The organism is Ligilactobacillus animalis KCTC 3501 = DSM 20602 (genome assembly GCF_001434535.1).
In the GTDB taxonomy this organism is placed as follows: domain Bacteria; phylum Bacillota; class Bacilli; order Lactobacillales; family Lactobacillaceae; genus Ligilactobacillus; species Ligilactobacillus animalis.
This window is the reverse complement of sequence record NZ_AYYW01000003.1, coordinates 173,015-223,190: the sequence shown is the minus strand read 5'-3', so window position 1 is coordinate 223,190 and position 50,176 is coordinate 173,015. Positions and strand designations below refer to the sequence as shown.

Annotated in this window: 46 protein-coding genes and 4 pseudogenes (1 of these 50 only partly in view); 34 read left to right on the top strand and 16 right to left on the bottom strand. The window is 41.1% G+C overall.

The window, feature by feature from the left end; genetic code table 11:
• Together FC30_RS09710 and FC30_RS01625 are read left to right on the top strand one after the other, a co-directional pair.
• Positions 1-149: pseudogene (locus FC30_RS09710) on the top strand (RNA-guided endonuclease TnpB family protein); the annotation flags it as partial.
• Positions 150-408: 259 nt separating this feature from the next.
• On the top strand, positions 409-804 hold the full coding sequence (locus tag FC30_RS01625) for an RpnC/YadD family protein (RefSeq protein WP_191978427.1): 396 nt from the start codon (positions 409-411) through the stop codon (positions 802-804).
• Between the two features lie 58 nt (positions 805-862).
• Here FC30_RS01625 and FC30_RS01620 read toward each other — a convergent pair whose 3' ends face one another.
• From FC30_RS01620 to FC30_RS01605, 4 genes are all read right to left on the bottom strand, one after another.
• The gene (locus FC30_RS01620; protein WP_005917882.1) at positions 863-1,129 is read right to left on the bottom strand and encodes a hypothetical protein; all 267 of its coding nucleotides are present in this window, start codon (positions 1,127-1,129) and stop codon (positions 863-865) included.
• A 77-nt stretch (positions 1,130-1,206) separates the two neighbouring features.
• Positions 1,207-1,494 carry a hypothetical protein gene (locus tag FC30_RS01615; RefSeq protein ID WP_005917880.1) on the bottom strand — a complete coding sequence of 96 codons (288 nt, stop codon included), beginning with the start codon at positions 1,492-1,494 and terminating at the stop codon, positions 1,207-1,209.
• Between the two features lie 332 nt (positions 1,495-1,826).
• Positions 1,827-2,468 carry an HD domain-containing protein gene (locus FC30_RS01610; protein WP_010688398.1) on the bottom strand — a complete coding sequence of 214 codons (642 nt, stop codon included), beginning with the start codon at positions 2,466-2,468 and terminating at the stop codon, positions 1,827-1,829.
• Positions 2,469-2,482: 14 nt separating this feature from the next.
• On the bottom strand, positions 2,483-3,262 hold the full coding sequence (locus tag FC30_RS01605) for an alpha/beta hydrolase (RefSeq protein ID WP_010688397.1): 780 nt from the start codon (positions 3,260-3,262) through the stop codon (positions 2,483-2,485).
• A 137-nt stretch (positions 3,263-3,399) separates the two neighbouring features.
• Here FC30_RS01605 and rsmG point away from each other — a divergent pair, with 137 nt between their 5' ends.
• The 14 genes and pseudogenes from rsmG (at position 3,400) to FC30_RS01540 (ending at position 16,223) form a co-directional block, all read left to right on the top strand.
• Positions 3,400-4,143 (top strand): 16S rRNA (guanine(527)-N(7))-methyltransferase RsmG, encoded by a 744-nt coding sequence (gene rsmG, locus FC30_RS01600; protein ID WP_010688396.1) that lies wholly within the window; start codon positions 3,400-3,402, stop codon positions 4,141-4,143.
• Between the two features lie 2 nt (positions 4,144-4,145).
• Positions 4,146-4,982, top strand: a complete 837-nt coding sequence (gene noc, locus FC30_RS01595) for a nucleoid occlusion protein (RefSeq protein ID WP_010688395.1) — start codon at positions 4,146-4,148, stop codon at positions 4,980-4,982.
• Between the two features lie 11 nt (positions 4,983-4,993).
• Entirely contained in the window at positions 4,994-5,761 is a 768-nt protein-coding gene (locus tag FC30_RS01590; RefSeq protein WP_010688394.1) for a ParA family protein, read from the top strand.
• Entirely contained in the window at positions 5,751-6,632 is an 882-nt protein-coding gene (locus FC30_RS01585; protein WP_010688393.1) for a ParB/RepB/Spo0J family partition protein, read from the top strand. Before FC30_RS01590 ends, FC30_RS01585 begins: the two co-directional genes overlap by 11 nt.
• Before the next feature lie 13 nt (positions 6,633-6,645).
• Entirely contained in the window at positions 6,646-6,831 is a 186-nt protein-coding gene (locus tag FC30_RS01580; RefSeq protein ID WP_010688392.1) for a DUF951 domain-containing protein, read from the top strand.
• Between the two features lie 24 nt (positions 6,832-6,855).
• The gene (gene ychF, locus FC30_RS01575) at positions 6,856-7,956 is read left to right on the top strand and encodes a redox-regulated ATPase YchF (RefSeq protein WP_010688391.1); all 1,101 of its coding nucleotides are present in this window, start codon (positions 6,856-6,858) and stop codon (positions 7,954-7,956) included.
• A 19-nt stretch (positions 7,957-7,975) separates the two neighbouring features.
• A complete protein-coding gene (locus FC30_RS01570; RefSeq protein ID WP_010688390.1) occupies positions 7,976-8,698 on the top strand; it encodes a DUF1129 family protein in 723 nt (240 codons plus the stop codon).
• A gap of 281 nt (positions 8,699-8,979) precedes the next feature.
• Positions 8,980-9,606, top strand: coding sequence for a hypothetical protein (locus tag FC30_RS01565; protein ID WP_136363788.1), 627 nt, complete (start codon positions 8,980-8,982; stop codon positions 9,604-9,606).
• Positions 9,607-9,675: 69 nt separating this feature from the next.
• On the top strand, positions 9,676-10,428 hold the full coding sequence (locus FC30_RS01560; protein WP_010688388.1) for a DeoR/GlpR family DNA-binding transcription regulator: 753 nt from the start codon (positions 9,676-9,678) through the stop codon (positions 10,426-10,428).
• A gap of 6 nt (positions 10,429-10,434) precedes the next feature.
• Positions 10,435-10,560, top strand: a pseudogene (gene araD, locus FC30_RS09705) (L-ribulose-5-phosphate 4-epimerase); the annotation flags it as partial.
• 130 nt (positions 10,561-10,690) lie between these two features.
• Entirely contained in the window at positions 10,691-11,887 is a 1,197-nt protein-coding gene (locus FC30_RS01555; RefSeq protein ID WP_010688387.1) for an acetate/propionate family kinase, read from the top strand.
• A 113-nt stretch (positions 11,888-12,000) separates the two neighbouring features.
• The gene (locus tag FC30_RS01550; RefSeq protein WP_005921008.1) at positions 12,001-12,522 is read left to right on the top strand and encodes an HdeD family acid-resistance protein; all 522 of its coding nucleotides are present in this window, start codon (positions 12,001-12,003) and stop codon (positions 12,520-12,522) included.
• A 61-nt stretch (positions 12,523-12,583) separates the two neighbouring features.
• Positions 12,584-15,100, top strand: coding sequence for an excinuclease ABC subunit UvrA (locus tag FC30_RS01545; protein WP_010688386.1), 2,517 nt, complete (start codon positions 12,584-12,586; stop codon positions 15,098-15,100).
• A 265-nt stretch (positions 15,101-15,365) separates the two neighbouring features.
• Positions 15,366-16,223 (top strand): Rpn family recombination-promoting nuclease/putative transposase, encoded by an 858-nt coding sequence (locus tag FC30_RS01540; protein WP_010688385.1) that lies wholly within the window; start codon positions 15,366-15,368, stop codon positions 16,221-16,223.
• Between the two features lie 66 nt (positions 16,224-16,289).
• On the opposite strand, the gene FC30_RS09880 is transcribed toward FC30_RS01540, so the two are convergent.
• Positions 16,290-16,370 (bottom strand): IS3 family transposase, encoded by an 81-nt coding sequence (locus FC30_RS09880; protein WP_373878866.1) that lies wholly within the window; start codon positions 16,368-16,370, stop codon positions 16,290-16,292.
• A 205-nt stretch (positions 16,371-16,575) separates the two neighbouring features.
• Between FC30_RS09880 and FC30_RS01535 the strand changes: the two genes are divergently transcribed.
• From FC30_RS01535 to FC30_RS01525, 3 genes are read left to right on the top strand one after another with little or no spacing between them, the layout of a single operon-like run.
• Entirely contained in the window at positions 16,576-17,298 is a 723-nt protein-coding gene (locus FC30_RS01535) for a metal ABC transporter ATP-binding protein (RefSeq protein WP_010688384.1), read from the top strand.
• Complete coding sequence (locus FC30_RS01530; RefSeq protein ID WP_010688383.1) at positions 17,279-18,079, top strand: ABC transporter permease; 801 nt, start codon at positions 17,279-17,281, stop codon at positions 18,077-18,079. Before FC30_RS01535 ends, FC30_RS01530 begins: the two co-directional genes overlap by 20 nt.
• 4 nt (positions 18,080-18,083) lie before the next feature.
• Positions 18,084-18,704 (top strand): alpha/beta hydrolase family protein, encoded by a 621-nt coding sequence (locus FC30_RS01525; protein ID WP_010688382.1) that lies wholly within the window; start codon positions 18,084-18,086, stop codon positions 18,702-18,704.
• Positions 18,705-18,767: 63 nt separating this feature from the next.
• Here FC30_RS01525 and FC30_RS01520 read toward each other — a convergent pair whose 3' ends face one another.
• Both FC30_RS01520 and FC30_RS01515 read right to left on the bottom strand, forming a co-directional pair.
• Positions 18,768-19,439, bottom strand: a complete 672-nt coding sequence (locus FC30_RS01520; protein WP_010688381.1) for a histidine phosphatase family protein — start codon at positions 19,437-19,439, stop codon at positions 18,768-18,770.
• A gap of 100 nt (positions 19,440-19,539) precedes the next feature.
• Positions 19,540-21,405, bottom strand: coding sequence for a monovalent cation:proton antiporter family protein (locus FC30_RS01515; RefSeq protein ID WP_010688380.1), 1,866 nt, complete (start codon positions 21,403-21,405; stop codon positions 19,540-19,542).
• 128 nt (positions 21,406-21,533) lie between these two features.
• Between FC30_RS01515 and helD the strand changes: the two genes are divergently transcribed.
• Positions 21,534-23,834: an RNA polymerase recycling motor HelD gene (gene helD / locus FC30_RS01510; RefSeq protein WP_010688379.1), complete on the top strand. Its 2,301-nt coding sequence runs from the start codon at positions 21,534-21,536 to the stop codon at positions 23,832-23,834.
• Positions 23,835-24,145: 311 nt separating this feature from the next.
• Here helD and FC30_RS01505 read toward each other — a convergent pair whose 3' ends face one another.
• Positions 24,146-24,709 carry a GDSL-type esterase/lipase family protein gene (locus FC30_RS01505; RefSeq protein ID WP_010688378.1) on the bottom strand — a complete coding sequence of 188 codons (564 nt, stop codon included), beginning with the start codon at positions 24,707-24,709 and terminating at the stop codon, positions 24,146-24,148.
• A 92-nt stretch (positions 24,710-24,801) separates the two neighbouring features.
• On the opposite strand from FC30_RS01505, the gene coaA reads away from it, so the two are divergent.
• The 3 genes from coaA to FC30_RS01490 all read left to right on the top strand — a co-directional run bounded on the left by coaA (position 24,802) and on the right by FC30_RS01490 (position 28,076).
• A complete protein-coding gene (gene coaA, locus FC30_RS01500; protein WP_010688377.1) occupies positions 24,802-25,722 on the top strand; it encodes a type I pantothenate kinase in 921 nt (306 codons plus the stop codon).
• 136 nt (positions 25,723-25,858) lie between these two features.
• Positions 25,859-27,412: a glutamine-hydrolyzing GMP synthase gene (gene guaA, locus FC30_RS01495; protein WP_010688376.1), complete on the top strand. Its 1,554-nt coding sequence runs from the start codon at positions 25,859-25,861 to the stop codon at positions 27,410-27,412.
• 250 nt (positions 27,413-27,662) lie between these two features.
• The gene (locus tag FC30_RS01490; protein ID WP_010688375.1) at positions 27,663-28,076 is read left to right on the top strand and encodes a YjdF family protein; all 414 of its coding nucleotides are present in this window, start codon (positions 27,663-27,665) and stop codon (positions 28,074-28,076) included.
• Positions 28,077-28,584: 508 nt separating this feature from the next.
• On the opposite strand, the gene FC30_RS01485 is transcribed toward FC30_RS01490, so the two are convergent.
• Complete coding sequence (locus tag FC30_RS01485; RefSeq protein ID WP_010688373.1) at positions 28,585-28,872, bottom strand: type II toxin-antitoxin system RelB/DinJ family antitoxin; 288 nt, start codon at positions 28,870-28,872, stop codon at positions 28,585-28,587.
• A gap of 81 nt (positions 28,873-28,953) precedes the next feature.
• Positions 28,954-29,430, bottom strand: coding sequence for a flavodoxin (locus FC30_RS01480; protein WP_010688372.1), 477 nt, complete (start codon positions 29,428-29,430; stop codon positions 28,954-28,956).
• A 531-nt stretch (positions 29,431-29,961) separates the two neighbouring features.
• Here FC30_RS01480 and FC30_RS01475 point away from each other — a divergent pair.
• Positions 29,962-36,573: a Rib/alpha-like domain-containing protein gene (locus FC30_RS01475; RefSeq protein ID WP_010688370.1), complete on the top strand. Its 6,612-nt coding sequence runs from the start codon at positions 29,962-29,964 to the stop codon at positions 36,571-36,573.
• 58 nt (positions 36,574-36,631) lie between these two features.
• Here the strand turns inward: FC30_RS01475 and FC30_RS01470 are convergent, their stop codons facing one another.
• From FC30_RS01470 to FC30_RS01450, 5 genes and pseudogenes are all read right to left on the bottom strand, one after another.
• Positions 36,632-37,609 carry a LacI family DNA-binding transcriptional regulator gene (locus FC30_RS01470; protein ID WP_010688369.1) on the bottom strand — a complete coding sequence of 326 codons (978 nt, stop codon included), beginning with the start codon at positions 37,607-37,609 and terminating at the stop codon, positions 36,632-36,634.
• A 105-nt stretch (positions 37,610-37,714) separates the two neighbouring features.
• On the bottom strand, positions 37,715-39,109 hold the full coding sequence (locus FC30_RS01465) for a glycoside hydrolase family 32 protein (protein ID WP_010688368.1): 1,395 nt from the start codon (positions 39,107-39,109) through the stop codon (positions 37,715-37,717).
• Between the two features lie 16 nt (positions 39,110-39,125).
• The gene (locus FC30_RS01460; RefSeq protein ID WP_010688367.1) at positions 39,126-40,403 is read right to left on the bottom strand and encodes an MFS transporter; all 1,278 of its coding nucleotides are present in this window, start codon (positions 40,401-40,403) and stop codon (positions 39,126-39,128) included.
• 179 nt (positions 40,404-40,582) lie between these two features.
• Positions 40,583-41,146 carry a GNAT family N-acetyltransferase gene (locus FC30_RS01455; RefSeq protein ID WP_010688366.1) on the bottom strand — a complete coding sequence of 188 codons (564 nt, stop codon included), beginning with the start codon at positions 41,144-41,146 and terminating at the stop codon, positions 40,583-40,585.
• Positions 41,143-41,751 (bottom strand): annotated as a pseudogene (locus FC30_RS01450) (sugar O-acetyltransferase). The gene FC30_RS01455 and the pseudogene FC30_RS01450 overlap by 4 nt, the downstream one beginning before the upstream one ends.
• Before the next feature lie 418 nt (positions 41,752-42,169).
• On the opposite strand from FC30_RS01450, the gene FC30_RS01445 reads away from it, so the two are divergent.
• From FC30_RS01445 to FC30_RS01430, 4 genes are all read left to right on the top strand, one after another.
• Complete coding sequence (locus tag FC30_RS01445; protein ID WP_010688364.1) at positions 42,170-43,471, top strand: MFS transporter; 1,302 nt, start codon at positions 42,170-42,172, stop codon at positions 43,469-43,471.
• Positions 43,472-43,661: 190 nt separating this feature from the next.
• On the top strand, positions 43,662-44,807 hold the full coding sequence (locus FC30_RS01440) for a DUF3114 domain-containing protein (protein WP_010688363.1): 1,146 nt from the start codon (positions 43,662-43,664) through the stop codon (positions 44,805-44,807).
• A 24-nt stretch (positions 44,808-44,831) separates the two neighbouring features.
• Positions 44,832-45,188 carry a PadR family transcriptional regulator gene (locus tag FC30_RS01435; protein WP_010688362.1) on the top strand — a complete coding sequence of 119 codons (357 nt, stop codon included), beginning with the start codon at positions 44,832-44,834 and terminating at the stop codon, positions 45,186-45,188.
• Positions 45,163-45,930: a DUF1129 family protein gene (locus FC30_RS01430; protein ID WP_010688361.1), complete on the top strand. Its 768-nt coding sequence runs from the start codon at positions 45,163-45,165 to the stop codon at positions 45,928-45,930. The genes FC30_RS01435 and FC30_RS01430 overlap by 26 nt, the downstream gene beginning before the upstream one ends.
• Before the next feature lie 200 nt (positions 45,931-46,130).
• On the opposite strand, the gene FC30_RS01425 is transcribed toward FC30_RS01430, so the two are convergent.
• Positions 46,131-46,880 (bottom strand): macro domain-containing protein, encoded by a 750-nt coding sequence (locus FC30_RS01425; RefSeq protein ID WP_010688360.1) that lies wholly within the window; start codon positions 46,878-46,880, stop codon positions 46,131-46,133.
• Positions 46,881-47,052: 172 nt separating this feature from the next.
• On the opposite strand from FC30_RS01425, the gene FC30_RS01420 reads away from it, so the two are divergent.
• The 6 genes and pseudogenes from FC30_RS01420 to rihA form a co-directional block, all read left to right on the top strand.
• The gene (locus FC30_RS01420) at positions 47,053-47,352 is read left to right on the top strand and encodes a response regulator (protein WP_081451879.1); all 300 of its coding nucleotides are present in this window, start codon (positions 47,053-47,055) and stop codon (positions 47,350-47,352) included.
• Positions 47,353-47,409: 57 nt separating this feature from the next.
• Complete coding sequence (locus tag FC30_RS01415; protein ID WP_010688358.1) at positions 47,410-48,018, top strand: metallophosphoesterase family protein; 609 nt, start codon at positions 47,410-47,412, stop codon at positions 48,016-48,018.
• Positions 48,015-48,821: an alpha/beta hydrolase gene (locus FC30_RS01410; RefSeq protein WP_029507286.1), complete on the top strand. Its 807-nt coding sequence runs from the start codon at positions 48,015-48,017 to the stop codon at positions 48,819-48,821. Before FC30_RS01415 ends, FC30_RS01410 begins: the two co-directional genes overlap by 4 nt.
• A 3-nt stretch (positions 48,822-48,824) precedes the next feature.
• Positions 48,825-49,451 (top strand): HAD family hydrolase, encoded by a 627-nt coding sequence (locus FC30_RS01405; protein WP_010688356.1) that lies wholly within the window; start codon positions 48,825-48,827, stop codon positions 49,449-49,451.
• A gap of 64 nt (positions 49,452-49,515) precedes the next feature.
• Positions 49,516-49,701 (top strand): annotated as a pseudogene (locus tag FC30_RS01400) (nucleoside transporter C-terminal domain-containing protein); the annotation flags it as partial.
• 22 nt (positions 49,702-49,723) lie between these two features.
• Positions 49,724-50,176: the beginning of a pyrimidine-specific ribonucleoside hydrolase RihA gene (gene rihA / locus FC30_RS01395; RefSeq protein ID WP_010688354.1), read on the top strand. The gene runs 486 nt beyond the window's last position; 453 of the gene's 939 nt are visible here — the first part of the coding sequence; the start codon lies at positions 49,724-49,726; its stop codon lies beyond the right edge, outside the window.

The following is a 50,176-nucleotide window of genomic DNA, read 5'->3' as shown; positions in this document are numbered from 1 at the left end:
GTGGTCATATTAAGACTGGTGAAGAAAAAGTTGGGCTTAATGGCAACTTAAAATATGGAACTAAGCACAACGAATATATCTGTTATGAATGCGGAAATATTATGGATAGAGATGAAAACGCAGTGTTGAATTTATTAGCACTGATATAAAAAATACAGGGGGTGGGCTACACCCTTAAACTGTAAGAGTTAGTCACTGTCATTACCCTCTCGTTAGGATATGGGAATACTAATGTTGACGGCAGTAAATAAAATTAGGAAAGGAAAAACTATATAATTCTTTCTAACAATGTAGAAGAATGTACTTAAACTTCCATATTGTTCTACATTTTATATAGCAGAACATAACATTATTTTAAACGCTAAAGCTAAAGATTTTTCGGCTGTTTCACAAGGATTGGCGGCTTTTTTGAAATATGTAGATACAGATGTTCCGACGAGTGCTCTTACATGTAAGATAGCTGATGATATTGTTATTTTGAAAACTAACACGCAAAAGGAAGGTGATTATATGTTCTATGAATTAGAATTTCGTTCACGCCTTGCTAGGGAAACAAAGAAAGTAAGTAAAGAGACACGAGAAAAAGGTCTAGCCGAAGGGCGAAAGGAAGGACGAAAAGAAGGTAGAAAAGAAGGCCTCACCGAGGGATGGGCCAAAGGTGAAAAAAGAGTTGTTTGTGATATGATCAGTCGCCTGACTGCTAAAGGATATTCCAAACAAGATGTCATTACTACGGTTACAGAATTGACTCATTTTACAGCAGAAGAAGCTATTGTGCTTTATGACAAGTTATTTGTAAAGTGATCGAAAAAGGCTCACGGTGAAAAGTTTTCAGCGTGGGTCTTTTTGACTTGTTAGTAAGTTATTCATTTGGTGCTTCGTAAATATTACTTTGACTTTCAGCACTTGAATCAGAAGCAGGATGTGTTTGCTTTTGAGACTGGGTGACCGGAGCAAGTGCATCATTGAGACGCCCGATCGGATCATAAGCCCACAAGAAGAGGCTGACGACCACTAAGTTGAATAACGTAAAAGCTAACCACCAGTTGAATAAGGCATGCATAATACCATTAGTCGTAGCTTTTGCCTTGAGATAGGCGTGTCTGTATGGATCGTTTTCTGGTTCCATTTTAGCCATCCTTTCTTAGCGTGTTATAAAGTTATTTTTACTTAAAAATAGATTTTTTGCAACTAAGATCATCAATTTTATTCAGCCTGATAGACATCACTTGTATCAGTACTATCTTCTGTAGTTTCGGGTGTGGTGGAATGTTGCTGTTGGGGTCGTGTTTGCTGGACAGTTGTGTTGATCGTTTCGGTTATCCGTCCAACAGGGTCAATGATGATCCAGAAAAACCACAGCATCAAACAAGTGATAATGATATGAAAGAGACCAAAGATCAAATACCAAATAAAAGCTGAACATAAAATACCATTAGTCGTTGCTTTGGATTTCAAATAACGGTCTCTATAAGGGTCGATATCTCTTTTCATAATGATCATCCTTTCTATATATGATGCAGTATCCTATTTTTCTCCACACTTCTATAAAAAAACCTCCGCAAGGGGAGTGCGGAGGAAAAAAGGAGTATGTTTACCTAGTAGCAAGGGGGGCTGACTAGGTAATGTTTCAGCTATAGGACTACACCTGTGTGATGTTTTGCTTTAGCTTATGGTTACAGTATAGGCGCTTAAGCTAAAGAAAAAGTAATCGTTTTCTTAAGGATTAGATACAAAATACTTAAAAATATATAAACAATAAATTTTTATACTAAATTTATTGAAATAAATATCTGATAAGTATTTTATTTGATGATAGCCCAACTTTACCAATCAGTTTTAAAAGCTGTAACGTATGCTACCATTAGCTCGTGTCGCTCTTGGGCGATCGCTTTAGCTTCGGCAGTGTTTAACATGTCTTTGATCTTGAACAGCTTTTCGTAAAAGTGGTTGATGATCGTTTCATTTGAAAGATCACGGTAAGCCGTTTTATCGAGTTTTTCTCGGGGTGGCATCGCGGGATCGTAGAGTTTTTCTTCATGACGTGCACCATAGTAAATGGCGCGAGCGATCCCGATCGCCCCGATCGCATCTAACCAATCGGCATCTTGGACGATCTGACCTTCGAGACTAAGCTCTTGTTTGCCAGCTAAAGAGTGAGAAAATGACATCTTACTGATGATCTCCATGATGTGGTCTTGGTCACTTTGACTCACCTCCAAAGCTTGCATTTGTGCAATAACGCTGGCTTTAGCTTGGTCAATGTCAGTAAATAATTTTTCATCGACAACATCATGTAATAAGGCAGCAGCTTGGACCACAAAGCTATTACCGCCGAGTTTTTCATTTAGGTTACGGGCCATCTTGACAACGCGCTCAATGTGCGCCATGTCGTGACCGGTGTGATCGTGAGAAAGCTTTTCATAAGTGTAGGCATGAAGCTGTGCCAATTGTTGTGTTTGATCCATTTGAACGACCTCGTTTATTTTTTAGTAAAACTGTGCTTGATAAACTCGAATAAGAAATCTAAGCTATATGGAGTGAAGAAGGCATCTGAACTCAAGGTCGCCCCCTCAAAGTTGAATAATGAAACTTCACTTCCACGCGCTTGGATGGTTGTTAAGAGCTCAGTGGCTTGTTTATCGGTCAGCGTATGGTCAGCTGTACCGTTTAAGATCAAGATCGGTGGTAATTTTTGGCTATTTTGTAAGAGCAATTCACTGAGAAACGGTCCTGGAAAAGGGTGCGGTGTCAGTGACGTTTCCAATAGTAATCCGCCCTTATAGCGTAAAGGAGAACGTCTGACATCTTCATCATTTGACCGTTGTTGACCTTGGTCTAAGATGCTCAAACTGCTCAAATATCCCCCTAGACCTTCGCCAAATAGTAAATAGCGGTAAGGATCAAGACCGTATTTGAAGGCATGATCAAGCAAAAAGCGAGTGGCTGAGTGGATATCTTTGACCATGGCGGTGACGTCAGCAGTGGTACGGTATGAAACTAAAGCTACAGCATAGCCACGTTTGGCGATCTCGAGCATTTGCGCAAACCGTTCATCGATCTTGACCATATTATGTTCATCGATATCAGGAACATAGATGAGTAGGGGAAAATGAGCTTTAACGTTTGGGGGAATAGGGGGAGTGATGAGATTTAACGTTAAGGGACATCCGTCTTTAAAGGCATAGACAAGATTGGTCTGGATCTTAGGGTAGCGTGGGACAAGTGGTTCATTGAAATTGATGATACTATTTTGTTCCATATTAAAATCCTCCAAATTTAAGCTTGATTTGCGGGGGCAAGACTTGTATTTCCGCATTAAATAAATTACTATTATAATAGCACGTGAAACATATAAATTAAACAATGTTTCACAATTAGATCAGATAAGGGGAACAAATGACACCAGAAGAATTTAGAGCGGCATTGGCGAAGCGGGGAGTGGAACTTTCTGATGAGCAAATGCAACAATTTCAAACCTACTACGAATTTTTAGTTGCTACAAATGAACACGTCAACTTGACTGCGATCACCAAACAAGAAGAGGTCTATTTAAAGCACTTCTATGATTCACTTTTACCGGCGCTTGAAGTCAAAGATATTCAAACACGTGCTTTAAGTATTTGTGATGTTGGTGCGGGGGCGGGGTTCCCATCGATCCCACTTAAGATCGCATTTCCGAATTTGAAGGTCACGATCGTTGATTCTTTGAATAAACGGATCAAATTTTTAGAGGAATTATCCCAAAAATTAAACTTAACAGATACGCATTTTTATCATGCTCGGGCGGAAGAATTTGCCGGTAAAAAGAGTGAATTCCGTGAAAGTTTTGATGTCGTAACGGCGCGGGCTGTCGCGCGTTTATCGGTCCTAAGCGAGTTTTGCTTACCATTGGCCAAGTTAAATGGGCGTTTTATCGCATTAAAGGCGCAAAAAGCCAATGAAGAATTAGCGGATGCTAAGTATGCAGTGGCTACACTTGGTGGTAAAATTGAGGAAGATATCCAGACCGCTTTGCCTAAGAGTGATGAGACACGGCATATCATCGTGATCTCGAAGAAAAAACCAACGCCAAATAAATATCCGCGCAAGCCAGGCACACCAGCTAAGCAGCCTTTACAGGCGCCCCAAGGGAGGAAATAAAAATGGCATTTTCATTTTTTAAGAAGAACAAGGAAGAAGAACCAAACGACAAAAATCGGGTCCAAGAGATCGAATTGAGCAAGATCGTGCCGAACCAAAACCAACCACGGACGATCTTTAGTGAAGAAAGCATCGCTGAATTGGCAGATACGATCTATGATCACGGCTTGTTGCAACCGATCGTTTTGCGCAAGTTAGGTGATGATCAATATGAGATCATTGCTGGTGAAAGACGTTTTCGGGCGGTAACTAAGCTCGGTTATGAAAAAGTTCCAGCGATCGTACGTGAGATGAGTGATGCTGAATCAGCTTCTTTAGCGATCATCGAAAACTTACAACGTGAAGGCTTAACTGCAGTTGAAGAAGCTAAAGCCTATGCTCATTTGATGCAATTAAACGAATTGACGCAAAAACATTTAGCTAAAGAAATGGGTAAGAGCCAAGGGTTTGTGGCGAACAAATTACGCTTGTTGAAGTTACCAACGCAAGTCCAAGATGCGATCTTAGACCGTTCGATCACTGAACGCCATGGTCGGAGTTTGTTGACGGTCGAAGATGAAGCTACCCAATTAGAATTATTAGCTCAGATCAAGGAAAATGATTGGTCAGTTAAAGAAACAGAAGCTGCGATCGCGGCCTTGAACCAACCAAAACCAGAAAAGAAGAAAAAAACTAAGACGATCACAAAGAACGTGGCACCTAACCAAAAAGTTGCTGTCAACACTGTGAAAAAAGCGGTCCAAATGGTTGAAAAATCAGGTGTTAAAGTTAACGTGACCGAAGAAGATACAAAAGAGTTCCATCGCATCATTATTGATATTCCAGTCGCTAAAGACTAGGGGGGATAATTTTGGGAAGAGTTATTGCATTAGCAAATCAAAAAAGTGGCGTTGGTAAAACGACCACCAGTGTTAATTTGGCTGCCAGCCTTGCTGACCTCGGGCAAAAAGTGTTATTGATCGACATGGATGCCCAGGGAAATGCAACGAGCGGTATCGGGATCGATAAAGGACAGATCAAACAAGATATTTATGACGTATTAGTCAATGAAGTCGAGCTAGAAGATGTGATTCTACATACCAAACGCGATAAGTTAGACGTTGTTCCAGCCACGATCCGGTTATCTGGAGCTGAGATCGAGTTGGCCTCACAGTTTGCGCGTGAGAAACGTTTGGCTGATGCTTTGGTCTTGATCAGGGATGAATATGATTTTATCTTGTTGGATTGTCCGCCTTCACTGGGCTTATTGACGATCAATGCCTTTACGACCTGTGATTCGATCTTGATCCCTGTTCAAAGTGAGTACTATGCTTTAGAAGGCTTGAACCAATTAGTCAACACGATCAAATTAGTGCAAAAACACTTCAATCCTACTCTAAAGATCGAGGGTGTTTTGATGACAATGCTTGATTCTAGAACTAATCTAGGCAATCAAGTCGTTGCTGAAGTGAAAAATTTCTTTGGTGACACAGTTTATCAAACGGTGATTCCTCGGAATATCAAGTTATCAGAAGCTCCAAGTTACGGAATGGCGATCGTTGACTACGATCAAAGATCTAAGGGAGCATTAGATTATGAAGCTTTGGCAAAGGAGGTTTTGGCGACTTATGCCAAATAAGAAAAACAAAGCCTTAGGGCGCGGGCTAGAAGCTTTATTTTCGACTTTTGAAGAGGATGCTCAAGCCGAAGAAACTGTGGTCGAACTAAAGATCGATGAGATCCGGTCAAATCCTTATCAACCACGAAAGATCTTTGACGAAGCTGGTTTGGCAGAACTAGCTGAGTCGATCAAACAACAAGGTGTCTTTCAACCGATCATCGTGCGTTCGTCAAGTGTAATGGGCTACGAATTGATTGCGGGCGAAAGAAGATACCGTGCTTCCAAGCTAGCTGGCAAAAAAACGATCCCAGCGATCGTGCGTCAACTAGATGAAGAAGAGATGATGGAGATCGCGGTGCTAGAAAATCTTCAGCGCGAAGATCTCACACCTTTGGAAGAAGCGCAAGCCTACAACACGCTGATGGAAAACTTGCATTTGACCCAAGCTCAAGTTTCCGAGCGCTTAGGGAAGTCACGGCCTTATATCGCTAACTATCTACGGTTGTTGAGCTTACCAAAAGAGGTCAAGGAAATGTTGCAAGAAGGTCAATTGTCGATGGGCCAAGCGCGGACCTTGTTATCATTAAAAGACAAGAAGAATTTAGTTCAGTTAGCTAAAAAGACGGTCAAAGAAAATCTGACCGTCCGCCAATTGGAACAATTAGTCAGTGAACTAAATGGTGAGAAACACCATAAAAAAGCTGCTAAAAGAAAAGTTGCTTTGGATCCACATTTGCAGAAGAGTGAAGACCTATTAAAGGAGCGCTTTGGGACAAATGTTGCGATCAAAAGCACTGCACGCTCAAAAAAGGGCAAGATCGAAATTTCGTATTTATCAATGGATGATTTGAACCGCATTTTGGATATTTTAGATATTCATTTAGATTAAGTGAGGGATGCTTATGTATGAATTGCATGATATCGTTGAAATGAAGAAGGCTCACCCCTGTGGCGTCAATCGCTGGGAGATCATTCGCATGGGGATGGACATCAAGATCCAATGCACCGGCTGCAAACGTTTGATCATGATGCCACGTAAAGAGTTCGATAAGAAGATGAAGAAAGTTTTAGAAAAAGCCGGGGAATAATTTTTTAAGAAAGAGTGGAAAAAAATGGCATTAACAGCAGGTATCGTCGGGTTGCCAAACGTCGGCAAGTCAACACTATTTAACGCGATCACAAAGGCAGGCGCTGAAATGGCGAACTATCCTTTTGCAACGATCGACCCCAACGTCGGGATGGTGGAAGTTCCAGATCCACGTTTAGCACGGATCGATGAGATCATTCCCGCTAAAAAGATCGTACACACGACCTTTGAATTTACTGATATTGCTGGGATCGTTAAGGGTGCTAGCAAGGGTGAAGGACTAGGTAACAAGTTCTTGGAAAACATTCGCCAAGTGGATGCGATCGTGCATGTCGTGCGGGCTTTTGATGATGAAAACATCACCCACGTGGCTAATAAAGTCGATCCTTTGGAAGATATCCAAACGATCAATTTAGAATTAGTCTTAGCTGATCTTGATTCGGTCAACAAACGCTATGCCCGCGTAGAAAAAGTAGCACGTACTAAGGATAAAGATGCAGTGGCTGAATTTGAAGTCTTAAAGAAGATCAAACCAGCTTTGGAAGCAGAACAACCAGTGCGTTCGCTTGAATTCAACGAAGATGAACAAAAGATCGTTAAGGGCTTGTTCTTGTTGACCTCTAAGCCTGTGCTTTACGTGGCAAATATTGCCGAAGAAGATATGGCAGATCCAGAAAGCTCTAAGTACTACCAACAGATCAAAGAATTTGCGGAAAATGAAGGCTCGCAAGCTTTGGCTGTTTGTGCCCGAACTGAAGAAGAGATCGCTGAAATGGATGATGACGAAAAGCAAGAATTCTTGGAAATGGAAGGTGTCGAAGAATCTGGGCTTGACCGCTTGATCCGTGCTTCTTACAAATTACTTGGCTTAGCAACCTTCTTTACTGCTGGTGGTAAGGAAACTAGAGCTTGGACTTTTAAACAAGGAATGAAAGCTCCACAAGTTGCTGGTGTGATCCACTCTGACTTTGAACGTGGCTTTATCCGCGCTGAAACGGTCTCATTTGCTGACCTAGATAAGTATGGTAGCATGCAAGCTGTTAAAGAAGCAGGTCGCTTGCGCCTCGAAGGTAAAGCATATGAAGTTCAAGATGGTGACATCATCGAATTTAGATTTAACGTTTAAGTGATAGGGGGAAAAGTTCATGGCAGAAAGTAAACGCAATGAAAAAGCAGGGCAACAGCAACAAGCACGTGCCAAAGAGGTTGAAGTGACGATGCGTGATGGGAAATTTTCCGGTCTGACCAAGCGTAATGAAGATTATCTTTTCCACTTGGATAAGGCTTTGACCGAAAAAAATTATGATCCGGAACAAAAAGAACAAGTTTTAAACGAAATGTATCAAGAATTAAAGGAGAAACAAAAGCAAGGTATTGTGGCAACTAAGCTCTATGGTACGGTCACCGAAAAAGCTGAATTGATCATCAATGGGCCGAAAAAGTCAGAAGCTCCTACTGAACTACCTAAGTTTTGGATCTTAGCTTTAGATAACGGCTTGATCATGTTCATCATGTTCTGTATCATGTATACCTTATTAGGCGTCTTTTCACCACAACAAGCTGATGTCAGTGGTGGCTGGATCACCTTGTTAGCAACTTCAACGATCGCTGGGGTCGGCTTAGCGTTCTTCTATCGTAGTATGCTATCAGCCCGCAAAGAAAAGGGTAAAAAGCGTTGGATCAAGACTTTGCTGATCACATTAGAATTGATCTTGATCTGGATCGTTGCCTTTGGGATCATCGGCTTTATCCCAGTTTCGATCAACCGGACGATGGAACCGATCGTCTATGCTATCTTAGCCGGTCTAGGTTACCTAGTAAGACGCTACTTGAAGAAGAAATACAATTTCAGAAGTGTAATGTTCTAGCAAAAAATACGGTCAGCGCCGTATAAATAGCGCGGGCACCACTATGATACATTTTTGCATCATAGTGGTGCCCGCGCTATTTTTGTTGACAAGTTTGCTAAAAGGGCTATGATGAAGACAAAATATTTAGGGGATAATTTTCGCTTTTTAGTGTATTTTTTATCACTTATTTAGCAAACTGCTAGCGACTAAGATCAAGTAAATATTTTGTAGAAAAAATGCCACAGCTAAAAAAACAATCAAAATATCAGCAAGTAAAGTTAGTTGATGTAAAGCTTATTTTGAAAAATGGCCAGACGATCCCGATAAGTAAAGAAAAATTAGAAAAGCTCATCAATGAAAATCATAACGTAGCTAACTGGTTCGATGAAAAAGGTCAGCTTAGATATTCACATCATAAAGTGACAGTTTCCAAAACACAGGCCACGTTTGAAACAAAAGTGGCAAAAGCTGATACGAATTTAGCCACTTGCTTAGCTAAGATACGTGGACTGCGCAAGAAGTATGGACATAAATATAGCGTTAAAGGTGGCAAGATCAAACTAGATGCAGCTTTGGCTTATACGCTAAAAACTGCGATCGAAGACCACGGCCAAGCAGGGATCGAAGTGCTCGAACAGACGCAAAAACAGATCGAGGCGAAGTTAGAAGCCAATTGGAATGAGACTTTGCAGATGGCGCGCCAGATCGGGACTGATCTCACGGAAGAAGAAATACTGGCGGTCTTGTATTATGCCGGAGCTGATAAGGAAAGCTTATATACCAAGCCAGTTGAGAAACTAAACGAGCAATTAAAACCACTAAAGCAGCTAAAAGAAGATCTAGCTGACTTTGATACGGCATTTGACAAGAGCATCAAAAAACGGATCGCTGATGATCAAGAATTAGCGGGAGAATTTGGGCTATGATGATGAAATCTGTTTGCTTTTGTCCGTTTATGTTATAGTTGAATTATCATAAAATTAGGGGCTAAGGCGATGTTAAAAAAAGAACGTTTGTTAAAAATTTTAGAGATCGTTGATCAACAAGAGATCGTTACGGTAAATGAACTGATCAATACGCTAGGTGTTTCAGATATGACGATCCGGCGTGACCTAGATGAACTCGATAAGAGCGGTAAGTTGATCCGCTTACATGGAGGCGCTCAAAAGATCGCTAATATTGAAGAGGTCGAACTCTCGCGTAATCAGAAAAAAGAGATCCATTTGGTCGAAAAACAAGAAGTTGCTAAACTAGCTGCGCAAAAGATCAAACCTGGTGACACGATCTATATTGGAGCTGGTACGACTCTTGAATTGATTTTAAATTATGTTGAAAAGCCAGAAACTTTGCGGGTCGTGACCAATAGTTTACCGGTCTTTGAAGCTTGGCAAAAGACCGAAGCTGAATTGATCTTAGTTGGAGGCAATTATCGGCGACATTCGGGAGAATTTATCGGTGGCTTAACGATCAAATTACTCGAAGATCTCAAGTTTACCAAGGCGTTTGTAGGTGTCAATGGGGTCAATAATGATAACATGATGGCAGCTAACACCGAAGAAGGGCAAGCTGAGGCACTTGGTTTGAATAATGCCCAAGAAAGATATGTTGTAATGGATAAATACAAGTTTAATCGTAATGATTTTTATAACTTTTATAGTCTCTATAATGTCGATGCCCTCTTGACTAATAGTTCAGTAGCACCAGATACTTTAGAGCATTACCAAACATATACAAAGATCGAAAATTGAGATGCGGTCAGCGCCCAAATGGCATTCCACACGCTACAACTGACGCCTAAACAAGCTAGTGTTCCACAATATTTACTCGACAAACATTATTATCGCAAACATGGGGACAATGCTTATTACGGCCAAAGATGATCAAAGAAAGCTGGCTACGAAATAGCCGGCTTTTTTTATGCCAAAAAAGAAAGTGCTTACATTTTAAATTTGATTGAATAAAAAGATTATACTATTATAAAGTTAGGTAAATTTTTAATGGGGTGAGCTTATGGAAAAAATTATGATCATCAACTCGGGGAGCTCGAGTTTAAAGTTTAAATTATTTAACAATGAAACACATGAAACCTTGGCAAGTGGGATCATCGAACGGATCGGGATCCACGGCTCAAAGATCAAGGTGAAATATGGTGATGGACAAAAGTATGAACTAGACCATGAGATCACCAACCATTTACAAGGGATCGAACTTTTACTAAATGTCTTAAAAGAATTAAACTTGATCGCGGATCTAAGCGAGATCAAAGGTATCGGACACCGGGTCGTGGCTGGGGGCGAATATTTCAGCCAACCAGTGGTCGTCGATAATGATGTTATCGCTAAGATCAAAGAATTAGCGGAATTAGCACCATTGCACAACCCAGCCAACTTAAACGGGATCAAAGCATTTCGTAAATACCTGCCTAATGCTTTATCTGTAGCTGTCTTTGATACAGCATTCCATCAAACATTACCACAAGAAAATTATATGTACAGTACACCATACGAATGGTATGAAAAATATGGGGTTCGACGTTATGGCGCTCATGGGATCAGTCATGAATACGTGGCTCGTAAAGCAGCTGAATTGATGGGGCGTCCTTTTGAAGACCTCAAATTGATCACTTGTCATTTGGGCGCAGGGGCCTCGATCACGGCTGTTAAGCATGGACGCTCATTTGACACTTCGATGGGCTTTACCCCACTCAGCGGTATCCAAATGGCAACTCGCGCAGGGGATGTCGATATTTCTCTGGCCAACTACATCATGAAGAAATTAAATGTCCAATCGATGTCCGATATGGTGTATCTACTGAATGAAAAATCCGGTTTCTTGGGCGTTTCTGGAGTTTCAGCTGATATGCGAGACGTCGAAGATGCCGCTGCTGCTGGCAACAAGCGCGCTGAATTAGCGATTAAATTATTCTATAACAGCATTTTACGCTATGTCGGTCAGTATATCACCGAAATGGGCGGTGTTGATGGGATCGTCTTTACTGGGGGAATCGGAGAAAATTCACCTGAGACAAGTGAAGAGATCATGAAACGCTTAGCCTATATGGGCGTAACGATCAATGAAGCTGAAAATAAAAAGCGTGGGGCTGAAACGATCATCTCGGGGCCCGATTCGACGGTGACCGTAATGCGGATCCCAACTGATGAGGAATACATGATCGCCCAACATGTGTGGGAACTTTTAGGAGAATAGGAAAAAGGTGAGTCAGTTTGGCTCACTTTTTCAAGTGTTTTTGCATGACAATTATTTAAGAGAGTGTTAAAATCGGTAACCGATATTAAAATTTTTTAAGGTGGTTTTTCGTTATGCAAACAAAACATCGTGCATTCGACTGGTTTAGTTTGATCGTCGGGATCGTTTTTGTGATCGCCGGGATCGCATCATACATGAACCCCGATGATACTTTGAAATTTATTTCGATCTGCATTGGGATCGGTGCTTTAGTCAAGGGCTTTTATGAATTATGGTTCCGACGTGGGATCGGTAATTTATTTGGTGAAAGCTCGGGTTGGTTGCTCTTTATGGGGATCGTTGACATCATCTTGGGTCTCTTGTTTATCTTCAGAGCAGCTTCGGGTATCATTGTGATCGCCTATATCTTTGCCTTTTGGTTCATCTTTGATTCGATCGCTGAAATTGCTACAGCTGGCTATTTTAAGCAATTGAACCGAGGCTATTACATTTTGAACTTGATCTTAAACATCATTGCTTTGTTCATCGGGTTTGTCTTATTGTTCAACCCCTTGATCGCAGCTACAACATTGGTCTTGATCATCGCCTTTTATTTGATCTTGATCGGGGTCATTAAGATCATTCAAGCATTCTAAATTAATTGAAGCGCAAAGCGGACTTAGCAATGACTGAGTCCGCTTTTTTAGTGAGGTATACATGGAAAAAATAGAAAAACTGCCCCAACAGATCGAAGTTCGTGGGGGCAAAGTGCATAATTTAAAAAATATCGATATTGATATTCCATTACATCAATTTGTGGCGATCTCGGGTCTTTCGGGTTCGGGAAAGAGTTCACTTGCGATGGGGATCTTATATGAAGAAGGTTCACGGCGCTATTTAGAAGCCCTTTCGACCTATATTAGAAGACGACTCAAGACCGGAAATAAAGCTAACGTCGAAAGTGTCAAACATATCCCATCAGCATTAGACTTACGCCAACGTCCCGCGATCCCATCTGAACGGGCAACAGTGGGGACGATGAGTGAATTGCTAAATGTGATCCGCTTAGTCTTTTCGCGCTTAGGGCGACCTGCTTGTCCCAATGGGCACGCGTTTGGTCCGGATCTGAAAGTTGCCCAAGCGATGAGTAAGTCCGGTGAAGAGATGGGGTTACTGACATGTCCTACTTGTGGAGTGGAGTTTTATGCCTATGGTGCAGAAGATTTTGCTTTTAATTCGACGGGGGCATGTGAAACTTGTCAGGGGACAGGAAATGTGCGCCAGTTAGATGAAAGTAAGTTGATCGCCGATGAAGAGTTATCGTTGGCAGATGGAGCAGTTGCTTCTTGGCGCTTACCGGGGCGTAACTTCATGCCTAGTGTGGCTGAACAAGCAGGGGTCCGGATCAATGTGCCTTTTAAAGAATTGACAGCTAAAGAAAAAGATTTTGTGTTAAATGGACCCCAAAAGAAGTTCAAGATGGATTTTTGCACAAGTACTGGCCGGGTCTTTCATGATTTCAATGTTTTGTATGAAAATGCCCATCAGGCTGTTTTAGAATCGGCGAAAACCAGTAAAAGTGAACGGGCGCAAAAAAAGATCAGTGAATTTTTCCATTATTCGACTTGCCCGACCTGTCATGGAACGCGACTCAAGCCAGAATTGTTGCGTCAAAAAGCAGGTGGATTAAATATTGCTGAAGTTACCGAACTTAGCTTACACGCTTTAGCAGAATGGAAAATGCAAGTCTTAAAAACATTGCCAGCTGAGATGGATACCATGGCACAGGCGATCTTTGCTGAATTTGATGATGATCTCAAGCCTTTGCTAGAACTAGGCTTGGATTATTTGACGCTAGCTCGCAATGGTAACACGCTTTCGACAGGTGAGTTGCAACGGATCCAGTTGGCTAGGACTCTTCGCACAGAAACGACGGGGGTCTTATATGTTTTAGATGAACCGTCGATCGGGTTACATCCTGATAATATAAATGGTTTGTTGAATGTCTTTAAACAATTAGTCGCTCAAGGCAATTCGCTGGTCGTTGTCGATCACAATGTTGATATCGTCAGAGCAGCTGATCATATTATTGAGATCGGGCCTGGTTCGGGGGATAATGGGGGCCAGATCATTGCCACTGGGACTCCAGCGCAATTAGCTAAAAATAAAAATTCGTTGATCGGACCGTATTTGAATGGGACCGCTGAGTTGATAGCTCGTCCGATCCAGCCAGTGGATACAGCTAAAATTACGATCGCTGTGAGCGAGCACTATAATTTACATGATGTCAAAGTTGATCTACCACTTAATCGTTTGACCGCTGTCACAGGCTTTTCCGGAGCAGGGAAGACCAGTTTGATCTTAGACTCCTTAGTGCCAGCGATCAAGGCCAAAGCTAAGGGAGAAGGCTTACCGGCACAAGTGAGCGAGCTTGATTCACCGCTAAAAGATGTTGTCAGCGTCGATGCGAGTCCGATCGGTAAGACTACCCGTTCGACGACAGCAACCTATACGAGCATCATGGACAATTTGCGGAAGTTGTTTGCTAAACAACCACTGGCTAAAGAACGCCACTATACGCCGAGTTATTTTTCCTATAACAATAAGCAAGGTGGCTGTCCTGAGTGTGGTGGAACTGGGGTCGTGACCTTAGATGTCCAATATTTACCTGATATGGAACAGACATGTCCACTGTGTGCCGGGAAACGTTTCCGCCCTGAGATCCAAGCGGTCAAATGGAATGGTTATTCGATCGTGGATATTTTAGATATGGATGTTGATCAAGCTCTGAACGTATTTAAAGCTGAGCCTAAGATCTTACGGGAGTTAGAGTTATTAAAAGAAGTTGGGCTGAGTTATCTGCATTTAGGTGAAAGTACGCCGAGCCTTTCTGGTGGTGAAGCGCAACGTTTGAAATTGGTAAAGCACTTGGATCATAAGCAAGAAACAACGCTCTTTGTCTTTGATGAGCCGACGATCGGGTTGCACCCATTAGATGTGAAAGTCTTGCTTCAAGTCATGCAAAAACTCATCGATCAAGGTGCAACGATCATTACGATCACGCACGATCTGAATTTGATCGTCAATGCTGACTACATCTTAGACCTTGGACCACGCGGCGGAAAACATGGCGGTAAGGTCGTTTTCAGCGGTACAGTATCAGAATTATTGGCTCACCCGACAAGTTTGACTACCAAAGCCCTAGCAAAGTATTGGCAACGATTCGAACGATAAAAGTTGATAAGTACAAAAGACTACTAGAGTTTAGCTTGAAAATTCTAGTAGTCTTTTTATTAAATGTGAAATGATTTAGCAACTGATAGGACACTAAAAAGTTACTAATAGGGATGTCATCTTAGCAGGATAAGTCCTTGAAGAACTAGCATAGGTCCATGAATATCTGCTATTTTAGTGGAAAAATTACCATTATAGCACCAGTTCGTTATACTTGAGACTTTCTTATCTTAGGTCCAAAATAGGCTCAAAAGGGGATGAGGAAATGAATGATCAGGAAAAAGATCTTCCAAATTGGGAACAGGCAACTTTCAAAAATAGCGTGATTTTTGCGTGGATCGTTTCAGAACATCCAGAAGTTTGTCTTGAATTACTTCAGTTGATCTTACCCGAGTTAGCGGTTACCGAGATCTTTGAAGTCATAAGTGAATATACTCAAAAAGCTAGCCTTAAAAATCATGGAGTTCGCTTTGATGTCTATACTGAAGATGATCGTGGGCGGATGTTTGATCTTGAAATGCAAGTCGTTGATCAACATGATCTAAGTAAACGGATCTCTTACTACCAAAGTAATTTGGTGCGACGGGCACTAGCTTCGGGATGTGCTTACAATGAAAAGGCTGATACCTATGTGATATTCATTTGTGACTTTGATTACGGTCGCTCTGGTTTACCTTTATACTCGACAAAGATGATTTTACATGAAAATCGCAAGGTACTAGATACAGGTGTCCATAATATCATTTTGAACATTAAATCTAACAAATTGTCATTAGTATCGAAGCGATTAGCTGCATTCTTGAATTACTTAGCTAGTTCCAAAGCAACTGATGATTTTACTCGAAAACTGGATGAGTTAGTCACTGAATTAAAAACAGATACCAGAAAGAAGGACCATTATATGGAATACAAACAAGAAATTGCGTCACTTAAGGCATATATTAGAGAAGAGACTCGAGAAGCAACTCAAAAAGAAGAGCGTGAAAAAACGATCAGTGTGATGATCAAAAAGATGGTAGCTAAAGGCTATGATCGGCAAAAAACACTGGCTACGATCTTAGAATTTACAAACTACAGTGCATCGGAAGTAAGTGAGATCTACGACAAACTTTTGGTGAAGTAGAACTCATAGCCCCAAAAAGACGCATTGCACTGGCACCGTCAAGTAGGCAATTAAATAATTAAAATCCTAGGCAGCCGGATTTCGGTATTCTTCCGGAGTTAGGCTGTTTAGTCTGGTTTGATAGCGTTGTGTATTATAGAACTTGATGTAGTAGTGCTTGATGTTCTACATTTGTCAAATTATATTTAGACAAAAATTAGATTCATCTGAAAGGGATTCACTGACAAATCGCGGATTTTACTATAGTTCTTTAACTAAAAAATTAAAATCTTTTGACATAAAAATTCCTACTTGAATATTTTTTTAATCTATGCAATCATAATATAAAAATTAATATAAGGATAATTTTTAGGTGATATGTTTAAAAGATGTATCTCTTGGATACGGGAGAGATGTTGTGGTTAAAAATGTTGATTTTATGCTGAGTAAAGGTGATTTCGTTGCATTAGTTGGGGCTAATGGTGTTGGTAAAAGTACATTGATAAATACTTTGGTAGGAATTTTAGAGCCAATTACAGGGAAAGTGTTACTTGAATTTCAAACAAAAAGAAAAAATCCATTTAACGATATTGGCTTTAGTCCACAAGATCAAATTATGGATTGGTACATGAATGTGTATGACAATATTATGCAAGGACCTGTGCTTGCTGGTTTTCCTCGTAAAGAAGCAGCCAAAAATTGTAAAAAAATGATTGAATTACTAGATATTACTGAAATAAGTTCATCACCAGTTGATCATATTTCAGGGGGGCAACAACAACGAGTCCAGATCGCACGAGAATTAGCTAAAGATCCACAGATATACATATTAGACGAACCCACTACAGGACTTGATGTTGAAACTTCTGAGAGACTATTTTCATTCTTGAAAAAGCGTAGTCGGCAAGGTGCGCTGATTCTAGTATCATCTCATGATCTCACACTTTTAGAAAATTATGCTGACAAGTTGATTTTCTTAGATAGTGGGGAACAAAAATATTTTGGTTATCTAAATGATTTTTTTAATGGGGAAACAAGCTTGCGGGAAAAATACTTGAAAGAAAGAGGGAAGCACCATGGAGCCAAAAAATTTTAGAAATATTTCTACTGGGGTAAAAGCAATAAAAATTATTGCTTTTGGAGAATGGCATGCATTTAAACAGAACAAGGGGCTTTTGCTATCAATGGCAATGGAACCACTTATTACTTATGGACTATTAGTTTTGTCATTGAATACGAGCTTGGGGCAAGTAAAAATCGATAATGTAACAGTTTTGTACAAACAATATGCTCTGACTGGGATATTGACATTTTTTATGACAACACAAATGTCACAAGCAATGTACCGCGCAACAATAGATAAAGAATACGGGTTATTAGCACTTAAATTTTTAAATGGTATTCAGCCGTGGCATTATTTAGTTGGAATGAATTGTTTTCCAATTATTGGTTTACTTTTCCAGTGCTTTATCTTATTGTTACTTGGACTAGTATCAGAAGGAATATATAAAGTTAGCTTATTTTTATTAGCTATTTTAGTCGTGATCGTATCGCTAGGATTTTGGGCTTCTCTAGGGATCTTATTAAGTACGAAGATAACAACTTATGAGAAAAGAGATGTTGTGATGACCTTGATATTTAGTCCGGTATCGTATGCAGCGCCAACATTATATGTTTTTTCAGATGATCTACCATTGATAGTTAGGATATTGACTATGATCAATCCACTGACATATCAGTTGCAAGCTATTAGAACAGTAGCATTTGGAAGTTTTGATGTCACTGTACTTATCATAGATTTTTTACTTACATTAGGTATGATGTTTATAGCTCAATGTGTTTTGTGTAAAATTCCCTTAAAATTATCAACCAGGTGATCTAATGGAAAAAGAAATAATAGAGTATATATACTTTTTTTCAAAAAAAATAGTTGTATATTTACATGGGGGACCTGATTTTAGTATTAAAAACGAGGATGATGATCCATTCGTAAAATATTTATTAAAAAATAAAATCAATGTGGTCATAGTGAATTATCCTTTGGTATCTGGCGAAGGTGGAACTACGGATTTAAAATTCGTAAGATGTAAAATTTTTGCAGTTATCGAAAAATACAGTGAGTATATTTTATATGTTTTAGGGGATAGTTATGGCGGATATTTAGCAAGCTTATTAACAGATATTTCTAGGATTAAAGAAGTTATTGTTGTTAGTGGATTTATTAGTTTAAGGTATCAATATCTGTTTTCAACAGAAAGATCATGGTTAAAAGAGTATATGGATAAAGGTGCAACTGATTTTTTTGAGATCGTTCAAAAAAAGAGAGTTAACTCGCCAATATTGTTTATTCAAGGTTCCGCAGACGAAACTACACCGATAATTCAGTTTGATATTTTAAAAAATAATATGAAAGTACATAAACTTATTGGGTTTAAGCATCGAGAAAAAGGGGATAAATTAAATGAGGTGCTAAAAATTATCTTATCTCAGATCAATAAGTAAAACCTGCTTGAATTTTTTGTTTAAGAAATTCAAGTAGGCTTTTCTACTTTTTTGTAGGGGATATCAATATTTAGCGTCATCTTGATAGCGATTGAAGTATGCTAATTTGATCTTACCGTTATCGTCCACATCAAACCGAGTCACAGAACCATTCTTGGGACTGACTGTAATGTCGACTTCAGGGGCAAAGCGTGAGGTCAAACTGCGGATCAAAGTTGAATGGGCCACAAGCAAGATCTTGTCGCCATCTGACGCGATCTGGTCGAGATATTCAAAACCTTGATCGACTCGTTGCCAGTATTCAGCGTTATTTTCTGCATCATGGAAGGGATCGACTTCTTTGGTAAAATCACGTGCTTTTTCGATCGAGTACTTGGTGATGATGTCATTAAAGGTCCGACAACCATGATCTGCTCCGATCATCAACCAGGCTTGGCTAGTGTCACTACCTTCAAAATAGCCAAAGTTTTGTTCTCGAAAACTCGGCAAAGCTTTTGGGGTCAGATCTTCAGCACTAGCAACATTTTCTTCTAGGATATAGCGACATGTCCGCGCCGCGCGATTTGTGTCACTGTGAAAGGCATGGGCAAAGTTGAGGTGGGCGAGTCTTTTACCAGCTTGATGCCCATCTTCTATTCCTTTGGGGGTCAAAGGTGAATCACACCAGCCTTGGATCTTATTGTAGCGGTTGAGATAAGTCTGTCCATGGCGGACAAAGTAGATCGAATATGCCATAAAAATTCCTCCCATAACAAATATATTTGTCTTAATTATACCATGAAAGCGGTATACAAAAAGACACGCAAACAAATTAATGTTGCGTGTCATGGTTTATTTATTCATAATCATTTAGTTTACTGATCTTTTTACGGATATCGTTAACAACATCTTTGTTAGCCGAGAACAATAAGTGGTCACCAACTTGGATCTGTGTATTACCATTGACCGGGATCGCTTTATGGTGACGGAAGATCCGGCTGACAGTGATCTCTTTGATAAATGGTAATTTGCGTAATTCAAGCCCAGCAAATTTGGAGTTACGCACAACGACTTCGTATAAACGTGAATCACCAGTGATCAAATCAAGGGTCGATGGGGATTCGATGATCGCCCGCATCATGCCAACAGTGGTAGCAAAAGTCGTAAAGAATTCGACCCCTGCGTCAGAGAGGCGTTTATCCATTTCTGCCATGCTCGTCGGATCGCTATTTTGGATCCGAGTCAAAACGCGTTCAACGCCGTATTCTTTCGCAGCTAAAGCTAAAGAATAGTTGATATCAACATCAGAGTGACCTAAGACCAGGATATCAGTATCAAAGATCTGTTCTTTAATGAGATCTTTTGGTTCAAGACTATCGACCAGGTGCACATTGTCACGATAGTCATAGGTTTTATAATTCTTTTTCCAGTTGGTATACATTTGGATGTCATACCAATCTTCATTTAGCTGTTCAGCTGTATTGATCGTGACCAAGTTGACCCCAATGATCGTAACTTTGGTCTTTTTGAGATCTTCCGGTTCAGGCTTGTGCAATTTATTAAAGACAAGCGGTCCTAAGATACAACTTACAACAGCGGCTAAAATGAAGGCCCCTGATTGTTCGCTTGTAATGACTTTTAAGTTTTGAGCGACCGTCAAAGTAGCCAGAACTAAAGTGATCGTTGTTTGAGAAAGCATCGCACCAGCTAAAGCATTGATCCGCTTGAAGCGTTGACGCAAGCCAAAGTAAGCTGGAACTTTAGCCAAAACATAAGCCGCAAAAAACAGCGGGATCAAGATCAATGTTTTAGGTGAACCTAGTAGGCCTGGAATGTCGATCTTGGCCCCAGTTAAGATGAAAAAGAAAGGAATAAAGATCCCATAGCCGATCGCATCGAGCTTTTCTTGAGTACTGTGAGCTGGTTGGAGCAATTTGATCACGATCCCCGCGATAAATGCCCCTAAGATATCTTCAGCCCCGACCGATTCGGCTAAAACGACTAACGTGGTGATGACCAGTAAAGCTAAGCGAATGTCGATTTGTGTAGTCGATTTGTTGATCTCATCTAGCGAAGTGAAGAAACTCCGGAAACGCTTGAAGATCAAAGCTCCGACGATGAAAAGTAAGAAGATCAACCATGCGCTTTCACCTTTGCCGGAAACAAATGAACTGTAAACGGTCAGACATAGTAGTGGAACGATCTCACCGAGGACTGCGATCAGTAGTAGAGCTTGGCCGAGTGGTTTGTTTAACAATTCATTTTCTTTCAAAACAGCGATCACGACCCCTAACGCAACCGTTGAAAACAGGATCGCTGCCAGGGCAAAGTTACTGAATAGACCCGAGAATTTAAATAGTAAAGCTAAGGCTAAAGCCATCAACAAACTACCACCATAGGCAACGACAGCTACTTGAACGGGAGAAGTTGAGGGAGCATTAGCTGCTTTTTTGCGTGCCAGCGGGGTAAGTGGCCCGTTATTTTTCTTGAAAAGTGAAAAATCGATCTCCATACCACTCAAGAAAAGTAAGAAAATGACCCCGTAATTTGAAAGAAAGCTTAAGACACCTTCAGTTTGAACCAGGTCAAAGCCACTTTTACCGATCACGATCCCGACGAGCACTTCTGCTACTGCGGTCGGTAAAACGCTGATCTTAAAGCGTTGTAAGACCATCGGGGTGACAAATGCCACGAGTGTAACTATCAGTACAGAAACTGACATGAGATTTCCTCCTTAGAAAATGTTTGTTTCATTATACACAATCATTTCCTTGAGTTCAAAAACACGACAAAGAAAAATAGATATGCTACAATAGAATATCGAAAATTTGTTTGAGCGGAGGGTAAATAATGGCTGAAAGTATTAAGCAACAAGAACAAAAACGCATGGATCGGGTGGTCGATCAGATCAAGCAAGCGCAAAAAAAGGCGCAAAAAAATATAGCTACCGCCAAAAGCGATGCACAAGCGATCCAAGATGATTTTAAGAATAATCTCCGTATCAAGACGGGGACTTATTCGGGGATGATGGAGACCGCTCTAACTGTGCGCCAACAACAACAGCAATTAGCCGAACGGGAAAATAACCGAACGCAAGCCGCCAAACGTTTAGATGTGCTCGAAAAGATGGAGAAAAAGCCATATTTTGCCCGGGTCGACATCAAAGAACAAGGTGAACAAAAACAAGAAAAGATCTATATCGGGTTAGCTTCATTTTCTGATGAAAAGGACCGCTTTTTAGTCTATGACTGGCGGGCTCCGATCTCAAGTGTTTACTATGACGGTGGGTTAGGCAAAGTTGAGTACACGACACCCGTGGGCAAGCGTGAAGTCGAACTCGAATTAAAACGCCAATTCATGGTCGAAGATGGCAAGATCGTAACGCTATTTGATACGGATGAAACTGTGGGAGATCAGATGTTGTTGGAAGTCCTAGATGAAGGTTCCGACACGAAGATGAGAAGTATCGTGACGACGATCCAAAAAGAACAAAATAAGATCATCCGTGATACCGATTCAGAGTTGTTATTTGTTCAAGGGGCAGCTGGTTCGGGTAAGACCTCGGCTGTTTTACAACGAGTGGCGTATCTCTTGTATCGCTATCGGGGCAATCTCAACTCCGGTCAAGTAGTGCTTTTTTCACCGAACCAGTTGTTCAATGACTATATCGACCAAGTTTTACCCGAATTAGGGGAACAAAATATGGTGCAGATGACCTATCATCAATTTACCAATCGACGTTTACCAAAAGTTCGAGTTGAAACACTACAAGAACGTTTTGAAGAAGAAAACCAAGGTATCGACCAAAAGATCAAGGCTGTTAAGGATAGTTTGAAATTTTTTAAAGTTGCGACAGCTTACAGTAATTACCTTGAAAAAAGTGGGATGCGTTTCAAAAACATCATGCACAATGGTGAAATTTTCTTCTCTAAAAAAGAAATCAGAGATATCTACTACAGCTTTAATGAAAATTATCATTTAGGAAATCGCTTGAGTGCGACTAAGGAAGCTTTGATCAAGCGCCTAAATTCTAAAGTTGCTCAAGCGGCGAAAACCGATGAAGTTCAAAAAGCGGTCCAAGATCTTTCCCAACAACAACTAAATGAGTTGTATGGCGATCAACCGCGTAATTTTGAAAATGGCGATAAAGAGCTGAATTTCTTAGCGCGCCAATATGTCATGCAAGACTACAAAAAGATCCAAGTTGCGATCATGCGAAATCGTTTCTTAAACATCAATGCCCAATATGTGCATTTCTTACGCAGTGTACCGGAATTGTTGGATCTAAGCGAATTTGAGCTGACTAAAGCAGAGTGGGAAGCGGGTATCGAAAAGACGATCAGCATGCTCAAACAGCGGCGTTTATCCTTGACCGATGTAACGCCATATCTTTACCTATATGATCGGATCACGGGTAAGAAGGGTGAACGTGATATCAAGCATGTCTTTATCGATGAGATCCAAGACTATACGGCCTTTCAATTGGCGTATCTCAAAACCCAATTTCCGCGGGCTAAATTTACGATGCTCGGTGATTTGAATCAAGCGATCTTTACGAAGGAAAACAGTCATACACTTTTGAGCGAGCTAAGCACGATGTTTCCAAAAGAAAAGACAAAAGTCGTGCAGTTGACGACCTCATATCGTTCGACCCAACAGATCACGGACTTTACCAAGGAAGTCTTAGTCAACGGTGAAAAAGTGACGACTTTTGAGCGTAACGGGAAGAAACCAACGATCATTGTTGACCAGGACAAAGATGCTTTAGTGAATGATGTTGTGGATATTTTAGCTAAAAATGATGCTGCGAAACAGACAACGGCGATCATCGGGAAGAGTTTGGAAGAATGTGAAGAACTCTTTAACTTGTTGCAAGCTAAAGGCGTCAAAACGACGCTGATCCGCACGGAAAATCAGCGTTTGGTCGCTGGAACTTTGATCGTGCCATCTTATTTAGCTAAAGGGCTCGAATTTGATGCAGTCATCATGTGGAATGCCGATCAAAAAAATTACCATGATGAGAGCGAACGTCAGCTGGTCTATACGATCTGTTCACGGGCAATGCATCAATTGGATATTTTAGCCATCAAAGAGTTATCCCCATTGTTTGCAACTGTGGATAAAAAATTATATCATTTGATCAAACGTTAAGCACAGTAAGCTGCCTCACTGAGGTGGCTTATTTTTTTGATCGCTACATTCGTCTTCACATATTTTACGAGACACATTATCAAATACGTGTGTAAAGCTGACAGCATCTAGCAGATAATAAAAAAATCACCACGATGCAAAAAATGCATCATGCTGATCCTTAGCTATTTATACGGCATGTTTCACACTCTATTGAAACGTGTTCGACAAAGCAGCACCTAGCAGATAATAAAAAATCAAGCAGAATGCAAAAAGCGCATTATGCTTGATTTCCCATTATCTGTACGGCACTACCCGCATTGTTTCACACTCTAGTTTAAGTTTGCGAGCTTTGCTTTTAAGAGAGGCTCGAGTTGATCGACGAGATACTGGTAAGCTTTCTTGGAATAATGTAGATCATCTTCTTGAAGTAGTTCTTTTGGATCTTTTGTCTTACAGTAATCAAACCAATCTAGGGCAGGGATCTCGAATTCCTTTGCGACAGTCAAAGTCTCTTTAGCATACTGCTCCATCTTGGAAAGTGGTCGCAGATTGGCGCGCGTTGGCCCCGCGATCCCCGGTGTGACCAAGAGACATTTATTAGGACTGATGCAGGTCAGCATATAAGCTAAATTGTTGTGGTAATTAGCCAAGAAGACTTCTTTGCTGGAAACATCATTGGTGCCAAAGAAGATCACTACGATATCGGGGACCTCATTTAAGACATCCTCACGTAGTCGTTTGCAGGCATTACGTGTTTGATCACCAGGTAAACCACGGTTGATGAATTCAACATCAGGGAATTTATCCTCTAAAAGTCGGGTAAAGATCGGACTTGAATGACCATCAACGCCCCCTGCTGTTAAACTATCACCGAATAATACTACTTTAGTCATGTTTCCGCTTCCTTTATTGGTAAATTTATACAAAATCCGTGCTATAATTGTCTATTATAAGATAGAAAACGCTATACAAGGAAATAATACGCATGGAAAATCAAATAAATTACTATAAGATCTCACGTAAAGAGTGGAGTGGTTTTTATAAAGACCATATCGCTCCTTTGACTGAGGCTGAACTGCAAAAGATAAAATCGCTAAATGACCGTATTTCAACTGCAGATGTGGCCGATATTTACATGCCTTTGATCTATCTGCTCAAGATGTTTGTGACTACTCATCAAAAGCTCCAAGATGATCAGGCAAATTTTTTAGGGATACGTCCGCATAAAGTGCCCTTTATCTTGGGGATCGCGGGTTCGGTAGCTGTCGGTAAGAGTACGACGGCGCGTTTGTTGAAGACATTGCTCAGCGAAGTTTATCCCGATAAAAAAGTCGAATTGATCACGACTGATGGCTTTTTATATCCAAATAAGGTGTTAAAGAAAAAAGGCTTGATGAGTCGCAAGGGTTTTCCTGAGAGTTATGATATGGAACGATTGATCAGTTTCATCAATGATGTTAAGAATAATTTACCTACCAAGGCTCCCGTTTATTCACATGAGGTCTACGATATCATTCCCGGTGAATACGAAGAGATCGCTTCGCCAGATATCTTGTTGGTCGAAGGGATCAATGTTTTGCAGTTGCCAAGTAAACAGAAGATCTATGTGAGTGATTTCTTTGATTTTTCTATTTATGTCGATGCTAAGGAAGAAGACATCAAGCAGTGGTATTTGGAACGCTTCGGGATGCTGCTAGATACAGCATTTAAAGACCCTAAGAACTATTACTATCCTTATGCTTTGGGAGATCGCGAAGAAGCTTTTGAGATGGCGGCTAAAGTCTGGGATGAGATCGATCATCCTAATTTGCACGATTATATCTTACCGACTAGAAATCGTGCTGATTTGATCATCGTTAAAGGGAAAAATCATTTGATAAATGAGTTGCTGTTACGCAAATACTAGAGCAGGTTTATTCGGGTTCTAGCTAAAATTTAATTAAATTCATGAAAAATGTACGTGAAAAACGATTGACCCAGCTTAACTCAATGAGTACAATGTAAGATAATACATGCAAAAATTTTATGATGAGGTGAATATCTTGGCTAATGTTGACATGCAAGCTTTTGACAAGATCATTGTATTGGACTTTGGGAGCCAGTATAACCAATTGATCACTCGTCGGATCCGTGAATTCGGTATTTACTCCGAATTATTATCACACAAGATCACGGCTGAAGAGATCAAGCAAATGGCGCCTAAGGGAATTATTTTCTCTGGAGGTCCAAACAGTGTCTACGATGAGGGAGCATTTAAAGTCGATCCTGAGATCTTTAATTTAGGTATCCCCGTGTTGGGTATCTGCTACGGGATGCAATTGATGACACAAGAACTCGGTGGTAAAGTTGAAGCCGCTGATAATAAGGAATACGGTAAAGCAGAGATCACAGTGGCTGATGCTGATACAGTGATGTTCAAAGATCTACCTAAGGAACAAACTGTTTGGATGAGTCACGGCGACTTAGTTACAGAAGTTCCAGCTGGTTTTGAAGTTACCGCTACAAGTGCAAACTGCCCGATTTCAGCAATGGCTAACACAGCCAAGAATTTCTATGCTTTGCAATTCCACCCAGAAGTACGTAACAGTGAATACGGTAATGATATCTTACGTCACTTTGCGTTTGATGTTTGTGGTGCTCGTGATAACTGGTCAATGGAAGACTTTATCGACATGCAAATTGCTAAGATCAGAGAACAAGTCGGTGATCGTAAAGTCTTGCTTGGTCTTTCTGGTGGGGTCGATTCTTCGGTTGTTGGTGTCTTGTTACACAAAGCGATCGGTGACCAATTGACTTCGATCTTCGTTGATCATGGCTTGTTGCGTAAAGGCGAAGCTGAACAAGTTATGGAAAGCCTAGGTGGAAAATTTGGCTTAAATATCATTAAAGTTGATGCTAAAGAACGTTTTATGGATAAATTAGCTGGCGTTTCTGATCCAGAAAAGAAACGTAAGATCATCGGTAATGAATTTATCCGTGTCTTCGATGATGAAGCAACTAAACTCAAGGGTATCGATTTCTTGGCTCAAGGTACACTTTATACTGACGTGATCGAATCTGGGACAGATACAGCGCAAACGATCAAGTCACACCATAACGTTGGTGGGTTGCCAGAAGATATGCAATTTGAATTGATCGAACCATTGAACACCTTATTCAAGGATGAAGTCCGCGAATTAGGTGAAAAATTAGGGATGCCACATGAACTCGTTTGGCGTCAACCATTCCCAGGCCCAGGTCTTGGGATCCGTGTTATCGGTGAGATCACGGAAGAAAAACTTCAGATCGTGCGTGACTCTGACCTTATCTTGCGTGAAGAGATCGCTAAGCACGGTTTAGATAAAGAAATTTGGCAATACTTTACAGTGTTACCAGGTATCCGTTCTGTTGGTGTTATGGGTGACGGCCGGACTTACGATTACACAGTCGGGATCCGTGCTGTGACTTCGATCGATGGGATGACAGCTGACTTTGCGAAGATCCCATGGGATGTCTTACAAGAGATCTCCGTGCGCATCGTAAATGAAGTAGCTCACGTTAACCGTGTAGTCTATGACATCACGTCTAAGCCACCGGCAACGATCGAATGGGAATAGAAGGGACTTTTGAACTAAAATAGCCCCCAAATTTTGAAGTACCTTATAATTGTTAGATATAGTTCTAATAATTATAAGGTGCTTTTCTTTTAAATACTGCATACTTGTATAATAAAAATACAGTGCGTAGAATGTAAATAAGAAAGTAAAAACACAATTTCGGTTGGTAGTCCGAATGTATTAATATATCAGTAACCTTCCTCCTAGGATGTCCATCTTTCTTAAAAGCAATTATTAGGAGGGATGCATTGTGATTAAAGGTGCACTGACAATTATTTTCGATTATCCGTTTTATAAAGCTATCTTTGAACGGACTGATGGTAGTGAGTATTATGTTGCTCAAGTAAATCTTGGAACATCAATGCCACATATGCCCCAAATTTTGAATATGGTAAATTTTAAATTTTCTAAACTAAAGTTTTACAAAACTAGTATTGAAAAACAAAAAGAATATCATGTCAATCCAAAACGAGCTCAAAGATTAGCTCATAAGGCTATAAAAAATTCTTCTATTGGAACTAAGGCACAACAAGATTTAAAGAGACAATTCGAAGAAAAGAAAATAATGAAGAAAAAAGCGATTAAAGTTAGTAAAGAGCAAGAAACTGAAAGACGTTACTTGTTGAGACAAAAGAAAAAACATGCTAAACATCGTGGACACTAACAATGCATTGAAGAGTCTGAGAGAAATTAGTTTCTCATTCTAAATCGACCTAGGTGATTTCATAGCAGTGAGATTATCTAGGTCGATTTTAATTGTTATTATGGATAAGTGAGTCTCTCCTGCCAGCCCACTATTGAACAAATTTTCTGTGTAATTTTAACGGAATTATGCCTAAACTTCAAATGGCTATCCGATAAGGTTACTTTAGTGGACCTTGAAACAACTCATGATGGCTCCACATTCTTATCAAGCGAATTCTGGGATTGCTTTTATGTGGTAAGTATATTACCAAAACATTAAATTTACCATCAGCAAGATGAAATTCATAATAGCCACTATAGTTTTCGTTACGAGTATTTAGTAGTGTGGTTTATAGACCAGAGGAACTGTCCAGGCATTTTGAGTTCTGTTAAAGCAGTAGCGAGTTCTTTTGAGATTTCTGGATGATTTTTCTTAATATTTTGGTAATAGGTCAAAAACTGTGGTTCAAAGATGACATTAAACATATTTAAACCTCTGAATCAAGAAATTTGATGGCTTCGTCAATGTCATCAAAAGAGACAGAATCATCTTTGATCAATTTTAGTTCTTTAGCCTTAGTGAGAATTACAGTTTTTTCGGTTTTCTCAGTAGGAATATCATCTGAAATTTCAAATGGTAGATGATTTTGGAGCACGAATTGACGCGCTGCGATATTAAAATAAGTGTTAAGAGTGATGCCTAAAGAGTCTAATTTTTTTGTTAACTCTTTTTTTAAATCATCATTAAGGTAAATCGTAGTTGGTGTAGTTGTCATAATGATCACTTTCCCTCTGTGCTTATGGTAGCACAAATTTAGATGAACACTACTATAGTGTCATCTAAATAAATACGGCACCTACCTAAAATTCAATGTTTTCACCCATGTCTCGATTTGGTGCTGATTATTCAACACAGCTCCTTGAGTTATAGTGACATTATAGTTATTTTTCCTTAGAGTACGTTCAATATTAGCTTGCGAGCGTTTATAACCACTGCCACCCGATGTAGCAAATGATGTGAGATTTTTACCGTTAAGATCTAGCTTGTCGATAGCAGTTGTGATCAAGCACGGTGGGATGCCCCACCAAATTGGATGACCAATGATGACATTATTGTAATTGGAAATATCGGGTAGGTCGTCATTGATCTCGACCCGACTATTATGTTGGTGCTGTTCGATCGATATTCTACTCTGGGGATCGTGCCAATCAAGATCAGCGCTAGTGTAGGGGTGTTTAGCATGGAGCTCAGCGATATCTGCATCTAATTTATTGGCGATAACTTGGGCAACATTTTTAGTAGTATAGTACCAGTGCTTCGGGCATAGTATCAACTTCCTTTCTGAGTTTAGTATAGTGAGAAAGTAGTAGGCTGTAAAATGCTTGTTATTTATGGAAATTAATACTTATAATGCATGATGCGATCGTTGTAAATCATCTCAATCGTTTTGCGACGATGCTATGATTACGGCGAGAGGAAATGGATAAGACATTTGATGAATGTTTGGCAGGTAAACAGGATCTAGAGTTTGTGATGTTAGAAAAAGAGTTGCAAGAAAAGTTGTTGACAGATATTTTAACACAAAACATTTTTTGACCAAAGTCGGTGCTGGTCGTGCAACAAAATATCGTAAATAACCTAGGAAATATTTCCAAGCCTTGATCTGATATAGTTCAAGGCTTTTTATTTAAATCAATAAATCTATATTACTATAGGAACAGTGTTTTTATTGTATAAAATAATTTTTATAGAATAAACCAGCGATCGTTCGTGGAAAAAAGTTGTTTTGTTCCAAGAAAAGTTTTATAACAAAGCTGAGCAGGAAGTACAGGGGGAGCATATTCTAAAGATAGGGGAAAGAAATATGCTTTCAAAAAATAATACAGATCTATACGCAAATAAATTAGCACCTAAACGGCAAAAATTTGCGATCAAAAAATTTACGGTGGGAGTCGCATCTGTTTTAGTTGGAACAACTTTTGCTTTATATGCAGGAACTAGCCATGTTGCAGCTGACCAAGTCGAACCCAATACAGCGCAAAGTGCAACTAAAGATACAGTTGAACAAAAGGATGAAATTAAAAAACAACCTGAGGCAGTGTCGACTAATACTCCTGTAGCGCCTGAAACGAAAGTACCACAACAAGCACAGGCAGCTACACCTGAAAAAACAGTGCCAACTCAAATAGATTCGCCGGTGTTAGAACAACAGCTAACTACGCCACAACAACAGCCAGTTCAACCTGAAGTGGTCCCGAGCCAAGATGCTAGTCATGTGTCAGACATGGCCCAGTTTCAAACGGCATTGAACGATAAAAATGTGGCCGAGATCGTTTTGGACAAGGATGTCACTAATGATACTGACAACTACGTCAACGTTGATAAACCTGGTGTAGCACGGGATGTGACCGTTTGGGACTCTAAAGTCGATGAACGAAATACGACATTGAACTTAGGCGATCATTCGCTTTATTTTTATAACAAGACCACAATACCTGACCATAAGTGGCAACTCAACTTTAAAAATGTCAACGTAGAAACGAATGATCCACATGGTTATGGGGTCGTTAGTTTCCAAAATAATGGGACTGATGCCACCGTCAACTTTGATAATGTTAAAGCTAGTGGTAACGGTGTGCTAGTCTATGCACCGAATGCGACCGTTAAATTGCATGATGTATCTGCAACACCGACTTATGTAGAAAGTTCACCGAGTGCCAATGTGACAGCGAATAATGTTGATTTGAGTGGAAATGTTACCTTAACAGCTGGAGTCAATAATGCAAGTACACCTCAAAACGTATATGCTAATGGAAAAGTAAACGTAAAGAGTGGCGCTAATGTAGTTTTAACGACCAATAATGCCTATAGTAACGAGACCCAAAATCTTACAGCAGGGGCTTTGCATGTTGAAAAGAATGCTAAATTAAACGTTAAAGTCAATACAACTGCGCCTAATGTAGCAGTGCCAACGGGTGGTACTTGGGAAAGCCTAGTGGTAAACTCACGGGCTGTTGATGTAACAAATGGGAATGCTAAGGTCGATGGCGAATTGACGGTCGATCCGTTCACTAAAGAAAAACGTGGAACGAGTGTGGTAGCAGCTGTAGTTCTCAGTGCTCCTGCAACTACGCAAAATGATCTAGTCATTGGCCCAACTGGGAAATTAGTCGTCAATGCGACGCAAGCTCCCAATACACGTGGGGTCTATTTTGTAAATAATGACCATGCATTTGGCGTGCAACATGGTGGACAGGTAATCCTTAAAATGGGACATGGTGTCTCTAATGCAGTCTGGAATCCCGATAATTTAGTCTTAAGTGATGGGGCTAAGTTAGACGTTGAAACTTACCAAGACAATAATGGCGTAACGAATATTGGGATCGATAGTACTGGTGCTGGTGCCCACTCTGGGGTCATCACGTTAAATTGGGGCAGCAGTGATCGACCTAATAACTCCGATGTAACGACTGGTAATGTTCATGGGAATCTGACGGTCAAGCCCAATGCTCTCTTAAAAGTCGTGCGTAAAGTTGATGAAAATAGCCAGCAAGCAGCAACTCCATTGATTTCTTATGGTGGTGTTGGTGGAAACAACGGGACGAACTCGTTAAATGTCGATCACGGTTCGGTCGTTTTAGAAGATGCGTTGCAAAAGGATAGTTTACAAAAATCTAACCTGGGTTATTATTCCTATTTGGATGTGACGGACAACTATCATTCTCCCGTGTATCCACTCGGGATGGTCTCGATGTGGGGCGTTGGCTCAACAAACCGGGTCAATGTCGTAGCACCTAAGCTATTTAAGATGGTGCGGACAGGTAAACAAAAAGGGATGCTTTTCCGTTTGGAAGCAACGGACAATAAGATCACGATGGATGCTGCCGATGATCAAAGTGTGCCAGTTAAATACGGAACGATCGCCAATGTTAAATACAATAACGATAAAGTATCGCAAGCTAAGAATTATGAATGGAATGTCAAAAATTTGAAATCAGTCAACTGGTTAGGCGACTATTCCATGAATTACTTAAATGCTAGAAAAGAAGGGACGCCATTTGGTTTGTCACCTGATTCAAGTGTAAGTTTTGCCCAAGCTACGCCACAGGCTGCTAAAGATGATTTTAATAATTACTTTAACTGGTGGAGTGCAACTAATTTGGAGATGGGTAGTGACTTAAATGTCTTTCATCCGGTTTACCAACCACTAGCAGTCATGCAAAATACGACACAAAGTGAAAATGTTTTATATCAAGATAGAGTCCAACCAAGCAATGTGAAGTACACGTTACTTGATCCGACGGGTGAATTCAGTTGGGCAAAAGTTGATGCTACAGGGGCACTAACAGTAGCACCAACTGTAACGACTGACGTAGGATTATATAATGTCCCAGTAGAGGTCAGCTTTACGAGTGGGCAAAAAGTCGTCGCCTATGCGCCAGTGACCGTGTTGAATAGTGATTCTAAGGCTGTCTTTAATGATCGAAATGTGCTGTTGGGTGAAGTGAAACCAGTCTTCACGCATAAGACGAGTGATAAGGATATCCTACCAGCTCCGATGCAGGCGTTGAATGGTCTGACTGTTTATACCAAAGATGAGAAAACTGGTCGGTATTTGCCAGTTACGACCTATGTTCCAAGTAAAAATGGGAATCTTGTTGATACACAAACTGGGGCTGGGTTGCCAGGTGTGAAAGTAACTTGGGCACAAGCACTAACGACAGTCGTGGCTAAAGATAGCGATAAGACTGAAACTGAGCCGATGATGGCTTTAGTCGATGTCCAAAATAAACAGGTAAGTTTCCCTAAAGTAGGACTTTTCCCAGATCTGGGTAATTTTCCAGTCCCAGTGACGATGTATGGTGCCAGTGCTAAACCAGATGTTCATGCAACAAGAACATTGGAGCAAAGCTTACCGCAAGCTGCTTCAGTACTTCAAATGCCAGATCTAACGGCTCAACACGAAGCTGAAGTAGCAAGTGTTGTTTGGAGTAAAAAGCCAGCTCTAGATCAGACGACTCCTAAAGCTACTGGTATGGTAAGTGTAAAATTTACGGATGGAACTGATTTGAACGTTCCGGTAAATGTAGCAGTTGATCCTAATATGGCTGATTTAAACATCCCTCTTGCACAGGTAGTGAAAACTGAATTGAACAAACTACCTGAAGCTAAAAGTGGGGTAGCGAATAGTGCTGATCTACCTGGAAATACTAAATACAACTGGAAGAGCCCAGTAGAAGTGACAACGCCGGGTACTAAACAAGGTACAGTGGTAGTAACATACCCAGATGGCAGCCGAGATGAGTTACCAGTGCAGGTAAAAGTGGAAACAGATGCCGATCTGTACACACCAAAAGGTCAACAAGTAGTGACAGAAGTAGGCAAGACACCAGAGGCTAAGAGCGGAGTGGCGAATAGCGCTGATTTACCTACAAATACGCAATACAGTTGGAAGAATCCGGTAAATGTAACGACACCGGGAGAAAAACAAGGCACAGTGGAAGTGACCTATCCTGATGGCAGCAAAGATGAATTGCCAGTACAGGTAAAGGTAGGAACGGATGCCAACCTGTACACACCAAAAGCTCAACCAGTAAATACCGAGTTGAATAAAGAACCAGAAGCTAAAAGTGGAGTGGCGAATAGTGCTGAGCTACCTGTAAATACGCAATACAATTGGAAGAATTCAGTAGAAGTGTCTACACCAGGTGAAAAACAAGGCAACGTAGTGGTAACGTATCCTGATGGCAGTCAAGACGAGTTACCTGTAAAAGTAACAGTCTTAGCTCCAGCTTCGGACAAAAAGCCAGTGAAGATGATGACCGATGCAGAAAAATATACTCCTCAAAGCCAAAAAGTAACAACAAAATTGGGTAATGTTCCAGCAGCCAAGAGCGGAGTAAAGAATAGTGTTGAGTTACCAGCAGATACTAAATATAGCTGGAAGAATCCAGTAGAAGCATCCACACCAGGCGAAAAACAAGACACCGTAGTAGTAACATATCCAGATGGAACCAAGGATGAATTGCCAGTGCAGGTGAAAGTGGGAACAGATGCCGATTTGTACACACCAAAAGCTCAACCAGTAAATACCGAGTTGAATAAAGAACCAGAAGCTAAAAGCGGAGTGGCGAATAGTGCTGAGCTACCTGTAAATACGCAATACAACTGGAAGAATCCAGTAGAAGTGTCTACACCAGGTGAAAAACAAGGCACAGTGGTAGTAACATATCCAGATGGCAGTCAAGATGAATTGCCAATACAGGTAAAAGTAGGAACAGATGCAGACCTGTACACACCAAAGGACCAACAAGTAGTGACAGAAGTAGGTGAGACACCAGATGCTAAAAGCGGAGTGTCAAATAGCCGAGATCTCCCAGTAGATACAAAATATGGCTGGAAGAATCCAGTAGAAGTGTCTACGCCAGGCGAAAAACAAGGTACCGTAGTAGTAACATATCCGGATGGAAGTAAAGATGAACTGCCAGTACAGGTAAAAGTAGGAACAGATGCTGACTTATACACACCAAAAGGTCAACAAGTAAATACCGAGTTGAACAAGGAACCGGAAGCCAAAAGCGGAGTTTCCAATAGCCAAGAGCTACCAGTAGATACTAAATACGGTTGGAAGAATCCAGTAGAAGTATCCACGCCAGGTAAAAAACAAGGTACTGTAGTAGTAACGTATCCTGATGGTTCTAAGGAAGAACTTTCGGTGCCAGTGTCAGTCTTAGCCTCGACTTCTGACAAAAAACATGCAGAAGGACCAGAAAAAGTAGTGCCTGATGCAGATAAGTATGAGCCTCAAAGTCAAGTGGTAAACACAGACATGGGCAAGCAACCAGATGCTGAAGCTGGTGTCTCGAATAGTACAGATCTGCCAGTAGGTACCAAATATAGCTGGAAGACTCCAGTGAATGTAACAACACCAGGCGATAAACAAGGTACAGTGGAAGTTATCTATCCAGATGGTAGCAAAGACGAGTTACCAGTTAAAGTAAAGGTGGGCACAGATGCTGATCTATATACGCCAAAGGGTCAACAAGTAGCGACAGAGGTAGGAAAACAGCCAAGTGCCCAAAGTGGAGTCTCAAATAGCCTAGAGCTGCCAGCGGGTACACAGTATAGCTGGAAGAGTCCAGTAGATGTAACAACAGCGGGGGATAAGCAGGGCACAGTGGTAGTAGCATATCCCGATGGTTCCAAAGAAGAACTTTCTGTACCAGTAACGGTTTTAGCTCCAACTTCTGACAAAGGACCAGTAAAAGTGGTAACCGATGCAGAAAAATATACCCCTCAAAGTCAAGCTGTGACGACGAAATTGGGTACGGTCCCAGTAGCCAAGAGTGGAGTAACGAACAGTGCCGACTTACCTTCCGATACTAAGTACAGCTGGAAGACACCAGTAGACGTGACAACGCCGGGTGCTAAACAAGGCACAGTGGAAATGATGTATCCGGATGGTAGCAAAGATGAGCTACAAGTCGAAGTAAAAGTGGGTACAGATGCCGACTTATACACGCCAAAAGTTCAACAAGTAAGAACAGAGCTGAACAAGCAACCAGAAGCAAAAGATAGTGTGGTCAATAGCGCTACTCTTCCAGCTAAAACACAATACAGTTGGAAGAGTCCAGTAGACGTGACAACGCTGGGTGAAAAACAAAGCACTGTAGTTGTAACTTACCCCGATGGCTCTAAAGATGAACTGCCTGTATCAGTATCAGTTTTAGCTCCAGTTTCTGATAAAGAAAACGAAACATCAACTGATGCAGATAAGTATCAACCGCAAGCACAGCAAGTGACAACTGTTTTAGGTAAGCTCCCAGCAGCCAAGAGTGGTGTAACAAATAGTGGAGATCTCCCAGCCAAAACGCAATATAGCTGGAAAACTCCAGTAGATGTGACGACACCAAATGAGACAAATGCCACCGTAGTAGTGACCTATCCAGATGGCTCCACAGATGAATTACCAGTAAAAGTTGTGGTGCTAAATCCTGTTAAAAAGCAGGTCAAAGCAACTACTGATGTAGATAAATATGCACCACGACCACAAGTGGTAACGACCGAGCTAGGTAAGGTCCCGGCTCCACAGGCAGGTGTAGCTAATAAAGATGAACTACCGGACAAAACTGATTATAGCTGGAAACTGCCTGTCGATGTCACGACTGTAGGCACAAAACATGCGACCGTAGTAGTGACATATCCTGACAAGAGCCAAGCTGAAGTTGGGGTCACAGTAAAAGTTCATGCTAAAACAAAGACTAAACAAGTGACACAACAAGTTTTGGCGGTAAAGGATAATGCTAAGCGAGGCAACGGATCTGTGGGTGGAACACATAAGCATTTGGCTAAACAAGCTTTGCCTCAAACAGGTGAAACTAATGCTGGAGCATATGAATTACTTGGAGCGTTCATCACGTTATTAGCCGGAATTTTAGGGCTAGGAGCATTTGTTGAGAAACGTTCGCAAAAATAATTACTAAATAAAAATGAGTCTAGAAACTTGGGATCGGCCAAGTTCCTAGGCTCATTTTTTATCCGGTGATACCTTCACGTAAAGTTACGGGAAGGACATATTCTAGCGAGGTCTCTTCATTATTCATGCGTTGTTTCAAGACTTCAACTGCTGTTTTAGCAATGTCTTCGATCGGTTGTACGATAGTCGTTAAGCCCGGTAAAATGTTGCGGATCACCTGTGTACCATCGTAACCTACGAGTAGAAGGTCTTCTGGGATGCGTTTGCCTTGTTCTAAGGCTAGTTGCATGATCAAAGCAGCATCGATATCATTAGAGGCAAATACAGCATCTAAGTCGGGATGATCGTGGAACATTTGGGTAAAGATCTGCTTTTTTTCACTATAAGGGATATTAAAATCGACCGTGATCGTGAGTGGGGTCAGACCGTACTTTTTCATCGTATCTTCATAAGCCAGACGCCGGCGTTTAGTTGGTGTTTCGAGCTCGATCGGTCCATTAGTGTGGATGATCTTTTTAGCACCGCGCTTGATCAAGCGGGTCGTTGCCAAGACCCCACCGTTATAGTTATCAGATTCGATCACGGGGATATCTTGATTCATATTACGATCGATCGCGACGACAGGTAGATGTTCATAATTGTACTCGGCGATCCCGCGATTGTGTGTCCCGACGATCAGACCATCAACTTGCTTTGTTAACAGCTGATTGAGGTAATGCGCTTCTTTTTTAGGATCGTTCATTGAGTTACCGATCAGAACTTTAAAACCTTCGTTATAGAGCCGTTTTTCAAGTTCCGCACTCAATTCACCAAAAAAAGGATTGGCTATCGTGGGAAAAAGTAGTCCAATGATCCGGGTTTGCTTTTTGTATAACTGACGTGCGACGACATTTGGCTGATAATTGAGTTCTTTCATTGCACTGTAAACGCGTTCGATAGTTTCCTGACTCAAATAGCCACGGTTATTCAGGACGCGTGAAACAGTTGTTTTAGATACGTTGGCTAGTTTAGCCACATCTTCTAGTTTAGGTCGCAAAATCCATCACCTCTTTCAATCAATTTTAGCAAAATTTTAGCCGAAGAGTTAAAAAGAGTGTTCAACAGTACTTGGACTGTTGAACACGTCTCACTAGATAGCCTATTATTCAAATGTGATCGCTTGACCGTCTAAGTGATAAACTTGTGTCAAACATTGAGCTTTTGCAGTGAGCCAAACCTGTGGCGCATTATCAAAGTGGAAACGCTCAGTAAAGACAGCTTCACCGTCATTGATGAAGATCTCAAGTGAACTAGTATCGATGAAGATCTGGAGTTTAAACTCAGCATTAGGCTTGATTGAAGCATAGCGAGCATCACCATTTAGGAGTGTAAAAGTATGTGTTGCTTGATCAAAAGTGAGCTTGACTTGTTTATCTTGATCAGTAAAGGCGAGCTCAAATGCTTGATCTGTTGTAAGAGTCAGATCGATCTCCGCTTGCTGCTCATTTTCGCAGAGCAAAGTTTTTTCAGTCACTTGTTTGTTCCAAGCAGAAATTTCAGCAGTCCGTAATTGAACTGCTTCTTTAACAGGACGCATATAGAGCTGGTCATCTTTTAGCTCTAATTCACGTGGTAAGGTCAAAGCACCCGCCCAACCATCAGCTTTTTCCGGAAATTCACTTTCCCACATATCCATCCAACCAAAAACTAGCCGACGACCATCGGGAGCCAGTGTTGTTTGGGTCGCATAAAAATCATGACCGTGATCTAACTCAGTGAAACCGCCGTGTTCAAAGGTATTAGTGGAGTAGTCGAAATTCCCGACAAAATAACCTGTTTGGAATAAGTTGAGATATTTTTGGCCTTGTGCTTCGATCCCTTGGGGTGAAAGTAAGAGGATATCTTTACCAGCCAATTCAAAGAAATCAGGGCATTCCCACATAAAGCCTTCTGTGGTCAAACCGTTAGCTTTTGCGATCACACCTAAATATTGCCAATCTTTGAGATCATCAGAACGATAGGTGATCGCCCGTCCAACACCATCTTTTCCTTGGCTACCTAAGATCATGTAGTATTTGCCATCTTTTTCCCAAACTTTAGGATCACGGAAATGGTGGGTGTTATCCTCGGGAGCGCTTGCAATGATCGGATTATTTTCATATTTGGTAAAATTGATCCCATCTGTGCTGTAAGCTAGATTTTGATTTTGCCAGAAATGATCTGGATCACCATCATCATAATAATGATGACCAGTATAGATCAGATACAAGACGTCATCTTTGACGATCGCACTGCCAGAAAAGCAGCCATCTTCATCGGCTTTGGTGTCAGGGGCAAGCGCGATCGGAAGACTTTCCCAGTGCACGAGGTCTTTACTGCGGGCATGTCCCCAATGCATTGGACCCCAGTCAGCGGAGTAGGGATGGTATTGGTAAAAAATGTGATAATAGCCTTTGTAATAACAAAAACCATTTGGGTCATTGATCCAACCAGCTGGGGCACTGACATGATAACCTAAGCGATAGCGGTCGTTGTTTAATTTGATCATTTGTTTCATAAAAATTCTCCTTTAGTTATTTTTCTAGTGGCTGTCCGTTAACAAATTCGTTGTCTTTTTTGATGATAAAGAAACCGTAGATACCAGTGATCAAGACGATGAGGGCGATGATCTTAAATGTCATGCTGTAGCCCATCGAATCACGCAAGATCCCTAGTGGTGTTGATAAGATAATTTGCCCAACTTGAGCTGCGATCTGAAATCCGATCATATATAAAGTTGCCGATAATTTAGTATCAAAATGCAAGGTAAAGTAACGAAAGATCGAAAGAACAAAGAGTGGAACTTCGAGTGAGTGGAGCATTTTGACACCAGAGATCGCGATCGGATCAGTGATAAAACCGCAAAGACCGATACGCAAACACATGATGGCCGTTCCTAAAAGTAAAGTTTTTCGGACACCGATCTTTTTCATAAGGATCGGCACTAGACCAAGCATCAATGCTTCAATGAAAACTTGGATACTATTCAAAGTTCCGTATGTCTGTTGGCCTACTTCGGCAGAAGAAAAGAGGCTGGTGTAAAATTCAGGGAACATTTGCTGATCGAAAACGTTATAGAAAGTCCAAGAAAACATTACAAAAAAGATGATCTGCCAAAGGACAGGCAACTTGAGCAACCCAAACATATCCTTTAATTTAGGGGTAGAATTATCTGATTTTAGCTCATCGATTGCTTTTAAAGCATCGCGTTCTTCTTTAGGTTTCCAAAACAGCAGGTCTAAAAGCAAGAAAAGCCCGATCAAGGAACCGCCGATGAAGTTGAGGTTTGGATCTTTGACAAAGATAAAACCGGCAATCAGCGCGGAAACAGCGTAACCAAATGAGCCCCATGCCCGTGATTGGCCATAAGCAAAACCAAAGACGCGCGAAAAACGTTCAGTAGTCGCTTCTAAGACCCCGACAGCTGAGAGGTAAGCTGCCGACAAGAAGAGTGCTCCGAGCCATGCACTTAGCATAAAGTGACTTTGAAGCAAGGGAGCATAAACAAAGATGAAAAATGGAGCGATCAAAGTTGCCAGAATAGCATTAAAGATCAATAAGTGCCGTTTGATGAATAATTTATCCTGGATCGTGCCATAGATGAACATTAGAACCAAGCTGGCGACTGAGTTGATCGAAAAGATAGTCCCAACTTCGCTACCTGAGAGGCCTAAACCATTTGACTTAGAAGTTAACCAAAGTTGGAAAAAGCTCCACCAGATGCCCCATGAAGCAAAGAATAAAAACATGGTGCTCGAACTTTGGAGATACGATGGATTTTTTAAATTACCGAGTTTATGTTGCCAATTCATTAAATTTCACCTTCCCAAATTAGAATCAAAAAAATGTCAACCGGTTGACATTTTTTGTGTTAGCGCTTTCTTTCTATAATTTAGTTATATCATTTATTTCCTCTTTGTGTCAACCGGTTAACATAAATTTAAAAAATAAATAGCCTGACCCTGAAGAAATAGCAAAGTCAGGCGTAATTTTAATGGGGAGTGGACGCCGTATATTCAGCCTGAGTGATCATCCAAAGGTTGGTATCGAGCATCCCAGCGGCTGAAGGTAAATAGTTTGGTAAAGTCCCGATACATTTCAGCCCGATCTTTTCAAGGACACGGGCACTTTGCGGATTAGATGTGAGCTGGTAAGCTTGGATGTATTTTAGGTCTAAGTGTTGAAAGGCTAGCTCTAGCAGTGCTTGGGCAGCTTCGGGAGCTAGGCCTTGGCCCCAAAATTTACGATTGAGAACATAGCCGATCTCAGCACCATGTGGGGTCAGATCCATTAAGCTGATCGTCCCAATAAATTTATTTGTTTGCCGATGAATGATCCCAAATCGACCTAAAGGAGCCACCATGAAGTGATCAGCGATAGCTTTTTGAGTGTCAGCTAAAGTTTGGTGTTGCTCAAAACTAACATATTCGATCACTTTAGGATCGCTCGCATATTCAAACATATCAGCGGCATCACTTAACTGAATTGGCCGAAGCGTCAGCCGACTGGTTTCAAGCGTTGCATATTTTGCTAAAGGTAGATTCAAAGATGTCATGTTAACTCCTCCCATTTTATTTGGCGGTCTTTAAAGTAATATTTACGGTCATATTCATTTAGCGGACGCAATATCTTACAAGGATCGCCGACTGCAACTACATTGGCGGGGAGATCTTTAGTGACGACACTCCCAGCGCCGACTACCGTGTTATCACCGATCGTAATGCCGGGTAAAACGACGACTCCAGCTCCTAACCAGCAATTTTTTCCGATATGGATCGCTTGATTATGTTAGTAGCCTGCTTGTCTGAGTTCGGGTAAGATCGGATGCCCGGCTGTTGCTAAAGTCACGTTGGGGCCAAACATTGTATGATCTCCAACATGGATATAAGTATCATCGACCACAGTTAAATTAAAATTAGCGTAGATATGATCACCAAAGTAACAATGGTTACCTCCAAAATTAGCATGAAAAGGTGGTTCGATATAGCAATTTGGTCCGATCTTGCCAAACATTTTTTGTAATAGTTCACGGCGCTTTTTTTGTTCACGGGGGCGCGTCTGATTGAAATCGTAGAGTAATTCTAGGCAGGCGGTTTGTTCGGCTACGATCGTCTCATCGGTAGGTAGATATAGTTCGCCGGTATGCAATTTTTCACGCATACCATCACTTCCTTTCAAAATAATTTTTATAAAGTATACGCTATCAAAAAGCGGAAAACAAGCGTTTTAACTGTTATTTCTAAAATTTTAATTAATATTCTTGTTGTCTTTTAATTTATTGTGTGATAAACTTTGGCTTATCAAATTTAAGTGAGGCGAAAAAAGATGAGAACAATGGCTAAACGATCTCAAGCCAACAACAGCATTATTATTATTCGGATCATTTCTTAGGTGGTGCGGATAGTTTAGCTCGTCTGCATCACAGCTGGTGCAGACAGGAAGTCTCGATCTTTTAGGCGCGACAACTGTTTGACGAAAATGGTTGGCGCGCCTTTTTTGTAGCTTAAATTTCAAAGGAGGGTCGAAAATATCGAGTAGTTATGGTGCAGTAGATACATAAGTAAAGGGGACGATAGAAATGGAAACAAAATTACAGGAAACAGCAGTTGTTAGAAGTTCAGTCAAGACGGTGATCTTAGCTTCGATGATCGGGACAGCGGTCGAATTTTTTGATTTTTATGCTTACGGGACAGCTGCAGCTGCGTACTTTCCCAAGGTCTTTTTCCCACAGATGACACCACTATTGGCAACGGTCTTGAGTTTATTGACTTTTGGTGTTGCTTTTGTGGCACGCCCAGTCGGCTCATTTTTATTCGGGCATTTTGGCGATAGCTTGGGTCGCAAGAAGACCTTAGTATTATCGATGCTAGTCATGGGAGGTGCAACGATCGCGATCGGCTTTTTACCGGGTTATCACAGTGTTGGAGTTTGGGGTGCGTTACTCTTATGCGCTTGTCGTTTTGTCCAAGGGATCGGGCTTGGCGGTGAGTGGTCAGGGGCAGTTTTAGTAGCAACAGAAAACGCACCAGCTGATAAACGCGCTTTATACGGAGCATTCCCAGAAGTTGGTGCTCCACTGGGATTTTTCTTGTGTAATGGTTTATTTTTTGTACTTGAAAAATTATTGACGCCACAGCAGATGTTAGCTTTTGGCTGGCGCGTACCATTTTTAGTTTCTGCGGTATTGGTAGTGATCGGGTTATATGTACGTCATCATTTGCAAGAGACACCGTTATTCCAAATGGCACAAGAAAATGACACCACGACTAAGACGCCACTTAAGGAACTCTTTTCCTGCTATTGGAAAGATATCGTTAAAGGAACATTTATCATGGGTGGGACTTATGCGATGTTTTACACTTTGACGACTTGGTCTTTAGCATATGCGACGACAGCGTTGGGCTTTAGCCATTCGGAAATGTTGTTGTTTTTGATGGGAGCGATCGTTGAATTTGCAGTCTTGATCATGACGACTTCGATGTTAGCGGATAAAGTTGGACGTAAAAAGGTATTATTGATAGCTACAGTTGGCTTAGTTGGTTTTTCGTTAGTCTTCCCGTATTTTTTAAGTGGTCAACACAATGTTTTAGGGATGTTTCTCTTCTTAAGTGTTGGCTTTGTCATCATGGGAACACTGTATGGCCCAGTTGGTGCGGTCTTACCAGAGCTTTTCCCGACCAAAGTTCGTTACTCAGGTGCGGGGATCACGTATAATTTAGCAGCGGTAGTAGGTGCTGCCGTAGCTCCATCAGTAACGACTTGGCTGATCGCACGTTTTGGTCTCCACGCAGCGGGATTATATATGTTCGTCCTAGCAGTAGCTTCAGTTATCGCTTGGTTGACAACTAAGGAAACTAAGGATGTGGATTATACTAAATAGAGTGTTTGCCTGCACGGGTAGCTCCGTATAAATAATGGTGTCCTACTTATGATGCGTATTTTGCGTCATAAGTAGGACATTGTTATTTTCTAGGAGTTGCTTTTTCTCACACGTTTTTGCAAAATAAGTCATTTGCGTGAAAAGAAAGTTATTTTCATGGTATTGTTACTTAAAAAGCGAAAGGAATACGATGGGGATGATGACGTTAGAACAGCAATTGTCAAATTTAGCTAAAGAAGGTTGGGATAAGCGCAGTTTACGCTATTACCGGCGAAACTATTTCAAACAAGCTGCTAGCTCACCGATAGATTGTTGGCAAGAGATCCATGAAGTTGGGACCCCACTATATACTAAAATGTTGCAGCGCTCTTGGTTGCCAGCACGCTTGAAAATTCAGTTAGTGTTGAATCATTTGGGAACATATGTAGATGAACATAACTTTTTACAGCTTGCTCCAACAGCTAAATATCATATTTGGGCTGACCTCGCACCGTTAGCTGAATTTAATGTGCTTTTTAGAACTTTAGTCTTGCAATTATATGGAAAAGCACCTAAGAATAGCCGACCGTTAGTACAAGAAAATTCTGATTTTACTCGACGCTTAAATCTTTTCCGGGGTTATATCGATCGGCAAGCCATCAGTTATTTACGTCAAACATATCCGGTTTTGCCCAATGATTTTTGGCGTTTAGCCGTTTATGCCAAGCAATGTGGCGTGGAGCTGGATTTTGAAACGGGGGCAAATTATCACAATCGCCACTTAGCTGAACAAAGTGATTTTGTACCAGAAAATATGAAGGTACAACTAGCTAAAAACTCGAGCTATGGGTATTTTTCGCGTTTCAACGATGCACGAATGGTAGAATTTATCATCAATGTCGATACGTTGGAGTTTGTCAGTCAGTGGAATGTGATCAAGCAGGAAAAAACAGGAAAATTTTGTTCAGATCCTGAAAAATACACCGTTTCAGAATTGCGAGCATTGGCAGATACTGAATCTTTTAATTATGGGATCCCACATGGAAAAGGGCGTGTGCCGTGGCGCTATCGCTATTCACATGGCAATCTTGATGGTGTTAATCCGCTTGAATCTGATCTGCGGAAACGGGCGAAAAAGTTCTGGCATGCAGATGGTGATGCTAAAAAAGAGGCAAACGGTTACGGAGATCTAGTAAATAGTAATGGTATCGCTGACATTTTATGCTGGCAAAATGTTTCACGTGAAAACCGCTTAGCACTATATCGGAACTACACCAGTTGGTTATATCAGACAAAGCGCACATCTACAGGGATATTTCGCTATTATGCTTTACATAGTAGTGGAGAAAATATATAATTGGGGCGTAGGAGGGTGAAGCTGATGAATAATTCACAACTGTTGAAAGGAACGTTGGAAGGCTGTGTCTTATTAGTGATCAGCCAACAAGAAGTTTATGGCTATGAATTAGTTACCAAGCTACAGAATTTAGGCTTTTTTGATCTCAGTGCAGGGACGGTCTATCCTCTTTTACAAAAACTAGAAAGACAAGGCTATTTAGAAAGTCAGTTACGTGCGTCAAATGAGGGACCAAAGCGAAAGTATTATCACTTAACTACTAGTGGCCAAATGCAGACCCAAAATTTTATTACTGATTGGCAACAACTTACAGCGACAGTGACAGCGGTCATCGAACAGACAGGGGAAAATATGGATGGAGCTATTGAGCGAACAAAATAACCATTTACGTGAAAAGTTAACGCCTGAGAATCGAAAATATTACGAAAAGCTTTTGTTATATTTACGGGCAAAAGGTAAAGACGAGGTAGTAACAGAAGAAATATTGTTAGAGATCTTGCAGGATATGCTCGAAGCGCAGGCGGAAGGGCAAACAGCACAACAATATTTTGGCACTGATCCTAAGATGGCAGCCGATGAACTACTAACTGAGATAAATGCTGATAAGCAAACGAACTTAAAAGAAAAGTTGAGTCTGAGTGTATTCATCTTTTGTTTGCTAACATTATTAGCATTTATGCATACCGAGATCGATCTTGTCGAATATGTTATTGAGATAGTCGGGATGGTCATTTTACTCAACATCATGCTTACTTTGCTGGGCAATGATGCTTTCAACCGTGTCCCGTGGCGTAGCTATTTGGGCACGGGTGTAGCATTCATGATCTATTTAGGGGTATTGCTATTGAGTGATCATTTTACGCCAAAAACTTTGATCTATCCCCTTGGCCCTACGATACTGTGGGGGATCGGGCTGTTATTTGTGATTTATCTAGGACTATATTTTAAGTGGCCTGATTACTTTCGTAGTGGGCTTTTCTACATTGTAGCTTTAGCTTTTGTGGCTACGTTGGTGCATTTACCGCTCACAAGTAACATTTTTCAAACACTTTGGGGCCAAGTGAGTTTAATGGTGGTGTTTGCACTGATCTTAACATTTAAAGCATTCAAATTTAAGAAATAAATTTTATCTAGGTGAAGTAGGCAAAGTCATAGAAAATACGTTGACTATTAGCTATATTTACAAAGAATTAGGTAAATAGATTGGCTAGCTTAGGTATCTTGATCGGCTGGCGAAGACACAAGAGATCTGATAAGTAGTCACTGAGTGTTGATACAACAAAAGAGGAGCTGAGACTCATAGAGTTTCAGTTCCTTTTTTGGCTAGTTATTTAATAAATAGTGGTAAAGATTACGATCGATGTCTTTATAAGGGCAAAAAATGATTTTTACTTCAGGATGTTTAGCATGAAAGCTTTCAGTGACATCGAGTGCGATCTGAGCAGCTAATGGGCTGGGGAAATTTTTATGTCCAGTCCCTAGACTGCAAAAAGCTATCGAGCGGAGGTTATTTTCTAGCGCTAATGTCAAAGTAGCCTCATAGCAAGCAGCTAGCTGTTGTTGGAGTTGTAAGGTCGGTTCGCCCGTAACTTTAGGTGCTAAGGCATGAATGATGTGTTGGGCTGGTAGATGGTGCCCAGCAGTGATCCGAGCTTGGCCAGGTTTTAGGTGCGTGTGTTGCATCACCAAAGCACATTCTTCGCGCAACCGACTCCCGGCTAGAACGTGGATCTCATTGTCCAAACAGATATGTTCTGGTTCAAAGCAGCCAAGCATTTGGTCTGAAGCAGAATTGACGATCGCATCGACTTTCAATCGTGTTAGATCACCTTTGGCCAAATATATTCCCGGTCTATATTCGGTTAGATCGCTGAGTTCAACGTAGCCGCGCTTTTGCCAGATGAGATCTAATAGTTGATCTTCTTGTTGTAAGTAATGTTTGGGTAAGTCTCCTGGCTGGCGTCTAGTCACAAGTTGACGCCAGTAGGCAAATTGGGCTGAGACATCAGTTGGAAAAGGCCCGGTTGGTGCAAGTTTAGTGATCAATTCGGGTAAGAGTTCGGTAATTTGCATAAAATATATTCGCTTCCGTTACAGATTGGCGGTCCTTTGTTGTTTCAAGCCGTCACTTCATTATAGAAAAATTTTTAAGAATTTTACAGTGGATAGGTCTGAGCTTTTTGAGAATAGATTTCTTGTATTAAGGTAAGAAAGTGATTCAAAGTGAGTTGACCTTGCATAAATAATGATCCCCTATGATGCAAAATGCAACACGCATCATAGGGGGGATCATTATTTAATAGGAGTTGTGTTACCGTTGATGGACGGTTTTACCCTGATCGAAAAGTTACGCCAAAAAGGAAATATCGTTCCCGTCTTGATCTTGACGGCTAAAGACTCCCTAGCCAATCGGGTCAAGGGCTTAGATATCGGGGCGGACAATTATTTGGTGCGACCCTTTGAATTTGAAGAATTACTAGCGCGGATCCGGGCCTTGCTTCGGCGAAAAAAGCGGGAATCAGGCTACGTTATCGAAGAAGCGTGACTTTGGTTTTGCGCTAGCTACCTAAGACGGTTATACTAAGTTTTGGGGGGTGAAGTGATGATATTTGTAACTTCAGATACGCATTTTTTTGATGAACATTTGTTAGGGATCACGGATTTTGCGGTCCGTCCTTTTTTGTTAGCCTCAATGATGAATGAAGCGATCATTGAAAATTGGAATAAAGTGGTCGATCCAAGCGATACGGTCTATCATTTAGGTGATATCGCCGTGCATTTTATCCGGCCGGAAAGAAAGGCCCAGCAAGACGTTTATGATGTTTTAAAACGTTTGAATGGCAATTTAGTGTTGATCAAGGGAAATCACGATAATCGAGCTTTATTTAAATATTTAGCCAAACACAATTATGAGGTCAACGGCAAGCCTAAGTTTACTTTCCATGACGTAGGTGCCTTGATCAAATACGATCACCGCCAATACTACCTGACACACTATCCACTGATGCTTGGTATCGCACCAAAGATCATCAACTTACACGGCCATATCCATCACTATGCCGTCAATGCTAAGGAAAATATCAATGTTGGAGTGGATTCACCAGAATTTGATTATCTAACAACTAAACCTGAATTTGGCCAGCCACTTTCAATGGCACAAGTTGAAGCGATCGTTGAAGCTAAAAAGGATGATTATTTAAAGAGACGATGAAAAAGATACTAAAAATATTATTAGGCCTCGTAGCGTGCTTGCTATTTAGCATGCAGACCGCCCAAGCTAAAGAAAATATCCCGACGCTTTTTGTTCACGGTTGGGGCAGTAGTTACCGCGCTGAGGAGCACATGGTCAAGGCAGCTGTCAAAGCTAAAGTGACTAATACCGTTGTGCGCATTGATGTCGATATTTACGGGCAGGCCCACTTAGTTGGGGATTTACCTAAAAATGCCAAGGATCCACTGGTCGAGATCAATTTTGAAAATAACAAGAATGTCAATGCGATGATGGAAGCGCAATACTTAAAAGCAGCCGTTGAGCTTTTACAGACTAAGTATAAATTTAAAAAGCTAAACTTTGTCGGACATTCGATGGGTAATTCGGCGATTTTATTTTATTTGCGCGATAATGCTGGTGATCCTAATTTACCCAAATTAAATAAGCAAGTAGCCTTAGCCGCTTTTCCTAACGGGTTAGTCGACCAAATGCCTGCTGATGTGACGCTTGATCAAGCAGGCAGACCCAATGTCACAGCGGGGGATTTTGAGAATTTTTTAGTTTTACGTGAGACCTATCCAGCAGGGGCAAAGGTGTTGAATATTTATGGTGATGTCTTGGATGGAAGTGAGTCTGATGGACCAGTACCAGTCAAGTCGGCACAAACCTTGCGCTATTTAGTCAGTCCACGCGCTAAAAATTATCAAGAAAAAGAGATCCGTGGTAAAATGGGGCAACACAGTAAGTTGCACAATAATTCACAAGTTGATCGCGCTTTGATCAAGTTTCTATGGGGGAAATAATAGATGGAAAATTATATGTTTGATTTTGATGGAACTTTGGCTGATTCAGGGGAGACTGCGGTTTTAGCGACCCAAGCGACATTTAAGGATTTTGGGCTCCCTTTGCCAAGTAGTGACCAGATCCGAGGCTACATGGGGATCCCGATCGAAAAGTCATTTCCACTGATGGGGGCTAAGACTGAGCTACCAGCGATGTTTACCGGCTTTCGGGAGCATTATCAGGCACTGGAAGCTAGTCAGGTCAAGTTATATCCGGGGATCAAAGAAGTGTTAGCTAAGTTGAAAGAGAATGGTAAAAAGATCTATGCGGTCTCTAGTAAGCACAGTGAAGCACTACGCCGCAATTTAGAGCTTTTGCAGATCGCTACCTACTTCGATGATCTAGTCGGATCAGACCAAGTAAAAAATTATAAACCCGCTCCAGATGGGATCGATGTCTTGTTGGAGCGCTATGGACTTGATCCAGAGCAATCAGTCATGATCGGGGATGCGATCTATGACATCCAAATGGGATATGCAGCAGGAGTCAAAACGGCGGGCGTTCACTGGGGAGCCTTTGATTGGGAGGCTGTCTTGGAACAAAAGCCAACTTTTGCGCTCACAGAAGTCCAACAACTGGGTGAGATCTAAAAATATTAAAAAGCCTTCCGCTTCATTTAGAGAAGTTGGAAGGCTTTTTAAGCGATCATTTAATAATACGATCGTTTCAGCCTATTTGGTCTCATTTGCTAACTTTGGCACGGTCGGGATCATCACTGGTTCATTAAAAGCGATCAGTGAAAAGCAAGGTGCTTATGTAGCCAAGTTCTCAATGAAACTTTTACTTGGGGCGACCTTAGCATCTGTCTTGACGGGAACGATCGTCGGGCTGTATTTTTAAAGTATGAAAGGACGTGGTGATTTTGACGAAAAAAATTATCTTGGATTGTGATCCAGGGCATGATGATGCTTTAGCACTATTGTTAGCAGTAGCTTCTCCAGAAATCGAATTGAAAGCGGTGATAACATCGGCTGGGAATCAGACACCCGAAAAGACTTTGAATAATGCAATGCGGACTTTACAATTATTAGGGCAAACCCAGATCCCCGTGGCTAGTGGCAACCAGACGCCACTAGTCAAAGAATTGGAAACAGCAGGCAATGTTCATGGTGAATCCGGTCTGGATGGGGCTGAGCTACCGATACCGACATTTGAAGTTCAGCCAATGACCGCGATCGAATTGATGGCGAAAGTTTTACGGGAAAGTGATGAAAAGGTGACTTTAGTGGTAACGGGTCCGATGACCAATGCTGCCTTATTCTTGCGCGTCTATCCTGATCTGGCTAAGGAAAAATTAGCGCAGATCGTCTTTATG

What these genes read in the sequence shown, in the direction of transcription:
- FC30_RS01620 (WP_005917882.1), bottom strand. Translation starts at nt 1,129, where the DNA reads ATGGAACCAGAAAACGATCCATACAGACACGCCTATCTCAAGGCAAAA.
- FC30_RS01615 (WP_005917880.1), bottom strand. Translation starts at nt 1,494, where the DNA reads ATGAAAAGAGATATCGACCCTTATAGAGACCGTTATTTGAAATCCAAA.
- FC30_RS01610 (WP_010688398.1), bottom strand. Translation starts at nt 2,468, where the DNA reads ATGGATCAAACACAACAATTGGCACAGCTTCATGCCTACACTTATGAA.
- FC30_RS01605 (WP_010688397.1), bottom strand. Translation starts at nt 3,262, where the DNA reads ATGGAACAAAATAGTATCATCAATTTCAATGAACCACTTGTCCCACGC.
- rsmG (WP_010688396.1), top strand. Translation starts at nt 3,400, where the DNA reads ATGACACCAGAAGAATTTAGAGCGGCATTGGCGAAGCGGGGAGTGGAA.
- noc (WP_010688395.1), top strand. Translation starts at nt 4,146, where the DNA reads ATGGCATTTTCATTTTTTAAGAAGAACAAGGAAGAAGAACCAAACGAC.
- FC30_RS01585 (WP_010688393.1), top strand. Translation starts at nt 5,751, where the DNA reads ATGCCAAATAAGAAAAACAAAGCCTTAGGGCGCGGGCTAGAAGCTTTA.
- FC30_RS01580 (WP_010688392.1), top strand. Translation starts at nt 6,646, where the DNA reads ATGTATGAATTGCATGATATCGTTGAAATGAAGAAGGCTCACCCCTGT.
- ychF (WP_010688391.1), top strand. Translation starts at nt 6,856, where the DNA reads ATGGCATTAACAGCAGGTATCGTCGGGTTGCCAAACGTCGGCAAGTCA.
- FC30_RS01570 (WP_010688390.1), top strand. Translation starts at nt 7,976, where the DNA reads ATGGCAGAAAGTAAACGCAATGAAAAAGCAGGGCAACAGCAACAAGCA.
- FC30_RS01560 (WP_010688388.1), top strand. Translation starts at nt 9,676, where the DNA reads ATGTTAAAAAAAGAACGTTTGTTAAAAATTTTAGAGATCGTTGATCAA.
- FC30_RS01555 (WP_010688387.1), top strand. Translation starts at nt 10,691, where the DNA reads ATGGAAAAAATTATGATCATCAACTCGGGGAGCTCGAGTTTAAAGTTT.
- FC30_RS01550 (WP_005921008.1), top strand. Translation starts at nt 12,001, where the DNA reads ATGCAAACAAAACATCGTGCATTCGACTGGTTTAGTTTGATCGTCGGG.
- FC30_RS01545 (WP_010688386.1), top strand. Translation starts at nt 12,584, where the DNA reads ATGGAAAAAATAGAAAAACTGCCCCAACAGATCGAAGTTCGTGGGGGC.
- FC30_RS01540 (WP_010688385.1), top strand. Translation starts at nt 15,366, where the DNA reads ATGAATGATCAGGAAAAAGATCTTCCAAATTGGGAACAGGCAACTTTC.
- FC30_RS01530 (WP_010688383.1), top strand. Translation starts at nt 17,279, where the DNA reads ATGGAGCCAAAAAATTTTAGAAATATTTCTACTGGGGTAAAAGCAATA.
- FC30_RS01525 (WP_010688382.1), top strand. Translation starts at nt 18,084, where the DNA reads ATGGAAAAAGAAATAATAGAGTATATATACTTTTTTTCAAAAAAAATA.
- FC30_RS01520 (WP_010688381.1), bottom strand. Translation starts at nt 19,439, where the DNA reads ATGGCATATTCGATCTACTTTGTCCGCCATGGACAGACTTATCTCAAC.
- FC30_RS01515 (WP_010688380.1), bottom strand. Translation starts at nt 21,405, where the DNA reads ATGTCAGTTTCTGTACTGATAGTTACACTCGTGGCATTTGTCACCCCG.
- helD (WP_010688379.1), top strand. Translation starts at nt 21,534, where the DNA reads ATGGCTGAAAGTATTAAGCAACAAGAACAAAAACGCATGGATCGGGTG.
- FC30_RS01505 (WP_010688378.1), bottom strand. Translation starts at nt 24,709, where the DNA reads ATGACTAAAGTAGTATTATTCGGTGATAGTTTAACAGCAGGGGGCGTT.
- coaA (WP_010688377.1), top strand. Translation starts at nt 24,802, where the DNA reads ATGGAAAATCAAATAAATTACTATAAGATCTCACGTAAAGAGTGGAGT.
- FC30_RS01485 (WP_010688373.1), bottom strand. Translation starts at nt 28,872, where the DNA reads ATGACAACTACACCAACTACGATTTACCTTAATGATGATTTAAAAAAA.
- FC30_RS01475 (WP_010688370.1), top strand. Translation starts at nt 29,962, where the DNA reads ATGCTTTCAAAAAATAATACAGATCTATACGCAAATAAATTAGCACCT.
- FC30_RS01465 (WP_010688368.1), bottom strand. Translation starts at nt 39,109, where the DNA reads ATGAAACAAATGATCAAATTAAACAACGACCGCTATCGCTTAGGTTAT.
- FC30_RS01460 (WP_010688367.1), bottom strand. Translation starts at nt 40,403, where the DNA reads ATGAATTGGCAACATAAACTCGGTAATTTAAAAAATCCATCGTATCTC.
- FC30_RS01455 (WP_010688366.1), bottom strand. Translation starts at nt 41,146, where the DNA reads ATGACATCTTTGAATCTACCTTTAGCAAAATATGCAACGCTTGAAACC.
- FC30_RS01445 (WP_010688364.1), top strand. Translation starts at nt 42,170, where the DNA reads ATGGAAACAAAATTACAGGAAACAGCAGTTGTTAGAAGTTCAGTCAAG.
- FC30_RS01440 (WP_010688363.1), top strand. Translation starts at nt 43,662, where the DNA reads ATGGGGATGATGACGTTAGAACAGCAATTGTCAAATTTAGCTAAAGAA.
- FC30_RS01435 (WP_010688362.1), top strand. Translation starts at nt 44,832, where the DNA reads ATGAATAATTCACAACTGTTGAAAGGAACGTTGGAAGGCTGTGTCTTA.
- FC30_RS01430 (WP_010688361.1), top strand. Translation starts at nt 45,163, where the DNA reads ATGGAGCTATTGAGCGAACAAAATAACCATTTACGTGAAAAGTTAACG.
- FC30_RS01425 (WP_010688360.1), bottom strand. Translation starts at nt 46,880, where the DNA reads ATGCAAATTACCGAACTCTTACCCGAATTGATCACTAAACTTGCACCA.
- FC30_RS01420 (WP_081451879.1), top strand. Translation starts at nt 47,053, where the DNA reads ATGATCCCCTATGATGCAAAATGCAACACGCATCATAGGGGGGATCAT.
- FC30_RS01415 (WP_010688358.1), top strand. Translation starts at nt 47,410, where the DNA reads ATGATATTTGTAACTTCAGATACGCATTTTTTTGATGAACATTTGTTA.
- FC30_RS01410 (WP_029507286.1), top strand. Translation starts at nt 48,015, where the DNA reads ATGAAAAAGATACTAAAAATATTATTAGGCCTCGTAGCGTGCTTGCTA.
- FC30_RS01405 (WP_010688356.1), top strand. Translation starts at nt 48,825, where the DNA reads ATGGAAAATTATATGTTTGATTTTGATGGAACTTTGGCTGATTCAGGG.